General features: G+C 65.2%; 47 protein-coding genes and 1 pseudogene (1 of these 48 running past the window's edge). 26 read left to right on the top strand and 22 right to left on the bottom strand.

What is annotated here, in order from left to right:
* The 4 genes in view from B0G38_RS12380 to B0G38_RS12395 are tightly spaced (at most 47 nt apart) and all read left to right on the top strand, a layout consistent with a single transcriptional unit that may run on beyond the window.
* Positions 1–1347 carry the 3' portion of a cytochrome ubiquinol oxidase subunit I gene (locus B0G38_RS12380; protein ID WP_264669739.1) on the top strand. It extends 240 nt beyond the left edge of the window, so only the last 1347 of its 1587 coding nucleotides appear in the window; its start codon lies beyond the left edge, outside the window; the stop codon is at positions 1345–1347.
* A 47-nt stretch (positions 1348–1394) separates the two neighbouring features.
* Positions 1395–2414, top strand: coding sequence for a cytochrome d ubiquinol oxidase subunit II (gene cydB / locus B0G38_RS12385; protein ID WP_264669740.1), 1020 nt, complete (start codon positions 1395–1397; stop codon positions 2412–2414).
* Entirely contained in the window at positions 2411–5821 is a 3411-nt protein-coding gene (gene cydD, locus B0G38_RS12390; RefSeq protein ID WP_264669741.1) for a thiol reductant ABC exporter subunit CydD, read from the top strand. The genes cydB and cydD overlap by 4 nt, the downstream gene beginning before the upstream one ends.
* Positions 5822–5825: 4 nt before the next feature.
* A complete protein-coding gene (locus B0G38_RS12395; RefSeq protein ID WP_264669742.1) occupies positions 5826–6812 on the top strand; it encodes a GNAT family N-acetyltransferase in 987 nt (328 codons plus the stop codon).
* 68 nt (positions 6813–6880) lie between these two features.
* Here the strand turns inward: B0G38_RS12395 and B0G38_RS12400 are convergent, their stop codons facing one another.
* The gene (locus tag B0G38_RS12400; protein ID WP_264669743.1) at positions 6881–7399 is read right to left on the bottom strand and encodes a DinB family protein; all 519 of its coding nucleotides are present in this window, start codon (positions 7397–7399) and stop codon (positions 6881–6883) included.
* 235 nt (positions 7400–7634) lie between these two features.
* Here B0G38_RS12400 and B0G38_RS12405 point away from each other — a divergent pair, with 235 nt between their 5' ends.
* Positions 7635–9392 (top strand): HNH endonuclease, encoded by a 1758-nt coding sequence (locus B0G38_RS12405; protein ID WP_264669744.1) that lies wholly within the window; start codon positions 7635–7637, stop codon positions 9390–9392.
* A gap of 23 nt (positions 9393–9415) precedes the next feature.
* On the opposite strand, the gene B0G38_RS12410 is transcribed toward B0G38_RS12405, so the two are convergent.
* Positions 9416–11896 (bottom strand): DNA gyrase/topoisomerase IV subunit A, encoded by a 2481-nt coding sequence (locus B0G38_RS12410; RefSeq protein WP_264669745.1) that lies wholly within the window; start codon positions 11894–11896, stop codon positions 9416–9418.
* A 47-nt stretch (positions 11897–11943) separates the two neighbouring features.
* Between B0G38_RS12410 and B0G38_RS12415 the strand changes: the two genes are divergently transcribed.
* From B0G38_RS12415 to B0G38_RS12425, 3 genes are read left to right on the top strand one after another with little or no spacing between them, the layout of a single operon-like run.
* Positions 11944–14652 carry a bifunctional acetate--CoA ligase family protein/GNAT family N-acetyltransferase gene (locus tag B0G38_RS12415; RefSeq protein WP_264669746.1) on the top strand — a complete coding sequence of 903 codons (2709 nt, stop codon included), beginning with the start codon at positions 11944–11946 and terminating at the stop codon, positions 14650–14652.
* A gap of 48 nt (positions 14653–14700) precedes the next feature.
* Entirely contained in the window at positions 14701–15366 is a 666-nt protein-coding gene (locus B0G38_RS12420) for a DUF5998 family protein (RefSeq protein ID WP_264669747.1), read from the top strand.
* Position 15367: 1 nt separating this feature from the next.
* Positions 15368–16561, top strand: coding sequence for an alkaline phosphatase family protein (locus tag B0G38_RS12425; RefSeq protein WP_264669748.1), 1194 nt, complete (start codon positions 15368–15370; stop codon positions 16559–16561).
* A 68-nt stretch (positions 16562–16629) separates the two neighbouring features.
* On the opposite strand, the gene sepH is transcribed toward B0G38_RS12425, so the two are convergent.
* Positions 16630–17883: a septation protein SepH gene (sepH, locus tag B0G38_RS12430; protein ID WP_264669749.1), complete on the bottom strand. Its 1254-nt coding sequence runs from the start codon at positions 17881–17883 to the stop codon at positions 16630–16632.
* A gap of 301 nt (positions 17884–18184) precedes the next feature.
* Between sepH and B0G38_RS12435 the strand changes: the two genes are divergently transcribed.
* Positions 18185–18484: a DUF4193 domain-containing protein gene (locus B0G38_RS12435; RefSeq protein WP_074702559.1), complete on the top strand. Its 300-nt coding sequence runs from the start codon at positions 18185–18187 to the stop codon at positions 18482–18484.
* Between the two features lie 100 nt (positions 18485–18584).
* On the opposite strand, the gene B0G38_RS12440 is transcribed toward B0G38_RS12435, so the two are convergent.
* Positions 18585–19085 (bottom strand): DUF3093 domain-containing protein, encoded by a 501-nt coding sequence (locus B0G38_RS12440; protein WP_264669750.1) that lies wholly within the window; start codon positions 19083–19085, stop codon positions 18585–18587.
* 201 nt (positions 19086–19286) lie between these two features.
* Between B0G38_RS12440 and dut the strand changes: the two genes are divergently transcribed.
* The 4 genes from dut to B0G38_RS12460 are packed head-to-tail and all read left to right on the top strand — an operon-like array spanning position 19287 to position 21637.
* A complete protein-coding gene (dut, locus tag B0G38_RS12445) occupies positions 19287–19715 on the top strand; it encodes a dUTP diphosphatase (RefSeq protein WP_413542065.1) in 429 nt (142 codons plus the stop codon).
* 58 nt (positions 19716–19773) lie between these two features.
* Positions 19774–20556: a DUF3710 domain-containing protein gene (locus B0G38_RS12450; protein WP_264669752.1), complete on the top strand. Its 783-nt coding sequence runs from the start codon at positions 19774–19776 to the stop codon at positions 20554–20556.
* Entirely contained in the window at positions 20549–20905 is a 357-nt protein-coding gene (locus B0G38_RS12455; protein ID WP_264669753.1) for a hypothetical protein, read from the top strand. Before B0G38_RS12450 ends, B0G38_RS12455 begins: the two co-directional genes overlap by 8 nt.
* 3 nt (positions 20906–20908) lie before the next feature.
* On the top strand, positions 20909–21637 hold the full coding sequence (locus tag B0G38_RS12460; protein WP_264669754.1) for a DUF3159 domain-containing protein: 729 nt from the start codon (positions 20909–20911) through the stop codon (positions 21635–21637).
* On the opposite strand, the gene B0G38_RS12465 is transcribed toward B0G38_RS12460, so the two are convergent.
* Together B0G38_RS12465 and B0G38_RS12470 are read right to left on the bottom strand one after the other, a co-directional pair.
* Entirely contained in the window at positions 21578–22276 is a 699-nt protein-coding gene (locus tag B0G38_RS12465) for a potassium channel family protein (RefSeq protein ID WP_264669755.1), read from the bottom strand. The two genes, B0G38_RS12460 and B0G38_RS12465, sit on opposite strands and share 60 nt — an antisense overlap.
* Entirely contained in the window at positions 22273–22947 is a 675-nt protein-coding gene (locus B0G38_RS12470) for a potassium channel family protein (RefSeq protein ID WP_264669756.1), read from the bottom strand. The genes B0G38_RS12465 and B0G38_RS12470 overlap by 4 nt, the downstream gene beginning before the upstream one ends.
* A 141-nt stretch (positions 22948–23088) precedes the next feature.
* On the opposite strand from B0G38_RS12470, the gene B0G38_RS12475 reads away from it, so the two are divergent.
* The 6 genes from B0G38_RS12475 to B0G38_RS12500 all read left to right on the top strand — a co-directional run bounded on the left by B0G38_RS12475 (position 23089) and on the right by B0G38_RS12500 (position 32703).
* Entirely contained in the window at positions 23089–25062 is a 1974-nt protein-coding gene (locus tag B0G38_RS12475; RefSeq protein ID WP_169994643.1) for an APC family permease, read from the top strand.
* Entirely contained in the window at positions 25062–26387 is a 1326-nt protein-coding gene (locus B0G38_RS12480) for a class I SAM-dependent RNA methyltransferase (protein WP_264669757.1), read from the top strand. Before B0G38_RS12475 ends, B0G38_RS12480 begins: the two co-directional genes overlap by 1 nt.
* A 252-nt stretch (positions 26388–26639) precedes the next feature.
* Positions 26640–29429 carry an aconitate hydratase AcnA gene (gene acnA / locus B0G38_RS12485; protein ID WP_264669758.1) on the top strand — a complete coding sequence of 930 codons (2790 nt, stop codon included), beginning with the start codon at positions 26640–26642 and terminating at the stop codon, positions 29427–29429.
* 153 nt (positions 29430–29582) lie between these two features.
* Positions 29583–31556, top strand: a complete 1974-nt coding sequence (gene dxs / locus B0G38_RS12490) for a 1-deoxy-D-xylulose-5-phosphate synthase (RefSeq protein WP_169994648.1) — start codon at positions 29583–29585, stop codon at positions 31554–31556.
* On the top strand, positions 31553–32146 hold the full coding sequence (locus B0G38_RS12495) for a DUF402 domain-containing protein (RefSeq protein WP_264669759.1): 594 nt from the start codon (positions 31553–31555) through the stop codon (positions 32144–32146). The genes dxs and B0G38_RS12495 overlap by 4 nt, the downstream gene beginning before the upstream one ends.
* Positions 32143–32703 carry a hypothetical protein gene (locus B0G38_RS12500; protein WP_264669760.1) on the top strand — a complete coding sequence of 187 codons (561 nt, stop codon included), beginning with the start codon at positions 32143–32145 and terminating at the stop codon, positions 32701–32703. The genes B0G38_RS12495 and B0G38_RS12500 overlap by 4 nt, the downstream gene beginning before the upstream one ends.
* Positions 32704–32720: 17 nt before the next feature.
* Here B0G38_RS12500 and B0G38_RS12505 read toward each other — a convergent pair whose 3' ends face one another.
* Positions 32721–33305, bottom strand: a complete 585-nt coding sequence (locus B0G38_RS12505) for a mismatch-specific DNA-glycosylase (RefSeq protein ID WP_264669761.1) — start codon at positions 33303–33305, stop codon at positions 32721–32723.
* Between the two features lie 109 nt (positions 33306–33414).
* A complete protein-coding gene (gene argG / locus B0G38_RS12510) occupies positions 33415–34842 on the bottom strand; it encodes an argininosuccinate synthase (RefSeq protein WP_264669762.1) in 1428 nt (475 codons plus the stop codon).
* Positions 34843–34996: 154 nt separating this feature from the next.
* Between argG and B0G38_RS12515 the strand changes: the two genes are divergently transcribed.
* The 5 genes from B0G38_RS12515 to B0G38_RS12535 all read left to right on the top strand — a co-directional run bounded on the left by B0G38_RS12515 (position 34997) and on the right by B0G38_RS12535 (position 40306).
* Positions 34997–35974, top strand: coding sequence for an aldo/keto reductase (locus B0G38_RS12515; protein WP_264669763.1), 978 nt, complete (start codon positions 34997–34999; stop codon positions 35972–35974).
* A 6-nt stretch (positions 35975–35980) separates the two neighbouring features.
* Positions 35981–37036, top strand: coding sequence for a nucleoside hydrolase (locus B0G38_RS12520; RefSeq protein WP_264669764.1), 1056 nt, complete (start codon positions 35981–35983; stop codon positions 37034–37036).
* A gap of 88 nt (positions 37037–37124) precedes the next feature.
* Positions 37125–37922 carry a glycosyl transferase family 9 gene (locus B0G38_RS12525; RefSeq protein WP_074702542.1) on the top strand — a complete coding sequence of 266 codons (798 nt, stop codon included), beginning with the start codon at positions 37125–37127 and terminating at the stop codon, positions 37920–37922.
* A 9-nt stretch (positions 37923–37931) separates the two neighbouring features.
* On the top strand, positions 37932–38672 hold the full coding sequence (locus B0G38_RS12530) for an energy-coupling factor transporter transmembrane component T family protein (RefSeq protein WP_264669765.1): 741 nt from the start codon (positions 37932–37934) through the stop codon (positions 38670–38672).
* Positions 38672–40306 carry an ABC transporter ATP-binding protein gene (locus tag B0G38_RS12535; RefSeq protein WP_264669766.1) on the top strand — a complete coding sequence of 545 codons (1635 nt, stop codon included), beginning with the start codon at positions 38672–38674 and terminating at the stop codon, positions 40304–40306. Before B0G38_RS12530 ends, B0G38_RS12535 begins: the two co-directional genes overlap by 1 nt.
* Here B0G38_RS12535 and B0G38_RS12540 read toward each other — a convergent pair.
* The 9 genes from B0G38_RS12540 to B0G38_RS12580 form a co-directional block, all read right to left on the bottom strand.
* Positions 40275–42404, bottom strand: coding sequence for a 3-hydroxyacyl-CoA dehydrogenase NAD-binding domain-containing protein (locus tag B0G38_RS12540; protein WP_264669767.1), 2130 nt, complete (start codon positions 42402–42404; stop codon positions 40275–40277). The genes B0G38_RS12535 and B0G38_RS12540 overlap by 32 nt on opposite strands.
* Positions 42401–43672: a thiolase family protein gene (locus B0G38_RS12545; protein WP_264669768.1), complete on the bottom strand. Its 1272-nt coding sequence runs from the start codon at positions 43670–43672 to the stop codon at positions 42401–42403. The genes B0G38_RS12540 and B0G38_RS12545 overlap by 4 nt, the downstream gene beginning before the upstream one ends.
* A 121-nt stretch (positions 43673–43793) precedes the next feature.
* Positions 43794–45140 (bottom strand): ribonuclease D, encoded by a 1347-nt coding sequence (locus B0G38_RS12550; protein ID WP_264669769.1) that lies wholly within the window; start codon positions 45138–45140, stop codon positions 43794–43796.
* A gap of 23 nt (positions 45141–45163) precedes the next feature.
* Positions 45164–45802, bottom strand: coding sequence for a DUF3000 domain-containing protein (locus B0G38_RS12555; protein ID WP_413542060.1), 639 nt, complete (start codon positions 45800–45802; stop codon positions 45164–45166).
* Positions 45803–45864: 62 nt separating this feature from the next.
* Positions 45865–46935 carry a threonine aldolase family protein gene (locus B0G38_RS12560; RefSeq protein WP_264669770.1) on the bottom strand — a complete coding sequence of 357 codons (1071 nt, stop codon included), beginning with the start codon at positions 46933–46935 and terminating at the stop codon, positions 45865–45867.
* Between the two features lie 48 nt (positions 46936–46983).
* Positions 46984–47745, bottom strand: coding sequence for an SDR family NAD(P)-dependent oxidoreductase (locus B0G38_RS12565; RefSeq protein WP_264669771.1), 762 nt, complete (start codon positions 47743–47745; stop codon positions 46984–46986).
* Complete coding sequence (locus B0G38_RS12570; protein WP_264669784.1) at positions 47742–49091, bottom strand: DUF6421 family protein; 1350 nt, start codon at positions 49089–49091, stop codon at positions 47742–47744. The genes B0G38_RS12565 and B0G38_RS12570 overlap by 4 nt, the downstream gene beginning before the upstream one ends.
* A 257-nt stretch (positions 49092–49348) precedes the next feature.
* Positions 49349–49780 carry a peptide-methionine (R)-S-oxide reductase MsrB gene (gene msrB / locus B0G38_RS12575; RefSeq protein ID WP_413542061.1) on the bottom strand — a complete coding sequence of 144 codons (432 nt, stop codon included), beginning with the start codon at positions 49778–49780 and terminating at the stop codon, positions 49349–49351.
* Between the two features lie 23 nt (positions 49781–49803).
* Positions 49804–50292 (bottom strand): hypothetical protein, encoded by a 489-nt coding sequence (locus tag B0G38_RS12580; protein ID WP_264669773.1) that lies wholly within the window; start codon positions 50290–50292, stop codon positions 49804–49806.
* A 135-nt stretch (positions 50293–50427) separates the two neighbouring features.
* On the opposite strand from B0G38_RS12580, the gene B0G38_RS12585 reads away from it, so the two are divergent.
* The gene (locus B0G38_RS12585; RefSeq protein WP_413542062.1) at positions 50428–51723 is read left to right on the top strand and encodes an alpha/beta hydrolase family protein; all 1296 of its coding nucleotides are present in this window, start codon (positions 50428–50430) and stop codon (positions 51721–51723) included.
* On the opposite strand, the gene ybaK is transcribed toward B0G38_RS12585, so the two are convergent.
* Genes ybaK through B0G38_RS12600 form a run of 3 tightly spaced genes read right to left on the bottom strand, consistent with a single transcriptional unit; the run spans position 51724 to position 53621 of the window.
* Positions 51724–52215 carry a Cys-tRNA(Pro) deacylase gene (gene ybaK / locus B0G38_RS12590; protein ID WP_264669774.1) on the bottom strand — a complete coding sequence of 164 codons (492 nt, stop codon included), beginning with the start codon at positions 52213–52215 and terminating at the stop codon, positions 51724–51726.
* A gap of 17 nt (positions 52216–52232) precedes the next feature.
* Entirely contained in the window at positions 52233–52682 is a 450-nt protein-coding gene (locus B0G38_RS12595) for a SufE family protein (RefSeq protein WP_264669775.1), read from the bottom strand.
* Between the two features lie 30 nt (positions 52683–52712).
* Positions 52713–53621 carry a sulfurtransferase gene (locus B0G38_RS12600; protein ID WP_264669776.1) on the bottom strand — a complete coding sequence of 303 codons (909 nt, stop codon included), beginning with the start codon at positions 53619–53621 and terminating at the stop codon, positions 52713–52715.
* 245 nt (positions 53622–53866) lie between these two features.
* Here B0G38_RS12600 and zapE point away from each other — a divergent pair, with 245 nt between their 5' ends.
* Positions 53867–54904 (top strand): cell division protein ZapE, encoded by a 1038-nt coding sequence (zapE, locus tag B0G38_RS12605; protein WP_264669777.1) that lies wholly within the window; start codon positions 53867–53869, stop codon positions 54902–54904.
* An 88-nt stretch (positions 54905–54992) separates the two neighbouring features.
* Here the strand turns inward: zapE and B0G38_RS12610 are convergent, their stop codons facing one another.
* Together B0G38_RS12610 and B0G38_RS12615 are read right to left on the bottom strand one after the other, a co-directional pair.
* A complete protein-coding gene (locus B0G38_RS12610) occupies positions 54993–55244 on the bottom strand; it encodes an antitoxin (protein ID WP_264669778.1) in 252 nt (83 codons plus the stop codon).
* 397 nt (positions 55245–55641) lie between these two features.
* Positions 55642–56166: pseudogene (locus B0G38_RS12615) on the bottom strand (hypothetical protein); the annotation flags it as partial.

A 56166-nucleotide genomic window follows, 5' to 3' on the forward strand; every position in this document is an offset into this window, starting at 1 on the left:
AGTGAATACAGCCGCTTTGTCGGAGATGTCTTCGGTGCGCCGCTGGCGCTGGAATCGCTGCTGGCCTTCTTCGTCGAGTCGATCTTCCTGGGCCTGTGGATCTTCGGCTGGGGCCGGCTCCCTAAGGCCATTCACCTGCTGAGCATCTGGGCTGCATCGCTGGCTACCATGGGCTCGGCCTACTTCATCCTCGCGGCCAACTCCTGGATGCAGCACCCGGTCGGCGTCGAAATGATCGATGGCCGCCCGGTCATGGTCGATATCTGGGCCGTACTCACTAACAACACGCTGCTGGTGGCTTACCCGCACACCCTTTTCGGAGCGTTCTCCGTGGCCGGCGGCTTCCTGCTCGGCATCAGCTGGTACCACCTGTGGAAGCGCCGCCGTGACGAGATCGATACCGTGGGCCCCGACGGCAAGGTTATTGTTGGCTCCAAGCCTGCCATCGGCCGCGACGCCGCGGACCATAAAGTATGGCTGCGCTCCCTGCGGATCGGCGCCGTCGTCGCTATGGTTTCGTTTGGCGGGGTCGCCCTGACCGGTGATCTGCAGTCCAAGCTCATGTTCGAACAGCAGCCAATGAAGATGGCTGCGGCCGAGGCGGCGTGCCATGACGGGACGGGATTTTCGATCCTCTCCGTCGGTGATCTTGGTTCCAATGACTGTGATGATCTGGTTGCGGTTGTCGAACTGCCGGGGTTGCTGTCCTTCCTGGCCAACGGCGATTTCACCACCGAAATCCGCGGGATCAATTCGCTCCTGCCCGAGTACCAGGAGAAATTCGGCACACACCTGCCGGACAACCCGATCTACGGCGAGCGCGCCGGAACTGAAATCGATTATGTCCCTGTCATGGAGGTTACCTACTGGGGTTTCCGGATGATGATTACCTTCGGCATGCTGGCCGCTGGCGCCGCCCTGATTGCGCTGTGGATTGTCCGCAAGGGGACCGTGCCGCAGTCCAAGTGGCTGATGCGCCTGGCTGTGTTCGGGATCCTGGCCCCGTTCGGCGCCAACTCGGCCGGCTGGATCTTCACCGAAATGGGCCGCCAGCCCTTCGTCGTTGCACCCAACCCTGATCCGAACGGGATCGACAACGTCTTCATGTTCACGGCTGCCGCTGTCTCGCCGGGCGTCTCACTGGCCGAGCTGATCTTTTCGCTGGCGGCTTTCGCCTTGGTGTACGGCGTGCTGCTCGTGGTGGAAGTGAAATTGCTCTTCGCCTACTGCCGCGGCGGGGTGCCATCTGCCATGCCCGAACTGCTGCACGAGGACAAAGATGACGACGGCGACGAGGGCCCCGGCAGGCGGAAGGACGACGACGATGTGCTCGCCTTTGCTTACTGAGGACAACAGCCCGGCCGTATCCGATCCGGACAGTCTGGAGAACTGAAATGGAAACCCTGCCTACTCTCTGGTTCATCATCATTGCCTTCTTCTGGACCGGCTACCTGTTCCTGGAGGGCTTTGATCTGGGCGTCGGCATGCTCATGCGCGGTTTTGCCCGCAACAACACCGAGCGCCGGGTGCTGCTGAATACCGTGGGACCGGTCTGGGACGGTAACGAGGTCTGGCTGGTCACGGCAGGTGCCGCCACCTTCGCCGCTTTCCCGCACTGGTACGCTTCCCTGTTCTCGGCCCTGTATCTGCCGCTGGTCTTCGTGTTGCTCGCCTTGATCTTCCGTGCGGTTGCCTTCGAGTACCGCGGCAAGATGGACTCCGACCGCTGGCGCAACGCCTGGGACTGGGCGATTGTCCTTGGCTCCCTCGTGGCCGCCTTCGGCGTCGGAGCCATGCTGGCGCTGACCACCACAGGGCTGCCCCTGAACGAAAACGGGGACCGGGTGGGCGGCCCCTTTGCCTGGTTCAACGGCTATGCGGTCCTCGGCGGTCTGGCAGTTGTCTTCTTCTGCATTGTGCACGCGGCAGCGTTCCTGGCGCTGAAGACCGACGGCGACATCCGGACCCGTGCCCGCAAGCTGTTGCTTCGCTGGCTGCCTGTCGCCCTGCTGCCGCTGGCGCTGTGGGCCGTCGCGGTAGTGGTGGCCGGCGGCAAATCCGTCACCTATGTGACCCTGCTGCTGGCCGTCCTCGGCGCCGCCTTCGCGTGGATGATGGCCCGGCGGGAACGGGACGGCTGGAGTTTCGGGGGCCTGGGTGTCTTCCTGCTGGCGGGCACCGCGACCATTTTCACCGCGGTGTTCCCGAACGTGCTGCCGTCCACCATCGACTCCGCCTACAACCTGACCGTCACCTCTGCATCCTCGTCGGATTACACGTTGGGAGTGATGAGCGTTATTGCCGCCTTCGGGATTCCGGCAGTACTGGTGTACCAGGGCTACACCTACTGGGTGTTCCGCAAGCGCGTCAGTGCCTCGTCGATCCCGGCTGCCCACGCCGTCGTCCCGCAGTGAAGCCTCTGCTTCCAGTCAGCGCCACGAGCAGGCGGGCGCTCTATCTGCTGGGCCTGCTGGCCGCGTGCAAGGCGCTCGGTCTCATTTTGCTGGCCGACGCCGTTGCCAGCGGAATTGCCGGATTGGCCGCCGGCAGCCTCGACTGGCAGCACATTATGGTGCTGGGAGCGGCCGGCGCTGTGCTGCGTTCGCTGGCCGTCTGGGCTCAGGAAACGGTGGCCCAACGCGCCGCTGCCGGCGTCAAGCAGGAGCTGCGCGCGGACCTGACCCGGCGGATTATCGACGACGGCGGGGCAAGCGCTGCGGCCGGCGCTGGGAACAGTACTGAAGCCGGCGCCGCAGACAGTAGCGCGGGCGTTGGCGCCGGGAGCGGCGCCCTGACCGTCCTGGTGACGCGCGGCCTGGATTCGCTGGATAACTACTACAGCAAGTACCTTCCCGCTTTGGTGACCTGCGCCGTCGTGCCTTTGCTGGTTGCTCTGCGCATTCTTGGTGCGGACTGGGTCAGTGCGCTGGTTGTAGTGCTGACCATCCCGCTGGTGCCGATTTTCATGATTCTGATCGGCCAGCACACCGAGGACAAGGCCCAGGAAGCCGCCGCGGCGTTGGACCGGCTCTCGGACCACCTGCTGGAACTGGCCCGCGGGCTGCCGGTACTCGTTGGGCTCGGCCGTGCCGCTGCCCAGACGCGCGCGCTGAGCGACGTTGCCGCCGAGTACCGCAGCCGCACCCTGGCCACCCTGCGCGTCGCGTTCCTGTCTTCGCTGGCGCTGGAACTGATTGCCACCATTTCGGTGGCCGTCGTCGCGGTGTTCATCGGCGTGCGGTTGGTACACGGCGAGATGCCGCTCGAAGCCGGCCTGCTCGCCCTGATTCTGGCTCCCGAGTGCTACCAGCCGCTGCGCGATCTGGGCAGTGCGCACCATTCCAGCGAGGACGGACTCGAAGCGCTCAAACGCAGCAATGCGGTGCTCGGCTCGCCTGCGGGCCGGCCGCTGGTGTCCGCCGATGCGCAAGCGGGTTCGGGGGACATTTCCGTGTCGAACTTGAGCGTCCGCTACCCGGGGCGTGCGGAGGCGGTGGTCGATGGGCTGGACTTCGCCGTTCCTGCCGGCGGAATCGCGGCCCTGGCCGGCCCCAGCGGCTGCGGCAAAACCTCTGTCCTGGAGGTGCTGGCCGGTGTGCGGCGGGACGGGGCGGGTGCGGCGGTTGCCGGCTCCGTGGCAGGAGTCGGCGGGGACCAGATTGCCTGGATTCCGCAGCACCCGGTGCCGGCGGAGCTGACTGTGGCGGACGAGATCGCACTGTATGCCGGCCTGCCTGCCTCTCCCGCGGGGCGACAGGCTGCCGAGCGTGCGCTGTCACAGGTCAACGGGACCGCTCTGATCGACGCGGCCACCGGTGACCTCAGCCCGGGCGAACTGCGGCGGGTCGCCGTGGCCCGCGCCCTGGCCCGGGTAGACAACGTGCCCGGAGTGCGGTTGCTGCTGGCAGACGAACCGACCGCCCACGTCGACGCGACCAGTGCCCGTGCCATCGAAGACGCCCTGAAGCGGCTGCGCGGACGCATCACCATCGTGCTGGTGGCACACGATCCCGCCACCGCAAGACTTGCGGATCAGTTGATCGAGATCGGTGCCGGCGCCAGTCATGCCTGGGGAGCCACACATCCGGCTCCGGCTTCGGCAGCCGGAGCGGAAGCCGAAGCAACTGTCGCCGTCCGGGGCGCCGTCGATGAGGGCGAGCCTGCACAGCGGCCGTCCCTGTGGCGGAACCTGGCAATGCTGCGCCCCTGGAGTAGGCCCTTTGTTGCCGCGCTGCTCTTCGGGCTGGGCGCTACGCTGTTCGCGGTCTCGCTGAGCGGCCTGTCCGGCTGGCTCATCGTCTACGCCAGCGAGCAGCCGCCGATCCTGTATCTGATGACCTCCATAGTCGGGGTGCGGTTCTTCGGCCTGGGCCGTTCCGTGCTGCGCTATCACGAACGCCTGCGCCTGCATGATGCCGTCTTCCAAAGTACGGACCGGCTACGGACCCGCCTGTGGAACGGGCTGCTGCAGCGTCCGGCCGGCTGGCGGAAACTTGCCCGGGGCGGGGGAGCTCTGGAGCGGCTGATCGGCGACGTCGATGAATTGCGCGACATCGCCCCGCGCGCAGTGTTCGCGCCGCTGGTGGGAGTCTTGACCGCCGTGGCGTCGTGCGTGGCTACCGCGCTGCTGCTGCCGTCCGGCCTGGTGTGGCAGATACTGCTCGCCGTAGTCGGGATTCTTGTGGCGCCAACCCTGACCCGACTGGCCGACCGTTCTGCGCAGGCCGCGACGGTAGGCCTCAAGGGGGAGTCGCTGAACGCTTTTGCACGCCTGCTTGGTGCGGCCGCGGATCTGCGGGCCAACGCCGCGGAGGCATCGTTGCTGAAGCGGACCCAGGACCTGGATTCCAGAACGACGGCGGCGCTGCAGCATAGCGCGTGGGCGCAGGGACTCGGCCAGTGCCTGACGGTCCTGGCTTGTTCGCTCACCGCCCTGATGATGATCACCCAGTCTGCTGGAGCAGTGCCCGGAGCTGCCGCCGTCGTGATCTTGATGCAGTTGGCGCTGGTCGAGCCCTACACGGCAGTCAATACCGCCGTCCAGCAATGGGGCGCCTGGCGCGGGCTGGGGGAGCGGGTGCTGCCGGAACTGGGCACCGAGGACCTACCGGCCGGCAGCACCGAGGATTCCCAGGTGCGCGGGGAGTTCGCCTCGCTAAGCCTTGAGCAGATTGCGTACGCCTATCCCGGGCAGTCCCGTCCCGTTTTCAGCGGACTGGACCTCGAGCTGCGGCCGGGGCAGTGGCTGGCGGTGACCGGCCCATCCGGCAGCGGGAAGTCGACCCTGCTGGGCGTTCTGCTCGGGTTCCTTCAGCCGGAGCAGGGCCGGTATCTGGTGAACGGCCAGCCGGTGGAGTCCGCTACACCGGGCGCCGGCAGAGGCATTGCCTGGACGCCGCAGGAGGCCCATTTGTTCAACTCGACCTTGCGCGCGAACCTGATGCTGGCGCGCAGCAAAGCCGATCCTCCATCGGAAGCCGAGCTGCTCAAGGCGATTGACGACGTCGGCCTTGGTAGCTTCGTGGCAGACCTGCCGGACGGACTTGATACCCGTATTGGGCCGAACGGGCATTTCCTCTCCGGTGGTCAGCGCCAACGCGTCGCGGTGGCCCGTGCGGTGCTGACCCACGCGGAGGTGCTGCTGCTGGACGAGCCGACGGCGCATCTGGACCGTGAATCTGCGGTAGCGCTGCTGGCCGACCTCCGCACGGCGCTTGCGGGCAAGGCGGTAGTCATGGTCACCCACCGGCCTTCTGAGGCGGAGTTATGCGAGCTGCGGCTGGAACTGGGTTCCCCGGCGCCGCTGCCTGCTTTAGCCTAATGGCATGAGCAGCTCGGCGCTTCCTGACTACCTCGACGCACGCCTGGACTGGCGACCCATGACACCCGCCGACATCGACAACTGGCACGCTTTGATCCGGCGTATGGCCGAAGTGGACAAACCCGTATGGGTGGAAACGCGCGTGGACCTTGCAGAGGCCTTTGAATCGCCGGCGAACGATCCGGCCGTGACCACCCTGATAGGGACCGATGCCGACGGGACTGCCCGCGCCGTGGGCACGGTCAAGGCCAACGCCGGTTCGGCCACCGGGCACACGTGGGGCGGTGTGGACCCGCAGTGGCGACAGCGCGGGATCGGGCGGGCGGTCTACCGATGGCAGGAAGAATGCCAGCGCCGTCGGTTCCTGGATGCCGGCATAAGCGGCGGAGTCCTGCGCACGTATACGGAGGAGCGGGATTTGGCGCACAACGCGCTGATGGGGACCGTTGGCGCGAAGGTTGTCCGCTATTTCACGGAGATGACCCGTTCGCTTGCTGATCCGATACCGGAGCTGGCGCTGCCGGATGGATTTGTGTTCGCCACGCTCAATCCTGACCAGAGCGAAGCGGTACGGCTCGCCCACAATGAGGCCTTTGCCGACCATTGGGGCAGCGAGCCAAAGGACGAGCAGAAATGGAAGTTTGTGGTGAGCCACCCGCAGCTCAAGCCTGAATGGAGCATGTCCATCATCGAGACTGCTACCGGGGAAACTGTGGCGTACCAGTTAGCCAGTTTTGATCCTGACTACAGCCTCCAAGCCGGGCATGACGAAGGGTTCACTGACCTGCTCGGTGTTCGGCGGGCCTGGCGCGGCCGGAAATTTGCGCCTGCCCTCTTAGCCGAAGCCATGCGTCGATTCAAGGCCGGGGGCATGGAGAACGCCGGGCTGGGCGTAGACACCGAAAATCCGAGCGGCGCCCTGGGCCTTTACAGCCGGATGGGCTACTCGCCAACCAAGAGAGATCTGGCGTACGAGAAGCAGCTCACCTGACATGGTTGAACTGGATTGATGTGATTTGCCTTCGTATAAGTTGCCTGATGGAAGCGTCGGTTCCTGAGTCAGCCGTTGACGTCGTTCAAGTGGTGGAGTACATCATGGAGGAAGTATGCTCCCAGGCTGGTTACCGTGAATACGGAGCCGTTACTGCGCAGGCCCTGGCGCTCCCACTGATCGACTGCGACGGCGTCGAAGGCTGCTGCAACGGACCGCGCAGCGCCTTCAAGCTCTTGTGAGACCTCACGCGGATCCTGCCGGGCATAGTCGTTCTCAATCGCGGCAGCATCCTGGTCCCAATCAGCGAAGCTTGGATTGTCGAGCGACAGCATTAGGGCTAAGCGATCTTCGAAGACTCTGCAGACATCGCGGACATGGGCTCCGTACTCGAGACCCGACCACACCGACTCGTTGCCGCGCTCAGCAACCTGCGGACGGGCAAGCACAGATTGCCAACGCGGGATGCTTTCCCGGACAGCAGGACCTACTTGATCCGGCGTGAAGCCCGTGGGGTCAAAGCCACAGTCCGGGCATGGCCGCTCGGTAACCCAGGTCCAGTCTTTTGTGTCAGGAATGATCGCCATGCGGCCAGTCTATCCAGCTGGCCCTGGTGCGGCGCCGTCTGGTAGGGACAAGGTGGCGATGACCTGTACCAAGCCCTACTTCTGCATCCCACTGAAGTCGAGTTGGCCAAGAGAGCCGGACGGGATCGGCCTGCTGGACGCTGCTGACATGGCGGGCTACGCGGGTGCCAACATCCTATGAACAGGTCCTGAATAAGCATTGTGTGCTCCATCACCTCACGATAGGATCGAATGTATGTTCGAGTCAATCGTTCCAGCAGAGATGGGACCGGTGAACCCGGTTCCCGGTGATCCGGGTGCTGGGCTGGTCCGCGCCGTGATTCTGGAACTGGCGGACATGGACCAGGACGTCTCCGAAGGCGTGCGGATTGACCGGATCACCGCACTGGAGGAACTTAAGGCCGCCGCGGCTGCCGCGCAGGCACGCGAGACGGAGGCGTTTGTTGCCTCCCGCCGGGAAACCCGCGCTGCGGCCGGGGTCGCGGCGGAGAAGCGGGGCCGGGGCCTGGCGAAGGAGATCGGCCTGGCACGCCAGGACTCGCCCAACCGGGGCGGCAAGCACCTGGGTTTGGCTACGACGCTGATCAGGGAAATGCCGCACACGTATGCGGCGTTGGCGGAGGGCCGGTTGAACGAGTGGCGGGCGACCATCCTGGTCCGCGAAACCGCGTGCCTGAGCGTGGAAGACCGCGCCCGCATCGATAAGGAATTGTGTGCGGATCCGAAGACGTTGCGCGGCTGCGGGGACAAACGGATCGGGGCGATGGCGAAGCAGGCCGCGCTGCGGCTGGATCCGCACTCGGTGGTCCGGCGGGCCGCGAAAGCCGAAACCGAACGCCATGTGTCCTGCCGTCCGGCGCCGGACACTATGGCCCAGGTGAGCTGCCTTGTGCCGGTCGTGCAGGGTGTGGCCGTCCTCGCGGCCCTGGTGAAGGAGGCCGACCGGTTGAAGGCGCAGGGCGATGAACGTGGCCGGGGCCAGCTGATGGCCGATATCCTCGTCGAACGCGTCACCGGCCAGCCGGCGGAGAATCCCGCAAAAATTGAAGTCCAGCTGGTTATGACCGACCGCACTCTGTTCCAGGGCGATTCCGAGCCGGCTCATCTGGCCGGGTACGGCATCGTCCCCGCGCAATGGGCCCGCGACCTCCTCCGCACCGACAACACCAACAACGGGGACGGGAGCGGTGACAACGACGCCTCCGTCGTCGGTAATCCGATACATGGTGCGGTCGGGGAAGATGAAGTCGTCGCCGGCGCAGCGGATGCCGGCAACGGGGACGGCGCTACGGGTTCCGGTCCGCCGGGCACAGTCGAACCGGTACCGGTCACCGATGCAGGTTCCGACACCGGAAACACTGAAACCGGTACGGCAACCGGGCCGCCGGGTTCGGAGCGAAGAGCTTCCGGCGATTCGGAAGATGTGGAAGTGTGGGTGCGCCGGCTTTACACCGCGCCGGGCACCGGGCAGTTGCTGGGAATGGATTCGCGGGCGCGGTTGATGCCGGCCGGGATGCAGCGCATGCTCCAGGCACGGGACCAGCTTTGCCGCACTCCGTGGTGCGACGCGCCGATCCGCCACCACGACCACGTCGTGCCCTGGCGTGACGCCGGGGCGACCAGCGAGGTCAATGGGCAAGGGCTTTGTGAAGCGTGTAACCTGGCGAAGGAATCTGAAGGCTGGCACGCCCAAAGGATCCCCGGACCGCGGCACACCGTCGAAACGACCACCCCGACCGGACACACCTACCAATCCACCGCACCACCACTGCCCGGCACACCATCGGAGATCAATGCCGGCGAGAAGCGGAGGCCGACGCTGAATCCACAGTTGGAAGGGCTGCCGCCTGAAGTGGAATCGATGCCTGTTCCCCAGGAAGCCCCACTTCTGGAGGCAGTGGAAGAGCTAGCCGCCGAGGAACCGCGCCCAACGCCCGTACGATATCCCGCTATCACCGGACGGATTGATTTCATCTATTACCGCGCGGCGTGACCGGCAAAGGGCCGAAGGGCGCGTCAGGACAGGCTCGGACCGACTGCGTCCACCGTCTGCGACAACGGAATGCCGGAGCCGTCCCGGCGCCCATGTTCAGTGGGCAGTGAACGAGTTACGCCGCTTGTCGCGGAGGCTTTAGCTGGACCATGCCCGGCCCAGCCCAGGCTGAGCTGGTCTTCGCCCTTAAGGAAGCGATGCGCTCTCACCCCGGCCGTGGCCCTGCCCTTAGCCGGGAACTCCTCGAGTGCGGTGACCTTCACGGATCCCGGAGACGTGCCGGGCAATGCTTGGGCCGTTGTAGCAATAGTGACGACGACGGCGGCGGCGTCGTCAGGATCCACAGCGCCGAAGAACACCACATCGTCGTCTTCAGTCAGCTTGATGCCTGCCATGCCGCCGGCCGTCCGGCCTTGAGGTCGGACTGTGGCTGCCGGGAAGCGCAAGAATCTGGCCTGCCTGGTCATGAAGACCAGATCATCGCCCTCGGCAGCTGCCGTTACACCCACGATGTAGTCCTTGGGCTTGAGCGAAATGATGTCCCAGTCCTCACGATTGAGCGGATAGTCCGGGCTGACTCGTTTGACGATTCCCCGGGCCGTGCCAATGGCGAGAACAGCGTTCAGCGGCGCCAAGGCCACCAAGGTTTCACCCTTGGCCAGCGTGATGAATTCCCGAGCAGGGACACCGCCGGTCAAATTCGGAACTCCCGCAGACGGAGCGAGGGCCGGCATGTCCACCACCTGTAGCCGGAGCATGCGTCCCAGGGACGTGACGGCTGCGATCTCGGCCCGCGCCGAGGTTTTGACCACTGAGGTGAACACATCGTGCTTGACGCGTTGGCCGCCGTCGAGCAATTCATCCTGATTGGCTGTCCGCGCCAATTGCCCTGAGGCCGAGAGGATCACCCAGCAGGGATCGTCGGCGATCTCCAGCTGGACGGGCGCTTTGGCTCCATTCTTGCTCGCAGGTGCCGCGGTGGCACCGGTAAGCGCTCCTGTGGCTTCCGATTCGAGCAAGATCGTCCGCCGGGGAGTGGCGTATTTAGCTGCGACTTCGCCGAGTTCATCCGAAACCAGCTGGCGCAGTTTCGGCTCGGAGTTCAGGATTTCTTCCAGCGCCGCAATGTCCTGGCGCAGCTGCTCCTGTTCCTTCTCCAGCTCAATCCGGGAGAACTTGGTCAGCTGCCGCAGCCTCAGCTCGAGGATGTGGTTGGCTTGGATCTCGGTGAGGTCGAAGACCGCGATGAGGCGCTGCCGGGCTTCGGCAGTTTCTTCCGAAGCGCGGATGATCTGGATGACCTCATCGATATCGACGATCGCGATGAGAAGACCTTCAACCAGATGGAGTCGGTCTTTCTTTTTGGCTAGCCGGAAGGCCGTGCGTCGTCGGACTACGTCGATGCGGTGATCTACGTAGACCTGGAGCAACTCCAGGAGTCCCAGTGTCCGGGGCTGGCCGTCTACCAGCGTGACGTTGTTGATGCCAAAGGAATCTTCCATCGGCGAATAGCGGTACAGCTGCTGCAGTACGGCGTTGGGATTGAAACCGTTCTTAAGCTCGATGACCAGGCGCAGTCCGTGGCTGCGGTCGGTGAGGTCAACAATGTCGCTGATGCCCTGAAGCTTCTTGGACGTCACCGCGTCTTTGATCTTTTCGATGACCTTCTCGGGACCAACCATGTAGGGCAGTTCAGTCACGACGAGCCCGGTCCGTCGGGCGGTCAGTTGTTCGACCTGGACGGTGGCGCGGGTCTTAAAGGAACCCCGGCCGGTGGCGTAGGCATCCCGGATACCACTAAGGCCGACAATCTTGCCGCCCGTGGGGAGGTCAGGCCCCGGCACGAAGCGCATGATGTCATCGAGTTGCGCGTCCGGATTCTGGATCAGGTGCTGGGCTGCGCCGATAACCTCGCCAAGGTTGTGCGGGGCCATGTTGGTGGCCATACCGACGGCGATACCTGAGGAGCCATTAACCAATAGATTGGGAAATGCTGCCGGGAGGACTTCCGGCTGCATGATCTGGTTGTCATAGTTGGGCACGAAGTCGACGACGTCTTCGTCCAGGTGGTCCGTCAGCGAGAGCGCCGACGCGGCGAGTCTGGCCTCGGTATACCGGGGTGCTGCAGGTCCGTCATCGAGCGAACCGAAGTTGCCATGTCCGTCAATCAGGGGCATGCGCAGCGCGAACGACTGGGCCATGCGCACCATTGCATCGTAGATGGCGGTGTCACCGTGCGGGTGCAGCTTACCCATGACTTCACCGACAACACGTGCGCTCTTAACGTGACCACGGTCCGGGCGCAGGCCCATCTCGCTCATCATGTACAGAATGCGCCGCTGCACGGGTTTCAGTCCGTCACGGGCGTCAGGCAGCGCCCGTGAATAAATCACCGAATACGCGTACTCCAGGAACGAGCCTTCCATTTCGGCCGTGACGTCAATGTCAACGATGTTCTCGGTGTAGTCCGGTTCGTCCTGAACGGTCTTCTGTCGGCGGGCCATGTGAAAAGCTCGGGTCCTTACTGCTTATTAACGGTTACAGTGAGTCTATGGCGGAAGAGGCGCAAACCCCTGATTATCCAGAATACTGGGAAGCTGATGTCGTCCTACGAGACGGCGGTACAGCGCATTTACGCCCTATCGTCCCGGAGGATGCAGAAGCGCTCCAGGCCTTCCACGTAGGTCAGTCGGAGAGCTCAATCTATCTGCGTTTCTTCACTTACAAGTCCAAGCTCAGTTCACGTGAGCTGGCGCGTTTCACCAACGTGGACTATAGCAACCGTGTCGCCTTTGTCGTCACCATTGCGAGCGAAATAATCGGAATCGGCCGCTATGACCGGCTGGATGACCCGGCGGAAGCCGAGGTCGCGTTCAACATAGCCGATACGCACCAGAGCCGTGGTCTCGGCTCTATCCTGCTGGAGCATCTGGCCGCCGCCGCCCGGGAGAACGGCATCCGCAAGTTCTCGGCCGAAGTACTGCCCGAGAACCGCAAGATGATTACCGTTTTCAACGACGCCGGCTATGAAGTCCAGCGTCGTTTTGACGACGGCGTGGTGATGCTTGAATTCGACATCGACCCCACGGAGCGCTCCAGGGCGGTGATGGAATCGCGCGAGCACCGTGCAGAGGCGCGCAGCGTCGCCGCGCTGTTGGCGCCGTCGTCAATAGCAGTGATCGGCGCCAGCCGCGAGTGGGGCAGTGTGGGTTATTCGCTGCTGGAGCACATCGTGGAGGGTGGTTTCCAAGGGACCGTTTATGCCATCAATCCCCAGGCTTTTGAGCTCGGAGGTCTGGTTTCATACGCCACGATCGCCGAGGTGCCGCACGAGGTGCAGTTGGCCATCATCGCCGTTCCCTATGAGCAAGTTCTCAAAGTTGTGCAGGAATGCGCTGATGCCGGGGTGAAGGGACTCATCGTTGCCACCGGCGGATTTGCTGATGACCGGGTTGAAGGACTGTCGCGCCAGCGGGAGGTGGTCCGCAACGCCCGTGCCAACGGCATGCGGGTGATCGGGCCGGCATCGCTGGGCATCATCAACACCGATCCCAAAGTGTCGCTCAACGCCTCGATGGCGCCGAAATTGCCGAAGCTCGGGCCGTTGGGACTTTTCAGCCAGTCTGCAGCCATCGGCGTGATGCTCTATGCCGCCGCTGCAAGGCGCGGGCTCGGACTTTCTTCCACGCTGTCGGCCGGAAACCGGGCAGACGTCTCCGGGAACGACGTAATGCAGTACTGGGAAGATGATCCGGCTACCTGCGCCGTTGGTCTATATCTCGAGTCCTTCGGCAACCCCAGAAAGTTCTCGCGCATCGCCCGCAGGCTCTCCCGCAGCAAACCGGTCATTGTGGCGAAATCGGACCTCATGGGACTGCAACTGCCGCCCGGACACCATGTGCGGACCACGCAGGCGCCACAGGGCGCTTTGGATGCGATGCTGCGCCAGTCCGGAGTCATCCGGGTTGGAACTAATGAAGAACTGATGGACATTGCCCAGATCCTCGTGAGCCAGGCGCAACCGCAGGGGCCCGGACTGGCAGTTTTCAGCAATTCGTTGGCGTTGGGCAAGGTAGTAGCGGATGCGGCCGCCACCCACGAACTGAAGGTCGCCCACCTGGAAACGGGCTTGGACCTGAACAGCGGCCAGTCCGTTGCCTTGGATCTGCTGCGCCGGAGGCTGATGGAGGCCCTGGGCTCACCCGACGTGCATTCCGCCGTCGTCACCCTCTTGCCCGCCGTCGGACTGGGTACGGATGAGGTAGCAAGGGTTCTGCAGGAGTGCTCGGCGGAAGCGGGCAAACCTGTAGTAGCTGCCTTTGCCGGGATTCTTGATCCGGCGGTGCGGGTTGAAGGACTGCTCGCCGCCGATACCGCGGGGCAAGTGGGTGCGCGTCAGCCTGCCGTCCCCAGCTACTCAAGTCCCGGTGCCGCGATCGCTGCGCTGTCGGCGGTAGTCCGCTACACCGAGTGGCTGGCCAGGGACCAAGGCGAGGTTGTCGAGCCGACCGGACTGGGCCGTGAGGAGGCTGCTGCACTGATCGACGGCCTCATCGAAGGTGTCTCCGGGGCGCGGCTTGTCACCACGACGACGGAGCAAGCCGGCGCGCTGCTCGCGTGCTACGGGATATCGGTGCTGCCATCTGCGGGTTTCACTACGGCGGACGAAGCGGTAGCTGCTGCCGATTCTCTGGGCTGGCCGGTGGCGCTGAAAGCTACTGACGAGCGACTGCGCCAGCGACTGGATCTGGGTGGAGTGCGGCTCAATATCGTGAATGCCGAGTCGCTCCGCCACAACATCGAACACATGCGCCAGACCCTTAAGCCGTTTGGCGACATCGGCTTGGAGATCCAGGCAATGGCGCCTTCGGGCCAGTCCTGCACGGTGCGGGCGATCGAGGATCCGTTGCTGGGACCGGTCGTGTCCTTCGGGCTGGCAGGCGACGCAGTGAACCTGCTGGGGGACTGGTCCCATCGGATCCCGCCGCTGACCTCGGTGGACGTGGCCGACCTGGTGCGCAGTCCGCGGGCGGCAACAAAGCTGTTCGGATACCAGGGCCTGCCGGCGGTGGACGTCGCCTCGCTCGAAGATCTCGTTAACCGCGTGGCCCTGATGAAGGACGATCATCCCGAAATCGCCTTGCTCGAATTCAACCCCGTGCTGGTGTCGCCGCAGGGCCTGACGGTGCTTAGCGCGGACCTGCGGTTGGCCAACCACGCCCAGCGCACGGACAGTGCGCGCCGCGCGATGCGGGACTGAGACGGTGCACAGTTCGCTTTAGCTGACCGGCTGCGCAAAAATGGACTCATGAGCCATTCTTCAACCACCGAACAGCGCAGCCTCGACGAGGACCTGAACAGGGCAGGTTTCTACCCCGTTATGGTGGCCGATGTGGTTCATGACGCCCTCGACGAGCGCGAACCGCTGTCCCACGTGGTGCACTTGGAAACCCATTTTGACCGGAACGAAGTGCACCGCCACATCACCGTCTTGGTCCTGACCGAGGACATGCTGGTGATCACGCATGTCGACGACCAGCAGCTGGACGAGGCCGGACATCAGATGGTTGCGCAGATTTCCACGGAATCGGTCCCGGTCAGCCAGATCCGTTCCGTCGTGCTCAGCTACATCTACGCCCAGCCCCAGGACTACAAGCCAACGGATCAGGCCCGGGAGCTCACGCTAGCTATCGCCTGGTCAGGCGGGCAGCGCCTGGATATGGGCCCGGCAGGGTGCGCGGATCCGGAGTGCGATGCGGACCACGGCTACACCGGCAACATTGTGCAGGAGGACATCGTCCTGCGGGTCAGCGCCGAAGCGGACGGGGCGCAGGCCGTCCGGAACGCCAAGAGTTTCGCCCGCGCACTGCGGAAGATCAATACTTCTACCCCGGTCCCGGTCCGGGCCGCGGAAACGGTGCAGCCGCGACAACGGTTGGGGTCCAGGCTGGCCCGCGGACATCACCAGCGCTAGCATGCCGCAGCACCACGAACCGCTGCCCCCGGCACCCGGCTTCGGCCGCGACACCATCGCCGACGTCTTCAGCAGTGCGGCAGCAGCCCTTGACGTGCCGGGTTTCGAGAATGTCCTGGGTCTGCCCGGCGCCAGACGTATCTGCGTAGTTATGGTGGACGGGCTGGGCAAGGTCCTGCTCAAACAGCGCGGCGGGCATGCACCGTTCCTGCGCAAATGCCTCGAAAACTCGCGCACGCTGCGCAGCGCCTTCCCATCGACGACGGCGTCGTCGCTCGCCAGTTTAGGGACGGGACTCGAGCCCGGTCTGCACGGCATGGTTGGCTACGACGTGCTGGACCCCGCGCAGGACAAGGTAGTCAACCAGCTGGGCGGCTGGGACGCGGAAGTGGATCCGCGCAAGTGGCAGCCGCATGCCACCGTCTTCGAACGCGCTGCTGAGCATGTGTCCGTGGTGACTGTCAGCCTGCCCAAGTTTGCCAACTCCGGAATGACGCAGGCCGCCCTGCGCGGCGGATCCTTCATCCCGGCGACGACGGGTCATGCCCGGACCCAAGCCACAGTCGAGGCCCTGGCCGGGCAGGACCGGGCGCTGGTGTATCTGTATTTCAACGAGCTGGACAAGGCCGGACACCGCTATGGCAGCGCGTCGGTGGAGTGGGGCAATGCCCTGGAGGAGCTGGATTCGGACATGCGCCGCCTGGCCGGCCAGCTGCCCGCCGACACGCTGCTCCTGCTGACTGCAGACCACGGCATGCTGGATGTCTCCCGTGAACACCGGTACGACTATTCCCTCCAGCCGGAACTCGTCGAGGGGGTCCGCCACACGGGCGGAGAACCGCGCCTGGTGCATTTGTATCTAGAGCCCGACGTCGGTGAGCGGCAACGTGACAAGCTCACCACAGCATGGCGTGAGTCTTACGGCAAGCATGCCTGGATTCTCGATCGGGACGAAGCCGTCGCTCACGGACTTTTCGGCCGCGTGGATGCCTCTGTTCTACCCAGGATCGGGGATTTGATGATCGCGGCGCGGGAGCCGATCGCCCTGTACGACACGCGCAGAGTATCGGAGCGTGCCATGGACGTAGTGGGCCAGCACGGTTCATTGACCCGGGCCGAACGCGAAGTGCCGTTACTGACGCTGGGCTCAACGGTCCGTTCATCCGGCAAAAAGACCACAGCTAAAGGAAAGTAAGAGCCGGCGGACCTGAACGGTTCGGGCCGCCCTGCTGCTCCGAGGGCTGCGGGACGCAGCCGTTCGGCTTACTCGTGCTTGGTGCCGAAAACGATCTCGTCCCAGCTCGGAACGCTGGAGCGCTTCGGTTTCATCGACCGCTTGCGCTGCTGTTCTTCCGCCGCCGCCGCGTCTGCCGTCGCTACCGCTTCCGCAGGTTCTGTCCGATCCGCGCTTTGGTCTTGGTCTGCCGAGACCGGTTCGGAGGCAGCGTCCGCTGCCGCATCCGTACGGTCCTCCGGCAAGGGGGCACCGGAGACCGTTATTTCCCTGGTCTCCATGCTGACACCCGGATGAAGATCGAGCGAACGATCGGCCCCGTGGTCAGTTGAGGCGAGACTGAGTGTGAACGGACTGCTCGGCCGCCCACCGTTGCCGTCTGCATCCGTATCATCCCCGGCGAGGATCCCCTCACGCGGATGGGCAGCGGGGATGCCGCCTTGGGTCAGCAGGAGTGCAAGGGCGTCGTCGGCTTCTTCGTCAACGCCGAGCCGCTGGCCGCGGCGGGAACGAAGCACTTCCAACAGATTGTCCGAGTCCGTGGTGTCTTGGTCCTCCACGGCGGGGTCAGTTTCAGGATCAGCGTTGCTGTCTGCCTCGAAGTCGAAGACCCGGTCAGCCACGGCCGTGAGGCGGCGCGCCGGGACGGGGCCGTCCAAGGGCTCAAGTTCGCTGAGTTGCTGTGCCCAGCGGTTGCTGTTCTGTACGGCTTTGCTGGTGGGGCTGTAAAGCCACTTGGCGGGAGGTTCCTCGCCGATTGAACCACTGGCAACAGCGGGCGGATCGAAACGTGCAATGATCTCCCACGCGCCATCCTGGCGCCGCCAGGAGTCCCACTCCAGTGAGGCCGCGTCGATGCCGAACGCGTTCACGCGGTGGGCGACCATCTCGCCAAGGGTGGCGGGAGCGTCTCCGAAGGCAGAGCGGTAGCTGTCGTGTGACGGCAGTGCCGAAGCGACCTCAACCCGCTGCGCCTGCTGGACCATGTATTCCCGCTCGGCCCGGACCGGTCCCTCGTACCGCAGGATGCGTGCCATGTCGAGGCCCGATTCGGCGGCGACCTGTTCCGCGGACGCTCCGGCACGGATCCGTGCCTGAATCTCACGGGGGGACATCGCGGCGCCTCCGTTCTCCGAATCAGCAGCGGGAACCCGCACTGACGGGCGCGCTGCTGCGGAACGGAGCGCTTCATCAATCGCCAGGCGGTAACTTTCCCCGCCGCCCCCGCTCAACAGCAGATGTTCGCCATCCTCATGGACACCCACCAGCCGTAGATCCTGCATGAAAACCCTCCACCAGACGACAATTCCTCACTGAAACTCTGCCACCGATACTGCCTAATACCTACTGTTTAGGCGGGTGTGGCGTGTAGTTCATGCCCGAAGTTCCGCCGTTTGGGCGTCTATCCGGCTGCCGGCGGAGAAACGGTTTGGTATTCGGGCTTCGAATAGGCCACAATCTTCGCGTTATGGGCACAAAATCCCCGCCGCGGGCGTTGTGACCAGACACATCATCGGGCGTGATGGGCTTGCCGGCCCGGAAGACCGGCTTACAACTGCAACACCGGAGCGTGAATACACAATTATGGCGACTGATTATGATGCGCCTCGCAAGACCGATGAGGAGACCAGCGAGGAATCCATCGCGGAACTGAAGACCCACCGCACGAGCAAGCAGTCCGCCGTCGTTGACGAGGACGAAGCAGAAGCGGCCGAAGGATTTGAACTGCCGGGGGCGGACCTGTCCAGCGAAGAGCTGACGGTGCGCATCATGCCTGCACAGGCAGACGAATTCACCTGTGCGTCATGTTTCCTGGTCCGTCACCGGTCCCAGGTGGCCCGGGAAAAGGACGGGCTCCTGTACTGCAAGGATTGTGAAGGCTAAGCGGCCCTACTTGCCGGCGGCAGCGGTTGCCGGAGAGCAGCCGCTGCCGAACGCGGTGAACCCGCGGGCGGCCAGGTGATGGCCGCCGGCGGTCCGCTCGTTACTGGCTGTCCTGCTTGGACAGTGCGGCCACGAGCTGGTTCGGCCGTCGCGTGGAGGTGATCCAGTAGGGTGTCCGGTCCGCCTCGTCGGTGATCTCGATCTTGACCACCGGCTGGATCCAGCCGCGGAAACACATGTAGGCGGTGCCGTTCAGCTCCGTTCCGCGCTGGGCGGTGGCGTCGTCGCCCGTGAAGGCGTCGACCCGGCCAACGAATTTCCGCTCGATCTGTGCGCGGCCCACCTGCAGTGTTTTCTCCGTTACGGTAATGCGCGGCGCCGAAACGATCAGCAGGACCACCAGAATAATCGCAGCGATCGCCGCGGCAATGTAGCCGGTCGTCAGGCTGATCGGTGCCAACACGAAAATCACCGCTCCGGCCGTGCCGGCCGCGATCAGCCAGATCCAGAAGTTCGGCCACAGACGTTCCTGGTAAATGACGGATCCGGGTGTCCCGGAAGCGGGGCCGGTGTTACCGGCGGGAGTGGCGTTTGTGCTCATAAATCCAGCTTTTCACCTTTCCTGTGGCTTTTCACCTCGGCGGCCGGCGGAGCCACGGGGCCGGCAGTGCATGACGTAGCTGTTCCGCGCCAAAAAGCGTTAGAGTGATGTGCGGAAACTCTCGCGGCGGCAGTGCCGCCATCGGCAAGGAAATGGTAGCGAGTGCAGGATATTCAACCCACGCTGAACGTTCAGCTGAAAATGCTCGACGACGGTCTGGAGGCACCGGGCTACGCCCACCCTGGCGACGCCGGGGCTGATCTGCGCAGCCGCATTGACTTCAGGATCGGGCCGGGGGAGCGGATTCTTGTCCCCACTGGCGTGGCTATCGCGCTGCCGCAAGGGTATGTGGCGTTGATTCATCCGCGCTCGGGCCTGGCGGCCAAACACGGTTTGACCATTGTTAACGCACCCGGCACCGTCGATGCCGGCTACCGCGGCGAAATCGCCGTCACCTTGCTGAACACGGATGCTACCGAGACCCTGACTTTCAAGCGCGGGGACCGCATTGCGCAGATGGTCATCCAGCGCGTAGAGCACGCCGCCTTCGAACATGTCGACGAGCTGCCCGGCTCCATTCGGGGAGCCGGCGGGTTCGGGTCGACCGGCGGCTTTAGCGCAGCCCGATGAAGCGCCGACCGAGCACAAGTGCCGCTGGCCAGCCAGCGGCTTCAGAGAGGACCCGACGATGATTTTTGGGCGCCGCAAGAACAAGAACAACACGAGCGACCTGCCGGAGACCGCAGCGGAGAGCGCCGTAGAGCGGACTCCGGGCGAAGCATCCGATGCAACAGCGGTCCCGGATCAGCCGGAAGCAGCCGAGGCATTGCCGAAGGCTGCCAAAACCGATGCGGAACTGCGCAGCAGCGGACCCTTCGATAGCGCCGAAAAAGAGACCGATGAGGGATACCTCGATCTCGGCGCGCTGAAAATCCAGCCCCGTGACGGACTTCAGCTACGGCTGGAAGTAGAGGAAAAAACACAGCGGGTCATTGCCGTAACGCTGGATCTGTCCGGTTCCAGTTTGCAGCTGCAGGCGTTCGCTGCGCCTAAATCCGAGGGCCTGTGGGACGAAATCCGCGAGCAGCTGGCCTCGTCCATCGGTTCCCAGGGCGGGACCGTTGAGGAGGTCAGCGGGCCGCTGGGCACCGAAGTTGTGGCCAAGCTTCCGGCCCAGACGCCGGACGGAAAAGCCGGCTTCCGGGTAGCGCGCTTCATTGGCGTCGACGGTCCGCGTTGGTTCCTGCGCGGAGTCATCGGTGGCGGGGCGGCACTGGACCGGGCCAAGGCAGCGGAGCTGGAAGAGCTCTTCCGCCAGACCGTTGTGGTCCGTGGCGACCAGCCGCTGCCGCCACGGGATCTGCTAACACTGCGGTTGCCCAAGGACGCGAGCCTGCGCACCCAGGATGGCCAGGCCGCTCCCGGCTTGAGCGCGCCCGAGCGCGGACCCGAAATCACCCACATTGGCTAAGGACCGGCGCCCCGATGCCGGGTCCGCCGTCGTTATTCCGTTGGAAGGGCTGCCGAAGCGCGGACGGGTGCGGTCCGTGGGCTATGTGGAGGCCATCACGATTCTGCCCGTAGGCCAGGCGCCAAGTTTCTCCGCAGTGCTGACCTCTAGTGGGCCCGGAGACCGGGCCACGGAGGCCGGCGTGCAGCAGCGGCCGGCGAGGATCCGCCTCATCTGGCTGGGCCAGCGGCGGGTGCCGGGGATCGACGCCGGCATCCGGCTGGGATTCGAAGGAACCGTGTTCGAAGTCGACGGATTGCCGACGATGTACAACCCGCGCTATGAAATCCAAAGCCTGTTGGAGAATTGAGCCATGACTGAAAAACCCGAACCTCGCGATGAGCAGGAGAAATCCGTCAGCGAGCTCGCCGGCGCCTACGCAGCGCGCGCGGGAGTGGAGCGCCGCGAAGACGGCCAGATCGACGTGCTCAAATCCGTGGGCGGCGTCCGGGGCCTGACCGAAAGCATTCTGCCCGGTCTGGTTTTCCTCGTGGTCTTCACCGTTGTCCGCGATCTGGCGCCGGCCCTGATCGGGGCGCTGGGCATCGCGGCAGTCTTCACCATCCTGCGGCTGATCCAGCGCGGCACCGTGGTCCAGGCGTTTTCCGGACTGATCGGCGTTGCCATCTGTGCGTTTGTGGCCAACACGACGGGCCGGGCCGAGACCTTCTACATCCCGGGTTTCTTCACCAACGCCGCCTACATCGTGGGCATGGTCATTTCGATAGCGGTCAAATGGCCGCTGGCCGGACTGCTGTTCGGCTTCATCCGTGGCGAAGGGACCGACTGGCGGAAGGAACCGCGCCGCTTGCGGGCCTACGCGCTGGCTACCTGGATTGTCATCACCGTGCTGGCTCTGCGCCTTGCGGTCCAGGTGCCGCTGTACTTCATGGGCCCGGATGCCCTGGTGGCGCTGGGTACCGCGCGGCTGGTCATGGGTGTGCCGCTTTACGCACTCGGCCTGTGGCTGGCATGGATGGTCTCACGCCCCGTCGGCGGGGCCGTCGTCGGCGGTGCCGCCGCTCCGGGCGGTCAGCACTGACCGCAACTGGTCTTCGGCGGCGATCGTCGTCACGAAGAAGAGCTCGTCGCTGTCCTCGATCACGTCGTCCATACTTGGCGTGATCGGCGCGTCGTCGCGCAGAATGGCGACGACCGTGGCGTCCTGCGGCCAGTCGATGGAGCCCAGCGTCCTGCCGACCAGGGGCGAATCGTGCGGGACGGTGAACTCGACCATGGAGGCCACCCCTGTCTGCAGCGTCAGCAGACGGACCAGATCGCCGATCTCCACCGCCTCTTCCACCAGCGCGGTCATCAGCCGCGGCGTGTTGACGGCTACATCCACGCCCCACGAGTCGTCAAACATCCAGTCGTTTTTCGGATTGTTCACCCGCCCAACAGTCCTGGAGACGCCGAATTCGCTCTTTGCCAGGAGCGAGACCACCAGGTTCACCTTGTCATCGCCCGTGGCGGAAACCACCACGTCGGCTTCATCAAGGTTGGCATCGCGCAGCGTGGTGATTTCGCACGCGTCCCCGATCAGCCAGCGGGCGCCCTTGAGGCCACTGCGGCCGATCGCCTCCGGCTTCTGGTCGATGAGCAGGATGTCGTGGTTGTTGGAGAGGAGCTCCCGCGCAATGGAAGAGCCGACGCTGCCTGCCCCGGCGATAACTACCTTCATTCGGACTCCTTAACCGGCGGTTTTGACAGGATGCCGGCAATCTCATGGGTGGCGGCCACGTTCATCATGGCATGGACGATGTCGCCTTGCTGGTAGCGCGATTGGGGGCCGGGCAGCATGCCCTCGCCGAACCGCGTCAGGTACGCCACCCGGGCACCGGAGGCGGCCTCGATCTCCGCGAAGCCATGCCCCACCCACCCGTCGTGCAAGGACACTTCGCCAAGAATCAGGCGCCCGGACGCTTCCCGGAAGTCGCCCTTGATGCTTTGTTCGGGCAGGATGCGCCGCAGCACCTGGTCCGCGCTCCAGCGGACCGCAGCCACGGTGGGTATGCCCAGCCGCTGGTAGATTTCGGCCCGCCCCGGGTCGTAAATCCGGGCGACGACGTGGGGGACATGGAAGGTCTCACGCGCTACCCGGGTGGCCAGGATGTTCGAGTTGTCGCCGCTGGAGACGGCGGCGAAGGCGTAGGCATTTTCAATGTCCGCGTGACGCAGGGTGTCGCGGTCGAAACCCACCCCGGTGATCTTGCGCCCGGAAAAGTCGCTTCGCAGCCGTCGGAAGGCGCTGTCGTCCTGGTCGATCACCGCCACACTGTGCCCCGATTCGTCCAGCGTATGCGCCAGTGTCACACCCACGCGCCCGCACCCCATGATCACGAAATGCGCCACCGGATTCCCTTCCCTTGAAGCATGCTGTCCAGCAGCAAGCTTATCGGCAAGAGCGCCGCAACAGCGCGGTGGCGCCCGCGGCAGTAAGCTTTCATGCGTGATGACTGTGTCCGTATTTGTGCGTGCGTGGAACGGCGGAACATGCTGACCACCCTCAACGCGCTCAAGCGCATCCTGGTGGGCAGGCCGTTCCGGACCGAACGTGCCAAAGCCCAACCGCTGCCGCAACGGCTGGCGCTGCCGGTGTTTTCGGCCAACGCGCTCTCCTCCGTGGCGTACTCGCCGGACGAGATCCTGCTGACCCTGGCGCTGGCGGGAGTGGCCGCCGTCGCGCTGTCGCCGCTGGTCGGCCTCGCGGTCATGGTGGTGCTGCTGGTCATCGTCGCTTCCTACCGCCAAAGCGTGCACGCGTACCCCTCCGGCGGCGACTACCAGATCGCCAGCGAAAACCTGGGCAAGAATGCCGGCATCACCGTCGGTTCGGCCCTGATGTTCGACTACGTGCTCACCGTTGCGGTCTCCATGTCCTCCGCTGCGCATTACGTCATTGCGGCGTTCCCCGCGCTCAGGGGATGGCAAACGACGGCGGCCGTTGCCGGCGTCGTAATTCTTGCTTTGCTGCACCTGCGCGGACTGCGGCGCGGCGGCCGGTCGGTGGCCATTCCTACGTACGCCTTCGTAGGGCTGATTCTGCTGATGTGCCTGGTGGGCTTCATCCAGGACGTGACCGGCGAACTCCGGCTGGCGCCCAGCGCCGGACTGGACATTGTGCCGGCTGCGGAGTTCCAGGCCGGGCTGACCGGTCTGGCCGGAGCCCTGCTGGTGCTGCGCGCGTTCTCTACCGGGGCCGCAGCGCTGACCGGTGTGGAAACGCCGGCCGGCAACGTCCAGGCGTTCCAGCCGCCGCGCGCCAGGAACGCCGCGACGGCGCTGCTGGTTCTTGGGGTTGCCGCCACCGTGATGACGATGGCGGTGCTGTATCTGGCGCGCGCCACCCGGGTCCATGTGGTCCAGGTCCCCGCCGAGCAGCTTAGGCTCAACGGCGGCCCCTTGCCGGCGGACTATCTGCAGACGCCCGTCATCAGCCAGCTCGCGGCAACCGTCTTCGACCGCGGCAACGTCCTGTTCTACCTGGTCCTGGCGGCTACGGGACTGATCCTGGTCCTGGCCAGCCACTCTGCCTTCAACGCCTTCCCGTCGCTGGCCTCCATCCTGGCCACCGACGGATTTCTGCCCCGGCAGCTGCGAACCCGCGGCGACCGGCTGAGCTACAGCAACGGCGTCATGGCGCTGGCCGGCGCCGCCCTGGTGCTGATCCTGATTTTCGAGGCCGATGTCACCGAACTCATCCAGCTGTACGTGGTGGGCGTGTTCGTCTCGTTCACCTTCAGCCAGCTCGGCATGATCAAGCATTTTTCCCGGCTGATCCGCTCCACACCGCACAAACAAGTACGACGGCGAATGGCGCGCTCGCGCGTCATCAACCTCATCGGGTTCATCATGACCGCAACGGTGCTGGTGGTGGTGCTGGTGAGCAAGTTTGTGTTCGGCGCGTGGATTGCGGTGGCCGGAATCCTCATCCTGGCGCTGATCATGTTCAGCATCCACCGGCACTACGAGCAGGTGGCGCAGGAGCTGGCCGTGGACGAGAACCAGCCGGCCACCGCGCTGCCGTCCCGGGTCCACGCCGTGATCCTGGTCTCGCACGTGCGCAAGCCTGTGCTGCGTGCGCTGGCTTTTGCACGCGCCTCCCGCCCGTCGAAACTCGATGCCGTCATCGTGGACATCGACGAGGAAGAGACAAAGGCGACGCTGGCGGACTGGGAACGCTTCAAAATTCCCGTGCCCATCACGGTCCTGGCGTCCCCGTACCGCGACACCACCGTCCCGGTGATCGAGTACATCAAGAACATCCGCCGCGATTCACCGCGCGATCTGGTGGTCGTGTACATTCCGGAGTACGTCGTGGGCCGGTGGTGGGAGCAGTTAGTGCACAATCAGACCGCCCTGCGGATCAAAACCCGACTGCATTTCGAACCCGGAGTCATGGTTGCCAGCGTTCCCTGGCAGCTGGCTTCTTCCGATGCCGTCCGCAAATACCAGGAGTTTCCCTAATGGCGCAGGCCGCTGACCGCACTGACCCCGCTGAGCTTGAATTGAGAATCGGCGCCCCGGCGCACGGCGGGCACTTTGTCGCCCGGTACGAGGGCCGCGTGGTCTTCGTGCGGCACGCGCTGCCCGGTGAACTCGTGCGCGTGCGGGTTACCGACGGCGGCGCCGACTCCGGTTTCTGGCGCGCCGACACGGTCGAGGTACTTGAGGCTTCGCCCCACCGCGTGGCGCACCCCTGGGACCGCGCGGACGCCTTGCTGGCGGCTAAGCGCCGCCGTCCGGCGGTCGGCGGCGCCGAGTTCGGCCACATCGAGGTCGCCGAGCAGCGGCGGCTCAAAGCCGCGGTGTTCGAAGAGCAGCTGCAGCGGCAGGCCGGCGTCGAACGGCAAATCGTTGTGGAACCTGCGGATAAGAACGACGACGGCGGGCTGGGCTGGCGGACCAGGGCGGCCTTTGCCGTGGACAAGAGCGGGCATCTGGCCATGCACGCCCACCGTTCCGATGAACTGGTGCCTGTCACCGGGATGCCGCTGGCAGTGGCTGCCATTAACGATCTGCGGCTGTGGGAGGCGGACCTGAACCAGGTGTCCCGCGTGGAGGTGGCGGCGCCGGCGAACGGTTCCGCGCCGCTGGTGCTGCTGACACCAGAGCCCGGGGCGTCGCTGCGGCGGATGGCCGCCGTGGCCGGTGCCATCGACCCGTCCGCCTCGGTTGCCGTCTGGGAGCCCGAGCAACGCAAACTGACCCGGCTGAGGGGCCGGACGTGGGTGGCCGAGACCTGCGGGAACCATCAATACCGCGTAACCGGAGACGGCTTCTGGCAGATCCACCGCTCCGCACCCCAGGTGCTGACCGAAGCGGTCATGGCAGGTGTGCTCCCGCAGCCGGGGGAACGGGTGGCGGATCTGTACGCCGGCGCCGGCTTGTTCACGGCTCCACTGGCGGAGGCGGTAGGCGTGACCGGCACGGTGCTCTCGGTCGAAGGGTCCCCGGGCACCAGCCGCGACGCACGCAAGAACCTGCACGACGCGCCGCAGGTGACCATTGTCCAGGGCAAGGTGGAGAAGGCGCTCCGGTCGCAGGACGGACTTGACGTCGTGGTACTCGATCCGCCGCGCGCCGGTGCCGGCAAGACCGTGGTGCACCTGGTGCACGACCAGCGGCCGCGGGTGGTGGGCTACGTTTCCTGTGACCCGGCGTCCTTTGCCCGCGATCTGGGCTACTTCCAGGCCCTTGGCTGGGAGCTCAAGACACTGAGGGTGCTGGACCTGTATCCGAACACACACCATGTGGAGTCTTTCGCGGAGCTGGTGCCGCCGCGGGCCTGAGCCGCATTGGGAAGTGCCTGTCATCACTGCGTCGCATTCCCGGCGGAGGGCTAGGATGGGAAAAGGATGTCCGGGGCCGCGCACGGCACTGCTGCCGATGCGGCCGGAGCCGTGGAAGCCAATTCCGGCAAATGCAGACTGCTGGTTCTATGAGCGTCTGTCACGATCAGCGGTGTGCGTGAATTAGGGAAGCCTAACTAGCGGGGGACTGCTGCCCGGACAAAGATAAAGTGTGGCGAGAGGAGTCCTGTTATGAGTAATGTGGACAGCTTCGGATCCAAAGGCGTACTAGACGTTGCCGGGTCCGAGTATGAAATTTTCCGGCTGAATTCCGTCGAAGGCGCCGAGAGCCTTCCGTTCAGCCTCAAGGTCCTGTTGGAGAATCTGCTCCGCACCGAGGACGGCGCAAACATCACCGCGGACCACGTCCGTGCACTGGCCAACTGGGACCCGAACGCCCAGCCGGATACGGAAATCCAGTTCACCCCTGCCCGCGTCATCATGCAGGACTTCACCGGTGTTCCCTGTGTGGTTGACTTGGCGACAATGCGCGAGGCCGTCAAGGAACTCGGCGGCGACGCCTCCCGGGTCAACCCGCTGGCCCCGGCGGAATTGGTCATCGACCACTCCGTCCAGATTGACGCCTTCGGCAACGCCGGCGCGCTCGAACGCAACATGGAGATCGAGTACCAGCGCAACGGTGAGCGTTACCAGTTCCTGCGCTGGGGCCAGACTGCGTTCGACGACTTCAAGGTTGTCCCCCCGGGAACCGGCATTGTCCACCAGGTCAACATCGAATACCTGGCGCGCACCGTCATGACCCGCGAAGTCGACGGCAAGCTGCGCGCTTACCCCGACACCTGCGTCGGCACCGACTCCCACACCACCATGGTCAACGGCCTGGGCGTACTGGGCTGGGGCGTTGGCGGCATTGAGGCAGAGGCTGCCATGCTCGGCCAGCCCGTCTCGATGCTGATCCCGCGCGTAGTCGGCTTCAAGCTCAGCGGCTCCATCCCCGCGGGCGCAACGGCTACCGACGTCGTCCTGACCATCACCGAAATGCTGCGCAAGCACGGTGTTGTCGGCAAGTTCGTCGAATTCTACGGCGAAGGCGTCGCCGCGGTTCCGCTGGCCAACCGCGCCACCATCGGCAACATGAGCCCGGAATTCGGCTCGACCGCAGCCATGTTCCCGATCGACAACGTCACGATGGACTACCTGCGCCTGACCGGACGTTCCGACGAGAACGTTGCCCTGGTTGAGGCCTACGCCAAGGAACAGGGACTGTGGCATGACCCGTCCCGCGAGCTGAAGTTCTCGGAATACCTGGAACTGGATCTGTCCACCGTGGTGCCGTCCATCGCCGGACCGAAGCGTCCGCAGGACCGCATTGAGCTCTCCTCGTCGAAGGAACAGTTCCGCAAGGACCTGCATAACTACGTGGCAGCAGCCAACGAGGACGCCCTGGACGAGGCCCTCGAGGAGTCTTTCCCCGCCTCGGACTCGCCCGCGATGACCTCCACCGTGCGCCACTCGGCGGCCGCCAACTCGAACGGGCGCCCGACCAAGCCGGTCACCGTCAAGATGGAAGACGGCCGTGAGTTCGTGGTGGACCACGGAGCGGTGACCATTGCGTCCATCACCTCCTGCACCAACACGTCCAACCCCTCGGTCATGCTGGCCGCCGCCGTGCTTGCCCGCAACGCCGTCGACAAGGGTCTGACCTCCAAGCCGTGGGTGAAGACCTCCGTGGCTCCGGGTTCGAAGGTTGTCACCGACTACTACGAGAAGTCCGGGCTGGTCCCGTACCTGGAGAAGCTGGGCTTCTTCACGGTGGGCTACGGCTGCGCCACCTGCATCGGCAACTCCGGTCCGCTCGAAACCGAGATCTCCGACGCCATCCAGGGCCACGACCTCTCGGTAACGGCAGTCCTGTCCGGTAACCGCAACTTCGAAGGCCGGATCAACCCGGACGTGAAGATGAACTACCTGGCGTCGCCGCCGCTGGTCATCGCTTACGCCCTGGCCGGATCCATGGACTTCGACTTCGAGAATGACCCGCTGGGCCAGGACGATGCCGGTAACGATGTTTTCCTGAAGGACATCTGGCCGAGCCCGACCGAAGTGCAGTCCATCATGGACAGCTCCATCGACGAGGAAATGTTCGTCAAGGGCTACGCGGGTGTCTTCGAGGGCGACGACCGCTGGAAGGCGCTGGACACTCCCGCAGGCGACACCTTCGCCTGGGACCAGGACTCCACCTACGTGCGGAAGCCACCGTACTTTGAGGGCATGCAGGCCACTCCCGCACCGGTGCAGGACATCATCGGTGCGCGTGTCCTGGCCAAGCTTGGCGATTCGGTGACCACGGACCACATCTCCCCGGCCGGCTCCTTCAAATCGGATAGCCCGGCGGGACGCTACCTGCTCGAGCACGGCGTGGAGCGCAAGGACTTCAACTCCTACGGCTCGCGCCGTGGCAACCACGAAGTCATGATCCGCGGTACCTTCGCCAACATCCGGCTGCGTAATCTGCTGCTGGACGGCGTGGAGGGCGGCTTCACCCGCGACTTCACGCAGACCGGCGGCCCGCAGGCCTACATCTACGACGCAGCGATGAACTACCAGGTCGCCGGCACCCCGCTGGTGGTGCTGGCCGGCAAGGAATACGGTTCGGGCTCGTCCCGCGACTGGGCCGCCAAGGGCACCGCGCTGCTGGGCGTCAAAGCCGTCATCGCTGAGAGCTTCGAGCGCATCCACCGCTCCAACCTCATTGGCATGGGCGTGCTGCCGCTGCAGTACGCCGCGGGCGAGAATGCTGCGTCGCTGGGACTCTCCGGCACGGAGACTTTTGCCTTCGAAGGCGTGACCGAGCTCAATGACGGTTCCACACCGAAGACGGTGAAGGTGACCGCCACGGACGAGGACGGCAAGAGCATCAGCTTCGACGCCGTTGTGCGCATCGACACACCGGGCGAAGCGGACTACTACCGTAACGGCGGAATCCTGCAGTATGTCCTGCGCCAGCTGACCGCAGCATAAGGGTTCAGGTACGAACCGACTTGAACGGAGGGCTCCCGGACTCCGCCCCCAGGGCGGGCCGGGGGCCTTCTGCGCGTTATGGTTAAGTGTCGACCGCGGCCCGAAGCAGAGGCGTCTGGCGGGCAATGCTATTCATCAGTAAGGGAGGCTTCCATGGGTCTACTGGAGACAATCCGTAATCCGCAGGACCTCAGCAAACTCAGCACCAGGCAGTTGGAGAGCCTCGCTGGGGAAATCCGCCAGTTCCTCATCACGAACGTGGCCCAGACCGGCGGGCATCTCGGGCCCAACCTTGGGGTTGTCGAACTAACCTTGGGAATCCACCGGGTGTTCGATTCGCCGCGGGACAGCATCGTCTTCGATACCGGCCACCAGTCCTACGTGCACAAACTGGTCACCGGCCGGCAGGACTTTTCCACGCTGCGCCAGGAGGGCGGACTGTCCGGCTACCCGGAGCGTTCCGAATCCGTGCACGACATCGTGGAGTCTTCCCACGCGTCGTCGTCGTTGTCCTGGGCCGACGGAATCTCCCGTGCCCGGAAGCTGAACGGCGAAGGTGAGCGCTATGTCGTCGCCATGGTCGGCGACGGCGCCCTGACCGGCGGCATGGCCTGGGAGGCCGTGAACAATATCGCGGCCGACAAGGACCGACGCGTCGTCATCGTTGTCAACGACAACGGCCGCTCGTATGCGCCCACGATCGGCGGCCTGGCAGACCAGCTGGCCGCCCTGCGCTCCACCATCGACAAGGTCCGCACGCACAAGGCCTACGAAGGAACCCTGGACTGGTGGAAGGACAGGCTGGAGAACGGCGGCGTGTTCTCGCAGCTGGCCTATAAGAGCCTGCACGCCGCGAAGAAGGGCATCAAGGACTGGTGGGCGCCACAAGGGCTTTTCGAAGACCTGGGCATGAAATACATCGGGCCCATCGACGGCCATGACATGGCTGCGGTCGAAGAGGCGCTGACGCAGGCCCGCAAGTACGCTGGCCCGGTCATTGTCCACGCGATGACCGAGAAGGGCCGCGGCTATGCTCCGGCGCGGGCCCATGAAGCAGACCAGTTCCATGCCGTCGGCGTTATCGATCCGGAGACCGGTGAGCCCGTTGACGCGGGGGGAGTGCAGTCCTGGACCTCGGTCTTCGCCAGCGAAATCGCCGACATCGCCGATGAGCGCAAGGACATTGTCGGCATAACCGGTGCCATGCTGATCCCGGTCGGCCTGCACAAGTTTGCCGCGAACCATCCGGACCGGGTGATCGACGTCGGCATCGCCGAGCAGCACGCACTCACGAGTGCCGCGGGCATGGCCTACGGCGGGCTGCATCCGGTGGTTGCGCTCTATGCCACCTTCCTGAACCGGGCGTTCGACCAGTTGCTGATGGACGTTGCCCTGCACAAGGCCGGCGTCACCGTGGTCCTGGACCGGGCCGGCGTGACCGGGCCTGACGGGCCGAGCCATCACGGCATGTGGGACATGGCCATGCTGCAGATTGTGCCCGGGTTGCATCTGGCGGCGCCGCGCGATGCCTCCCGGTTGAGGGAAGAGCTGCGGGAAGCGGTCGCCGTCAATGACGCGCCCACCGTCATCCGCTTTTCCAAGGGCTCGGTCGGTTCGGAGGTCGAAGCCATCGAGCGGCTCAAGGACGGCGTCGACGTCCTCGCCCGACGCCCGTCCGGCTCCACCGAAAACGACGTGCTCATCGTCAGCATCGGCGCCATGAGCGAACTTGCGCTGGAAGTCTCCAACCGGCTCGGCGCCCAAGGCATCAGCTCCACCGTGGTGGATCCGCGCTGGGTGCTGCCCGTGGCGCGGTCCATCATCGCGATGGCAGCGCAGCACCGGATCGTGATTGTGATCGAAGACGGCGTCCGTGCCGGCGGTGTGGGTTCCCGGATCCGTCAGGAAATGCGCGCCGAGGGCGTGGATACCGCACTGAACGAGGTAGGTCTGCCGGTGGAGTTCCTGTCCCACGGAACACGGTCCCAGGTGATGGAGCGAGTCGGCCTGACCGCGCGCCAGGTAACCCACGACGTCGTTGCCCAGGTCCTCGGAACCAAAGTGCCTTTCGCCCGGCCGCTGCCCGGCCAGGAAATGCCAACGGGCCAGATTCCCAAGATCCAGTGAGCGCGCCGGACTTCACTGCTCCCGGCGCGGCGCCTTCATCCCGTGCCCCGAAACGTATCGAACCAGGCGAACTGGTCGTGATGCGGAACAGGAAATGGAACGGCGAGCCCCACTGGGTGGTGCCGGGAGACTATCTGGGCGAGGACCGCTTTGGGCACTGGATCTCCCAGCCCGCCGGCTCCTTCGTGGCGAAGCCGGCCGTTGCCTTTTACGCTGCCTCCGACGCATTGGTGATGGTCCCGCACGACGGGCAGCATGTGGTGACATTCTTCGACGATCTCCACCCGAAAAAGGTGGAGATCTACGTCGACATCGTCACGGACATCCGGTGGCGGCAGCTCGCTGCCGGAATCGGGTACGAGGTCACGCTGATCGACATGGACCTGGACGTTATCCGTACCTTCGACGAGCGCGGGACCTGGATCGACGACGAAGACGAGTTCGCGGAACACCAGGTCCTCATGAATTACCCCGTCTGGGCCGTCTCGGCGACCCAGACGGAATGCAACAGAATTTATTCGGCGGTTAAAGACCGCGTACCGCCCTTTGACGGCACTGCCGCCGACTGGTTTAGAAAGGCCCGCCCATGAGCTTTCTCCGGCTGTACAAGCACGACGATAAAGGAGTACTGCAGTTCCGCGAGGCTTGGTACGACGAAGACTACGGCCAGTTCGTGGTCAACCGCGGTACGGTGGGGCACCAGAGCACTACCCGGGAAACAAACAACGTGGCCGAGGATGCTGCCGGGGCCTTGTTGGAGGCGTTCGCGGTCCAGTGCGCCGAGGACGGTTTTGCGGAGATCGCCAGGGAGGACCAGTTCTGGGTGATCGCGCAGTATGCGCTGAAGAGCAGCACCGGCACCGAACGTGACCAGTACCTGGAAGACAAAGCGACCCGGACTATCACCGAATTCTTTGCGTGGCGGGGGCTCGGTCTGGTGGACCGGTCCGAGTTCGCGCCGGGGAAATTGAATATCTTTATGTTGGCGCCTGACGCGGCTAAAGCGGTTGCGGGCCTGAAAACGTGCCTGCGCGAAGCGAAGCTGGACTTCACCAAGCTCACTATCGGAGTGGCGCCCTACGCTGAACCCCGCGCGGTGAAGCAAAAGCATCCGCTGCCGGCAAAGGCACCCTTCAGCCTGGGCTAGAAGCCCGGCGTGGACGGTCACCGCTGGATGTCCTCCGGCAGAATCAGGCCGGAAGCCAGGGCCGGCTGGCGATACGCGGCGGCGAGCGTGGCCACGGTCTGGTGTGCATTCAGCCCGCTGGGGTTGGGCACGGCCCAAAGCTCGGCGCCGCCAATCGTCTCCGGCTGGCGTCCGAGTTGTGCCTTGGGACGCCCGAAGCCGATTCGGTAGGCAGTAATCCCGGCCACCGCCACTACACGCGGGGCAAGTGCGGCGACCTTGTCTGCGAGGCGCAGTGCTCCCTCTTTAAGCTCTGCCTTGTCCAATTCGTCGGCTCTGGCCGAGGCGCGGGGGACAACGTTCGTGATGCCGATACCGCGCGCTACAAGGTGGCTGCGGTCTTCCTCCGTCATTCCTTCGCCGGCACGGATGAGCCGGTCCGTGATGCCGGCGGCTGCCAGCGCCGGATAGAAACGGTTTCCGGGGCGGGCAAAGTGCGTTCCGGTAGCGGCTGACCACAGGCCGGGATTGATACCGACGAAAAGCAGGCGCAGCCCCGGACCCAGGAGGTCGGGAACCTCGGCATTTTGGTAGCCGAGCAGTTCAGTACGTGTGAAGGCCACGGCTCAACTCTTCCACGGCCAGCCGGCGCGGCAAAGCCAGAGGCCCGGCGCTCCATCGAATAGACGGTGCACCGGCCTCCGGGCCGCCCGCTGGGGCGGGATGGACTTGTCAGTCGGTACCGGCGTCGAACGCTGCGCGGTCCAGCGCCTCGTCGGCGGCGCGGCCGGCTTCATCGAGTTCGGCGGTATCGGCAATCTCGTCGGCGCCGCCGGCCTCCAGCGCGCCAACCAGTTCCGCGGTGGGGCCGCCCACCAGGCCCTGGGCGGCGTACTGCTCCAGCCGGGAACGGGAATCCGCGATGTCCAGATTGCGCATGGTCAGCTGGCCGATCCGGTCCAGCGGTCCGAATGCGGCGTCGCCAACGCGCTCCATTGAGAGCTTGTCCGGGTGGTAGCTCAGGGACGGGCCGCTGGTGTCGAGGATGGTGTAGTCCTCGCCGCGCCGCAGCCGGAGGGTGACCTCGCCGGTGACCGCCGAGCCGACCCACTTCTGCAGCGACTCGCGCAGCATCAGCGCCTGCGGGTCCAGCCAGCGGCCTTCGTACATCAGGCGGCCCAGGCGGCGGCCCTGCGCGTGGTAGCTGGCCACCGTGTCCTCATTGTGGATCGCGTTGAGCAACCGCTCGTAGGCGATGTGCAGCAGCGCCATGGCCGGTGCTTCGTAGATGCCGCGGGACTTGGCCTCGATGATGCGGTTCTCGATCTGGTCGGACATACCCAGCCCGTGCCGGCCGCCGATCGCGTTCGCTTCGTTGACCAGGGCCACGGCGTCGGTGTACTCGGTGCCGTTGATGGCGACCGGACGGCCTGCCTCGAACCGGATGGTGACATCCTCGGTGGCAATCTCCACGTCGTCGCGCCAGAACGCCACGCCCATGATCGGCTGCACCGCTTCCAGGCTGGTGTCCAGGTGCTCCAGCGTCTTGGCTTCATGGGTGGCGCCCCAGATGTTGGCGTCCGTGCTGTAGGCCTTCTCGGCCGAGTCGCGGTAGGGGAAGTTGTGCGCGGTCAGCCACTCGGACATTTCCTGGCGCCCGCCCAGTTCGGACACGAAATGCGGGTCCAGCCACGGCTTGTAAATGCGCAGCCGCGGGTGGGCCAGCAGGCCGTAGCGGTAGAAGCGCTCAATGTCGTTGCCCTTGTAGGTGGAGCCGTCGCCCCAGATGTCCACGCCGTCCTCGCGCATGGCGCGTACCAGCAGGGTGCCGGTGACGGCGCGGCCGAGCGGCGTGGTGTTGAAGTACGCCCGGCCGGCGCTGCGGATATGGAAAGCGCCGCACGCCAACGCGGCCAGGCCTTCCTCCACCAGGGCGGGCTTGCAATCGATCAGCCGGGAGAGCTCGGCACCGTATTCGGTGGCGCGTCCGGGGACCGCGTCAATGTCCGGTTCATCGTACTGGCCGAGATCGGCAGTGTAGGTGTAGGGAACCGCGCCGCCGTCGCGCATCCAGGCAACGGCAACGGAGGTATCTAGTCCGCCTGAAAAAGCGATGCCGACACGTTCGCCGACGGGAAGGGAAGTCAAAACTTTAGCCATGACTTCGATGGTATGTGCAGTGACCCCCAAAGACAGAAGCGACCGCGCCGCTGACGTCTACGTGACGTGCCGGAAATCACCGGCCCACCGCGGCCGCAAAGCCTTCCCGGGTAGGATTCGAGACAGGCCACACAAGCCAAGCGATAAGGATGTAGTGATGGAATACCGCCGACTGGGCGCTTCAGGACTGACCGTCTCGGCAGTAGGACTAGGCTGCAACAATCTGGGCCGCAGCGGAACCCCCACCCAGACGCAGAACGGATCCACCGCCGTCGTCAATGCCGCGGTCGACGCCGGCGTCACGCTTTTCGACGTCGCAGACACCTATGGAAAGACCGCCGGACTGAGCGAGGAGTTCCTGGGGAAGGCGCTGGGACGGAACCGCGAGGACGTCATTGTGGCCACGAAGTTCGGCATGGACACCCACGGAGCCAACGGAAACGATTTCGACGCCCGCGGCTCACGGCGGTACATCGTCAAGGCCGCCGAGGCGTCGCTGCGCAGGCTGGGCACCGAGTGGATCGATCTCTACCAGTTCCACACGCCGGACCCGCTGACCCCGATCGAGGAGACCCTCGCCGCGCTGGATGATTTGGTCAGCAGCGGCAAGGTCCGGTACATCGGGCATTCCAACCGTACCGGCTGGCAAATCGCGGAGGCGGAGTTCACCGCACGGATGCGCGGCTGCACCCGGTTCATCTCCTCGCAGAACCATTACAACCTGCTGGACCGCCGCGCCGAACTGGAAGTCATTCCCGCGGCACAGGCCTACGGGCTGGGCGTACTGCCGTACTTCCCGCTGGCCAACGGGTTGCTGACCGGCAAATACAAGGACGGCAAGGCGCCGGAAGGCAGCCGCCTGACGCACTCGCGCACCTACCTGCTCAAGGACGCAGACTGGGAACAGCTCGGCGCGTTTTCCCGTTTCGCCGCCGAGCGCGGCCTGTCGGAAATCCAGGTGGCCTTCTCCTGGCTGGCAGCGCAGCCGGCCGTCGCATCGGTCATCGCCGGCGCCACCAAGCCCGAACAGATCCGGCAGAACGCCGAGTCCGCTTCCTGGCAGCCCACGGCTGAAGACCTGGCCGAACTGGACGGGATCTTCCCTGCGGCGCCCAAAGTCGCCCTGTTCTAGCCCGCCATGACTGAATCCGAAGCAGCGGTACGGCTGCTGGTGGACAACGACACCGGCATCGATGACGCCCTGGCCTTGGTCTACCTGCTCAGCCTGTCCCACGTTGAGATCGAGGTGCTGACCAGCACGCCGGGCAACGTGGCGGTGGAGCAGGTGGTACGGAACAATCTGGCCTTGCTGGAACTCTGCGGGCGGACCGGCGTGGAGGTCGCCGTCGGGGCGACCGCACCGCTGGAGATCCCCCTGACGACGACGCCGGAAACGCACGGGCCGCAAGGCATCGGTTACGCCGAACTGCCGGCACCGGGAGGCGCGGTTTCGCCGCATCATGCCGTTGACCTGTGGATCGAGGCCGCCCACCGCCATCCGGGGGAGCTGACCGCCCTGCTGACTGCCCCGCTGACGAACTTCGCGCTGGCCCTGCGGAAAGAACCCCGGCTGCCGAAGCTGCTCAAACGCGTGGTCATCATGGGCGGCAGCTACTACTACCAGGGCAACACGACGCCGACGGCGGAGTGGAACACCCATGTGGACCCGCACGCCGCCGCCGAAGTCTTCGCGGCGTTCGAGGGCGAGCCCGAAGACCGGCTGCCGATTGTGTGCGCGCTGGAGATGACCGAACGCATCGAGCTGCGCCCTGAACATGTGGCGGAACTGGGCCGGAAAGCCGGCAGCGCGGAGGACGAACTGGTGCTGCCGGGAGATCCGGAAGGTCAACGCAGCACGGCCGCCAACCCGTTGCTGCGCTGCCTCTCCGACGCGCTGCGGTTCTACTTCGAGTTCCACCGCCACTATGACCAGGGCTATCTGGCGCACGTGCACGATGTCTTTGCCGCGGCTATCGCGGCCGGGACCGTGGAATACCGCACACGCCCGGCCACCGTGCACGTGGAAACGGGCCCCGGTTTGCTGGCCGGAACGACTGTCGCCGACTACCGCGGACTCTGGGGCAGGAAGCCGAACGCCCGGATTGTGTCGTGGAACGATCCGGAGGCCACGTTCACCGAGGTGCTCGGCTCCATCGGGGCGCTGGCCCGGCGGCTGGATTCCGCCGGCGGGTAGTTCCCGGCTGGATTCGCTAGACTGGATGACCGGGTCGAGGTGACATAGGCCCAATCCCATCAGTTTTTTCCAGCACTGAGGAATCTCTATGTCCACATCCCTGACGCTGCCCTCGAACGCCGGCAGCACATCGCTGCGCTCCCGAATCCTGCCGCTGCTTGGCGCGGCCGTTATTGCCGCTACGTACCTGATGCTGGTTCTGCTCCAGCCGGTGGAAGCGGCCGCCGGCCTGTCCAGCTGGCCCGCCGTCACCGCCTTCGCCGGCTATCTTGCCGGTGCCATCCTGCTGCTGGTCGGCGTCCTGCCGCAGCTCCCGCCCTCGGCCGTGGCCATCATTCCGGTGGGCCTGGCCCTGAACATTGTCCTGGGCCAGTTCGTGGGCAGTACACTGGTGCCGCTCTATCTGGATTCCATCGGAACTGTCCTGGTGGGGCTGTTGGCCGGCCGCTCCGCCGGGGCCGCTACCGGCGTGCTGGGTTCGCTGGTGTGGTCCCTGTTCAACCCCACGGTGCTGCCCTTCGCCGCGGGAGCCGCCGCCATCGGCTATCTCGCGGGGACTGCCGGCCGTCTCGGTGTACTGCGGCGCGTCTACTGGGCACCGGTGGCCGGCTTCCTGACCGGGGTCGTCGCAGCGGTGCTGTCCGCGCCCGTGGCCGCCTTCGTGTACGGCGGCACCTCCGGCGCCGCAACCGGCGCCCTGGTGGCCATGTTCCGGGCCATGGGCGACGGGCTTCTGGCTTCCATCACGAAGCAGGCCCTGATTTCCGATCCGGCGGACAAGGCCCTGGCATTCCTCGTGGCGGCGCTGCTGGTGGCGGCTCTGCCGCGCCGGATCCGCCTGCAGTTCCCGCAGGTGCAGCGTCAGGCGTCCCGGCCCGGCGAATAGCGCTGCGGCATGATCCGGCTTCATCCCTTCACCGGGCTCGCCCTGGCCGTCGCAGCGGCGCTGCTCACGCTGGCCGCCGACCGTTGGTGGCTGAGCCTGGCTGTCACGACGGCGGCCGTGGGCCTGGCGGTCCTCGCGGGGACGGCCGCCCGGCTGATGCTTACGGCAGGGGCGGTGCTGGCCCCGCTGTGGCTTTCGCAGCTGATGGTCCACGCATTGTTCGATACCGCCGGCAGCGAGGTGCTCGTCGCCGGCGGGCCGGTCCGGCTGACGCTCGAAGGACTAACGACGGCGGGTGGCCTGGGTTTGCGGGCGGCGGCCTTCGTTTCGGTGTTCCTGCTGTATTCGCTGACCGTTGACCGCATCGAGCTGGTCCGCGCGATCGACGCGGCCCGCGTCCCTGCGCAGCTGGGCTACATTGTCGCGGCGACGCTTGCTCTGGTCCCGGCCACGGTCAACAGAGCCAAAGCGATCGAGCAGGCGCAGGCCGTGCGCGGCGCCGGCGAGGGCAGCGGCCCGGCCGGCTGGCTGCGCAGGAAGCGGCTGCTCGCGGTTCCCCTGGTGCTGTCCAGCATTCAGGAAGCCACCGAGCGCTCCGTGCAACTGCAGCTGAGGGGTTTTGCCGGCGGCCCCGGCCGGACACAGCTCCACCCGGTTCCGGCGAGGAGCTGGGAGAAACCTTTCGGGCTCCTGGTGCTGTGCCTGGCCGCGGCAGCGGCAGTGCTCCTGGCCAGCCAGGGCGGCCGCTGATGGAGCTCGAGATCCTGGACTACCGGTACCCGGGCCACGAGGCACCGGCGCTCTCCGGGGTGCGGCTGACGGTGCCACCCGCCTCGCTGACCCTGGTGGCCGGTGGTTCCGGCAGCGGCAAGAGTACGCTGGCAGGGATTATGGCCGGGTACCTGCCCGGCCGGACCGGCGGGCAGCTGGCCGGATCCATCAGCCTTGCAGGCCAAACCCTTAAGTACGACGGCGGGGCGCAACCACACGTCGTCGACCTGCGGCAATGGGTGCGGCATGTTGCGTACGTACCTCAGAATGCGCGGTCCTACTTGTCCATGGTGCGTTCCACCGTGGAGGAGGAGTTGGCCTTCGGCCTGGAGAATGCGGGCATGCCCCGGGCCGAGATGGCAGCACGGATCCAGACGATTGCCGGGCGGTTCGACCTCGGCCGCTTACTGCAACGTGATCCCGCACGGCTGTCCGGCGGGCAGGAGCGGCTGGTGGCCATTGCCGCAGCCGCCGTCACCGATGCCGGCGTGCTGGTGCTGGACGAACCGCTCGCCGGACTCGACGAGCTTGCCGCGGCCCGGGTGGCCGCCACGGTGAGGGGACTGCGCGACACGGGCACCGCCGTCGTTATCCTGACTTCTGTCCTGGACACGCGGTTCTCCGATGCCGGGCACACACTGCTGCTGGAGAACGGGCAGAGTGCGGCCGAAGGCATGCCTGCGGTGCGGCAGGGCGCCGAAGCGGCCGGAGTCGTGGTTCCCGGCGGACCGGCGCCGGCAAGGGGCGGCACCAGCAGCCTGTCGCCGGAACGTGCGGCACGGGGAGCCACGGTGGTCCCGGCGGGCGGCAGTCCGACGGAGCCGGAAAGCAGAGGCAGCGCCGCCGTCCTGTGCTACCGGAACGTCGGATTCAGCTATCCCCAGCCGGAACGCAACGTACGGCGGGCACGGCTGGCCCGCGGGCGGCGCCGCGATGTTTCCGGCGGAGCGGAGCGAACCGCGATCGCGCCATTGCTGGACACGATTAACTTTGCGGTGCACGCGGGGGAGTGCGTTGCCTTGACGGGACCGAACGGGACCGGCAAGACGACGCTCCTGAAGATGGCCCTGGGCCTGATCGCCCCTGATGCCGGAAGCGTTGCGGTGGCCGGCCGGGACACGGCGGAAGCCTCGGTGGGGCAGCTCGCGAAGACAGCTGGGCTGCTGTTCCAGAATCCGGCGGACCAGTTGTTCGAGCGGTCCGTCCATCATGAAGTCGCTTTTGGCCCGCCGGGTTCGCGGCCGGATCCGGCAGCCGTCCGGCAGGCGCTGGACGCGTGCGGCCTGGCCGGGCTCGAGGACGAGCACCCGTACGAACTGCCCGTCTCCCGGCGGCGGCTGGTAGCGCTGGCGACGGTGCTGGCGCGCCGGCCCGCCCTGCTGGTGCTGGACGAGCCGACGGTTTCCCTGGACGGGCACGGCAGGAAGCTGCTGGGCAGGATCCTCACCGCGGCGACGGCCGGCGGAGCAGCTGTCCTGCTATCCACCCATGACAAGGAGTTCGCAGGCGCGCATTGCCGGCGGGTAGTGGAGCTGGGGCGACAGTACGCGCTTCCGCACGAAGCTGCCGCCCCGGAGGGCATCAGCGCCCCGGATGGAACTTCCTTCCGTTGACCCGCTCCGCTGCGCCCACCTGGTCGAGGTAGGGCGTGATGCCGCCCAGATGCATCGGCCAGCCTGCACCGGTGATCATGCACAGGTCGATGTCCTCGGGGCCGGCCACCACGCCTTCTTCGAGCATCAGCCCGATCTCCTCGGCCAAGGCATCCTGGGTGGCGCGCAGCAGTTCCTCTCCGGTGACCGGGCTATTGCCGAACTGCAGCAGGTCCAGGGTCTCCTGCGGGATGTGCTTGCCGCCGTCCTCCGCGGTCTCCCACAGGGACGTTTTGCCGGCATCGATCAGGCGCTGCTGGTTGGCCGAGACGTGGAACCGCTCACCGAAAGCTGCGTGCAGTGATTCCTGGACATGCTGGGCCACCGGAACACCGACCATCGCCAGCAGCGTGAACGGGGTCATCGGCAGACCCATCGGCCGCAGCGCCTCGTCGGCGGTCCTGGCGTCCGTCCCGTTGTCGAAAGCGCGGCTGACTTCACCCATGAGCCGCAGCAGCACGCGGTTGACCACGAAGGCTGCGGCATCCTGGACCAGGACCGCCGTCTTCTTCAGATCTTTGGCCAGCGCGAACGCGGTTGCCAGGACCGCTTCGTCAGTTTTCGGGGCGCGGACAATCTCCAGGAGCGGCATGAGCGCGACGGGATTGAAGAAATGGAATCCGACCAGCCGCTCCGGATGCTGCAGGTCCGCTGCCATCTCCGTTACGGACAGGGACGAGGTGTTGGTTGCCAGGATGCAGTCGGGGGAAACGACTGCTTCTACTTCCGCAAACACCTGCTTTTTCACCGTGAGTTCTTCGAATACTGCTTCAATGACGAAGTCGGCATCGGCGAAGGCGTCCTTGCTGACGGAGCCCGTGACCAGGGCCTTGGTTCGGTTGGCCGCATCGGCAGACAGGCGCCTCCTGGCTTGCAGCTTGTCCACCTCGGCGTGGACATACGCCACCCCCTTGTCCACCCTGGCCTGGTCGATGTCGGTCAGCACCACCGGCACCTTGAGCTGGCGGGCGAAGAGCAGCGCGAGCTGGCCTGCCATCAGCCCGGCACCCACGATGCCGACCTTGGTCACCGGCCGTGCGAGCTTCTTGTCCGGGGCACCGGCGGGCCGCTTTGACCGCCGCTGGATGAGATCGAGGAAAGCGTAGACGGTATTGCGGAAATGCGGAGTCTGCATCAGTTCGGTCAGCGCTTCCACCTCGGCCGCGGCCGATTCCTGCTGGGTCCAGTCCCTGCCTTGTTCCAGCAGGTCCAGCAGTTTCCCGGGCGCGGGGGCTGCGTTGGACGTCTTGGCCTCCACAAAGATGCGGCCCCTGGCGACGGCGGTGTCCCAGTCGGCGTCGTCGTAATTGGCTTTGTCGGCGCGACGTTCCTTCACGGTCTGGAGAGCCTGGGCGTCGCCGGAAATGATCTTCGCGGCCCAGGCCAGCGACTGCTCGAGGAAATCCGCCGGTTCGAACAGGGCGTCCGCGATGCCCAGTTCAAATGCGGCCGAGCCGTTGAGCATCTTGTTGTTGCTCAGCGCATTTTCGATCATGACCTTCACCGCGTTCGCAGGCCCGATCAGCCGCGGCAACCTGTACACACCGCCCCACCCCGGTACCAGGCCCAGGAACGCCTCCGGCAGGCTGATCCCGTTGGCACCGGTGGACACCGTCCGGTAGTGGGCCGCGAGGGCAATTTCGAGACCGCCGCCCATTGCCGCACCGTTGATGAACGCGAAAGTGGGGACGTCCAGGCCGTTCAGGAGGCCGTAGACCTCATGGCCCAGCTGTGCCATAAGGCGTCCGGACTCTGCATCCTGCAGCGAGCCGACGGCGGACAGATCCGCGCCGGCCACCAGATAATACGGTTTGCCGGTGACGGCGACGGCGTCGATCTCGCCTCGGCCGGCGCGTTCCCGCAGCCCTTCCAGCGCGAGGCCGAGTTCCATCAGGGTGTTGGGGCCGAGGGTGGTGGGTTTTGAATGGTCAAGGTCATTGTCCAGCGTGAGCAGGGCCAGGGTAGCTCCGCCGGGCAGGTGCACGTCGCGGACGTAGGAGTGGGTGATCGTCTCGTCCGGAAAGCGTCGGGCCAGGGACTGGAAATCGGCGGTGCTCATGCGAGGTCCTTTCCTGCGGTGCCGGCGACAGCGGCTGCAGTGCTGCTGCGCAAGCTGTAGTCCTGATGGTGGGGGTTCTCCCAGATGACCGCGGCGCCCATACCCAGGCCGATGCACATGGTGGTCAGTCCGTAGCGCACGGTGGGATCTTCTTCGAACTGCCGCGCCAACTGCGTCATGAGCCGCACGCCGGAGGAAGCCAGCGGGTGGCCGACGGCGATGGCGCCGCCGTACCGGTTGACGCGCTCATCGTCCTCGACAATGCCGAAGTGGTCCAGAAAGGAGAGCACCTGCACGGCGAAGGCTTCGTTGATCTCGAACAGACCGATGTCGGCAATATCCAGCCCCGCTTGCTTGAGCGCCTTTTCGGTGGCGGGAACCGGACCAATGCCCATCACTTCGGGCTCGACGCCGGCGAAGGCGAAGGAGACCAGCCGCATCCTGACCGGCAGCTCGAGTTCGGCGGCCGTTTCGGCCGATGCCAGCAGCGCTGCCGTGGCGCCGTCGTTCAACCCCGCCGCATTCCCTGCGGTCACGCGGCCATGGGCGCGGAACGGCGTGCGGAGTCCGGCCAGTTCCTCAACCGTTGTTTCGGGGCGCGGCGGCTGGTCCGCGGTGTGCAGGCCCCAGCCCTGTCCCGGCTTTTTGGCAGCCACCGGCACCAGATCCGGCTGGATCCGGTTGCCGGCATAGGCGTCCGCAAGCTTCCGCTGGCTGGCCGCCGCGTAGCTGTCGGACCGTTCCTTGGTGATCGCAGGGAAGCGGTCATGCAGGTTTTCCGCCGTGTTTCCCATGTTCAGGGCGGCGGGATCCACCAGCCGTTCGGACAGGAAACGCGGGTTGGGATCGGCGCCCTGTCCCATCGGGTGGTTGCCCATGTGCTCCACACCGCCGGCGATAACGACGTCGTAAGCGCCGAAGGCGATACCGCTGGCCGTCGTCGTCACGGCGGTCATGGCCCCGGCACACATCCGGTCGATGGCGAAGCCGGGGACGCTCTTGGGCAGGCCCGCGAGCAGCGCCGCTGTGCGGCCAATGGTCAGGCCTTGGTCTCCGGTCTGGGTTGTGGCGGCGATGGCCACGTCGTCGATCCGGGCTGCAGGCAGGGAGGGATTGCGGCGCAGCAGTTCCCGGATGCATTTGACTACCAGGTCATCGGCGCGGGTGTCTGAGTAGATTCCCTTCTCGCCTGCCTTGCCGAAGGGTGTTCGGACGCCGTCGACGAAGACGACTTCCCTCAAGTGTCGGGCGGGATTCGTAGCGCTCACCAAGGAACTCCTCTTTGAGATGTGGGACACAAACAGCTGCCAGCATCATGTTACCCGCGGGTAACATAAGCGGCAAGCCGGGAATACCCTTGGTTCTCGCAGGAGGTGCGGCGCCGGGCTCTCAGCGTTTCCGGGGGCTCGTCTTCGGGTCCGTTTCGTCGGCCTTAGGCCTGCGTTCGGCCAAGGGCTCCGGGTGCAGGAACGCGTCGGTGATGACCGGCACGACCAGCTCGCGTTGCCAGTTTCGTGCGCCCAGGTCCCGCAGGGCTTCGGCAATGGAGCCGACGGTCACCGGAGCGGGTGGACGCCAGGCTATCCGGCGCAAATAGTCCGGCGTCAGCAGGTTTTCCACCGGCATCTGGAGTTCCTCCGCCAAGGCGGCCAGCCGGGGCTTGGCCGTCTGCAGCCGTGCTGCGGCGGCCGGGTCCTTGTCCGCCCATACACGGGGTGGCGGTGGAGCGTTGGTAGGCATGTGCAGTTCCGGCAGCTTCTCGAAGCGCCGGGCGGCATCGATGCAGCGGAGCCAGCGGGGAGCTTCCCGCTGGGCCGCGCGGCCATGGAAGCCGTTGACGGCGAGCAGCTGGGGCACCGTTGCCGGCATGGCCTTGGCCGCGGCGACCACCGCCGAATCCGGAATCAGCCGCCCGGGGGCAACGTCGCGTTTTTCTGCCAGCTGCTCGCGTTCCGTCCAGAGTTCGCGCACCGCGGCCAACTGGCGTCGATCGCGGATCTGGTGCAGTCCGGAGGTGCGTCGCCACGGGTCGATTCTCGGCTGAGCGGGAGGGGTTGCCAGCAGCGCTTCGAATTCCTCTTCGGCAAAGGGCAGTTTCCCCGACTCTTCCAGGAGCTCGACGAGCGCTTTGCGGAGCTCGATGAGGACTTCAACATCCAAGGCGGCGTAACGCAGCCACGGCTCCGGCAACGGCCTGGTGGACCAGTCCGCTGCTGAGTGTTCTTTAGCCAGGGTGAACCCCAGCAAGTTCTCGATCACAGCGGCAAGCCCGACGCGGGGCAGGCCGGCGAGCCGGGCCGCGAGTTCGGTGTCGAAGAGCTTGTCCGGCCACATGCCCAGAGCCGCCAGGCACGGCAGGTCCTGGGTGGCGGCGTGCAGGATCCACTCCACACCGCGCAGCGCCTCGTTGATGACCTCCAGATTATCGAGGGGTTCCGGGTCGATCAGCCAGGTGCCGGCACCTTCGCGGCGCAGCTGCACCAGGAAGGCGCGCTGGCCGTACCGGAAGCCCGATGCACGTTCGGCGTCGACCGCCACCGGTCCGGAACCGGCGGCGAGAGCCGCGGCCGCACGCTGAAGTCCTGACGCGGTGGAAATGACCAGCGGGACCCCTTCGCGGGGAGCGGTCAGTTCGATCAGCTCGGGAGCGTCCTGCTCCGGTTCGTCTGAGGCGGTTGCTGTGCTGTCTGCACGGCGGGAAGCCGCGGCAGACGAATCCGAAGTCAAAAACGTCATGGTTATACCAGTCTAAGGGCAGGTCAGTTCCGGCGCCGGTTAGGCAGCGACGCGACACCCTCGGGCAGGGGCGGCAAGCCGGCGAAGGTGCAGACCATGTCGGACCACGCCTCCAGGTGGGACTGGATATCCGCCGAGTCCGGAGTCCACGAGGCTCTGAGCTCGATGTCGATCGCGTCCTGGTTATCCGACAGCGAACCAAAGCTTTCGGACAGGATCCTGGTGGCCGTGCCGCCGGCGTTCCGGTAACGGGCCCCGTGGTCGTGCAAGGCGTCCACGAGCCAGGTCCACGCCACGGAGCCGAGCAACGCATCGTTGCCCATGTCGGCGTCGAGCTCGGCGCGGATATACGTCACGATGCGGAAGGTCCCGTCCCAAACCGCGGAGCCATCCGGATCATGCAGGAGAATGAAACGGCCGGTTGCGAGTTCCACATCTGCGGTTTCCCGGAGGGCGGCGATGACGGGACCGTGCGCGGGACGCCGGCCTACTGCCGCCGGCTGGATGACCTCCGCGCCAAGTGCCACTGCATACGGAGCCAATCTGGACGGAGCAGGCAGTTCCGCCAGTTTGAGTTCATTGCGGCAGTTGGCCCGGCGCAACGCGGCCAGGGCAGTCAGGAAGTCCACGGGTGCCGCGGAGAGATCGCCAATCGCACTCACTCTTCCAGATTAAAACCGTGCGGGCTGCCCGGAACGCGAGGCGCGCCGTTGGTGCCGGATCGTTATGCGCCCAGCTCGTTCCGGATGGCCGCGGCGAAAGCATCGATATCTTCCTCCGTGGTGTCGAAGGAGCACATCCAGCGGACCTCGCCGCGGGATTCATCCCAGTCGTAGAACCGGAATTGCTGCCGCAGCCGGTCTGCCGCTCCGGCGGGCAGGGTGGCGAAAACGGCGTTGGCCTGGGTCGGCTGGGTCGGCGTCACGCCGTCAATACCTTCCACGGCGGAACGGAGCCGCGCGGCCATGGCGTTGGCATGGGCCGCCGAGCGCAGCCACAGATCGCCGTCGAGCAGGGCCAGGAACTGGGCGGAGATGAAGCGCATCTTGGAGGCGAGCTGCATGTTCATCTTCCGCAGGTAGGTCAGGCCCTGGGATGCCTCGGGGTTCAGGACCACCACGCATTCACCGAAGAGCAGCCCGTTCTTGGTGCCGCCAAAGGAGAGGATGTCGACGCCGGCGTCGGTGGTAAAGGTGCGCAGATCCGTCCCCAGCGCGGCGGCGGCATTCGCCAGCCGCGCCCCGTCCATGTGCACCTTCATGCCATGACCGTGGGCATGCTCGGCAATCGCACGGATTTCGTCAACGGAATACAGCGTGCCGAGTTCAGTGCTTTGGGTGATCGAGACGGCCAGCGGCTGCGCCCGGTGCTCGTCGCCCCAGCCCCAAGCCTCCCTGTCGATCAGCTCCGGAGTGAGCTTGCCGTCGTCGGTGGGCACGGGGAGCAGTTTGATGCCGCCCACGCGTTCCGGCGCACCGTTTTCGTCCACGTTGATGTGCGCGGTCGAGGCGCAGACCACGGCTCCCCAGCGCGGCAGCAGCGACTGCAGGCTGAGGACATTCGCGCCGGTGCCGTTGAAAACGGGAAAGGCCTGGGCCTGCTCGCCGAAGTGCGAGGCGATGACTTCCTGCAGCCTGGCAGTGTAGCCGTCATCGCCATACGCGACCTGGTGTCCGCCGTTGGCATGCGCGAGCGCAGTGAGTACTTCCGGGTGGACGCCCGAGTAGTTATCCGACGCGAAGCCGCGCACGGACTGGTCGTGCAGGGAAGCGGACAGCAGCGAGGAGTCATTCACAGTAGATATATTCCTTTTCCGGTGGGAGGAAGATGGAGTCGGCGGCGTTTAGACGAGCGGGATCCGGCGGCCATTGATTTCGGCCGCGGGCCTGCCGAACAAATTCTTCACTGCCGCGGCCAGGTCCGCAACGTCGGTGAACCCGGTGAACGGCTTCTCCGGGTTCCCGGCGCGCATCCGGTCATCCACCAACGCCTTAATGACAAGTACGACGGCGGCCGAATGCTCAGCTTCGGATGTCTCCTTGGCGCCGGGGCCGGCTGCCTGGTCGCGGCGGAACCCGTCGGCCACCGAGAACATCCAGCTTTCGGCAGCGGCCTTGGCCGCGGCGTAATTGGCGCCGCCGGCGGTGGGGGAGCCCACCGCGGTGGCCGAGACGATGACCGCCCTGCCGTGCGGCGACGCGGCCAGGTCGTCGTAGAACGTGCGGGTGGTGTTCCGCAGGGTGGTGATCAGGTTCCGGTGCAGGAAGTCCCAGTCCTCGTCGGTCTGCCCGGCGATACCCTTGCCGCCGCGCCAGCCGCCCACCAGATGGACCAACCCGTCGATGCTGCCGGCTTCGGCGTCTATCCGCGCCGCCAGTTCCCGGACAGCCCCCGGATCGGCGAGGTCGCAGGCGAAGGTGAGCACGCCGTCGTCGTTCGCATAGGCGTTTTGTAGGTGTTCGGGGTTGCTACCGACGGCGATCACCTGCGCGCCGGCTGCCTGCAGGGCCGCGGTGACGGCCTGTCCCGAGGAGCCGGACGCGCCCGCCACCAGGATGCGCAGCCCGGACGGAATACCGGCGCCTGTGCTGGGAAGTTCTGTCATGCGGCAACGCCCGTAATACCGGAGGTCGATTCGATCACGGTTTTCATCTTACGGTTCAGCGCCTCGTAGAACATGGAGAGCGGGAATTCATCATCCAGCACCTGGTCCGTCAGCTCGCGGGGCAGCCCGGACAGCGGCAGGGCGTCCGGTCCCTTGGCCCAGACCGACGCCGGGTGCGGCGTCAGCGTCTTGGTCAGCATCTCGTACGCGGCCAGCCAGTGCGCGGTCTTCGGGCGGTCGATCGAACGCCAGTACAACTCCTCGATCTGCTGTCCCAGAGCGACGACGACGTCCGCCACGTTGTCCCAGTCGATGCTCAGCTTGCCGTCGGTCCAGTGCAGCACATGGTGCTGGTGCAGCCAGGCAAAGAGCAGTTGGCCGCCGAGACCGTCATAGTTGCGCACCCGGTTGCCGGTGATGGCGAAGCGGAAGATCCGGTCGAAGATGACGGCGTACTGGACCAGACGGGCGTGCCGGCGGATTTCCTCGGACGCATGCAGGTCATTCTGGAGCCGCACGCATTCCCGGAAAGCGGTCAGATCGCAGCGCAGTTCCTCCAGCGAGTAAAGGAAGTAGGGCATGCGCTGTTTGATCATGAACGGATCGAACGGCAGATCACCGCGCATATGCGTCCTGTCATGGATCAGGTCCCACATCACAAAGGTTTCTTCGGCCAACCGCTGGTCCGCGAGTAGATCGGCAGCCTCCTCGGGCAGCTGGAGCGACGTGATGTCCGCTGCGGCGCCGACAACCTTGCGGAAGCGGGCTGCCTCACGGTCGGCGAAGATGGCCCCCCAGGTGAAGGCAGGAGTTTCCCGCACTGCCACCGTTTCCGGAAACAGGACGGCCGAATTGGTGTCGTATCCGGCCGTGAAATCCAGGAAACGGATGGGCACGAAGAGCTTGTTGGAGTAGTCGCCCGCCTCGAGGTCGGCGATGAAGTCCGGCCAGAGGACCTCCAGGAGCACGGCCTCCATCAGCCGGTCGGTGCTGCCGTTCTGGGTGTACATGGGGAAGACCACCAGATGGACCAGCCCGTTGCTGCGCTGCTGCTGCGGCTGGAACGCCAGTAGCGAATCCAGGAAGTCCGGCACGCCGAACCCGGTTGCCGACCAGCGGCGGAAGTCCTGTTGGAGCAGACGCAGGTATTCGCCGTCGTGGTCGAACTTCGGCGCCAGCTCGGCGATGGCCGACACGATCGTCTCGGTGTGCGCGGTTGCCTCGGCGTGGTGCGCGGCATCCGGAATGGAACCGTCATGGACCTGCAGCGGACGGAGCCTGCTGGCGGCTGCCTTCAGCCGCAGCCAGGCCGGATGCAGTTCGGGCCGCATATCGTTGGAGTGCATGGTCTCGGTAGCGCTGATGGTGATGCTCATGGATGCCTTCCTTCCGGCAACGGTTCCCTAGCGAAACCGCTGAGGGGGACTTCTTGCTGTTTCCATGAGCGTAACAACCAAACAGTGTCACTTATGCGGAATCCCCCGACAGATTAGAAACTCTGGGGCTCGCGATAGGGCGGCGGCGGACATGACGAAGCCCGGCTCATGCTGGCCGGGCTTCGGGTGTGGGAAGAGCTCAAGGAACTCCGCGGGATCAGCAGATCTCAGGGAGCCTCGTCCTGCTTGGGCTCCAGCTTCAGGGAGACGGAATTGATGCAGTAGCGCTGGTCGGTCGGCGTGCTGTAACCCTCGCCCTCAAAAACGTGGCCCAGGTGGGAGTTGCAGTTTGCGCAACGCACTTCGATCCGTTCCATCCCCAACGCCGAGTCCCGCAGGTAGCGGACCTTGCCTTCCGCCAGCGGGGCCCAGAACGAGGGCCAACCGCAATGGGAATCAAACTTCTCCTGGCTGGTAAACAACTCCTCCCCACAAGCGCGGCAGCGGTAGACACCGGCGGTGTGCGAGTCCCAGTACTCACCGGTATAAGGGCGTTCGGTGCCCGCCTGCCGCAGCACCTGGTACTCCTCGGGCGTCAGTTCGCGGCGCCATTCGTCCTCGGACTTTGCGACGGGAAACGTTTCTGGCGTGCTGTTCACTTCACTCATATCCTTTTCAACGCTCACGAGTCCCCAATGTATCCCGAACCGGAATACAGATGGAGCACAGGAATACCGAGTTTGTCCTGGGCGCGGTTGGCCCAGTCGGTATGGAACGTATCGGCAACGGCGTGCGGGGTAGTGATCACCACAGCGCGGTCGGCCGGATGGCGCTGGACGTATTCCACCAGCGCGGAAACGCCGTCGTCGTCGACTATTTCCACCGTCCCCAGCAACCCCCTGCCCCGGAGCGCCAGGACGGAGAGGCGTTTGGCTTCCTCTGCTTCGGTTTTGGCCTCGTCGGGCGAGGGCTGTCCATGCAGCAGCTCGCGGAAGGCCTGGGCGACGTCGAGCAGACTCAGATTGTCCAGAAAATCCAGCACCAGATTCCGTTTGGTGTCCTCGGGAATCAGCACGCTGAATTCGGTGCCCTCGGTTGCCAGCAATTCCAGATTTTGAAGATCCGCATCATTGAGCGGCTCTTCGGTGAGTACTACAATCGTTTCGCTCATGGCCCCAGCGTAACCAGCGGGCGCGCGGCAAACAATAACGGGCCCTCCCGGGGGCTTCCCGCGCCGTCAACTCCCTCCGGCTCGTGCACGGCAGGGCGTTACGCCGCGCGCCGCCGCGTGAGTAAGAATGGTGCCATGGCTTTGTTCGACCGTCGGAAAACTCTGATCTCCGTCGCCGCGCCACCAGCCGAGGAAATTCGGCGGCAGTTGCCGTGGGTGCGCTGGATGGGCGTCGGCGCGATCGCCGGGGCAGGTCTTGGTTCACTGCTGGCCGGAGCCACCTCCGGGCTCGCCTCGTATTTCGCCCGCCAGGTTCTCACTCCGGTGCGCGAGCATGACCAGAATCTCGAGATCTACGCCGTGGTCGGCAGCAGCCAGCACCAGGAGGTCATTCTGCCGGCCACACCGGACACCACGGCGCCGGGCCTCTACAGCATTTATTTCGACGGCGGACGCGGCCAGGCGCGGATCGGCGCCATCACTTCCTACTCGCCGAAAGACGGAACAGTCCAGCGCACCGTGGAGCGTGTGTACAGCGGCGATCTGGCGGCGGCCCGCCGCGGCTGGTGGGGAGGCGCGGTCTACCCTGACCCTGCGGCCGCGGGTCTGGCGAACGAGGAAGTCCGCATCGCCGTCGAGGGCGGCCAGGCACCAGCGTGGCTGATCAGGGGAGAGGAGAACGCCCGGACCTGGGCCATCATGGTGCACGGCCGGGGCGCCACCCGGCAGGAAGGGCTTCGTGCCGCCCGCACCGCCCGCGGACTAGGTATGACCTCCCTGCTCATTTCCTATCGGAACGACGGCGAAGCCCCCGCCGCGCCGGACGGGCGTTACGGACTCGGGCTGACGGAGTGGCGGGACGTTGAAGCCGCTATCACCTATGCCCTGGAACACGGAGCCGAAGAGATTGTGCTGTTCGGCTGGTCGATGGGCGGCGCCATTAGTCTGCAGGCGGCGGACCAATCCGTGCACCGCATCCGGATCAAGGCTCTCGTGCTGGACGGTCCGGTGATCAACTGGATCGACGTGCTGGCCTACCAGGCCAGGCTGAACCGGATCCCCGAGGCCGTGGGCCGTTTTTCGCAATGGCTCATCTCGAACCGCGCCGGCAGGTTGCTGACCGGGTTGGCTGCTCCACTGGATCTGAAGAAGATGAACTGGGTAGCCCGGTACGACCAGCTCTCCGTGCCGACACTGATCCTGCACAGCCAGGACGACGAGTTCGTGCCCTATGGGCCGTCCGCGGAACTGGCGGACAAGAATCCTCGGCTGGTGACTTTCGAACCGTTCTCCGGTGCCAGCCACACCAAGGAATGGAACGTTGATCCCGAGCGCTGGGAGCGGGTGGTCACCGGCTGGCTGACCCATGTATTGAGCGCCCCTGTTCCCGGGGTCAAAGGGCCGGGTATGAACGGGGTGCAGCCGGACTGATCAACCCGTACCGATAGCTGCCAGCCGCGCGCCGGTCAGGCGCATCAGGTCCTGCGCTGCCAACTCAATGTCCAGTCCGCGGCGGCCGCCGGAAACCAGGATAGTGGGATAATCCATCGCGCTGGAATCAAGGATTGTCGGACTGCAGTATCGCTGGCCCAGCGGGGAGATGCCGCCGAGCACGTAGCCGGTGCGGCGCTGGGCATCGAGCGGATCGGCCAGCACGGACTTCTTCGCCCCTAAGGAAGCTGCGAAGGATTTCAGATTGAGGTTTCCGGAGACTGGCACCACCGCCACAGCGAGGTTGCCGTCTGCTGTCACCATGAGGGTCTTGAAAATCCGTTCCGGAGCCAGACTGAGCTTGCGTGCTGCCTCAAGCCCAAAATCGGTCACAGCAGGATCATGGGCATACTTGTGCAGCGTGTGCGGAACCCCCGCCTGCTGCAACAGCAATGTGGCGGGGGTCCCGGTCGAAGCGGTGCGCTTTGCCAATGGCGGATTCGGCGCGGTCAGACGGCTGCGCGAGCGTCCGTAATCTGGCGCTTGATCCGGGCGAGCATGGCGGACATGCCACGCAGCCGCAGCGGCGTAATGGCACGGGTCAACCCGAGCTGCTCCGGGACATCGTCCGGTACAGCGAGAATCTCCGCAGCCGGCAAGCCGTTGAGCCCTTCATGCAGGACGCCGGCGAAACCGCGGGTGGTCGGGGCTTCCGGGGGCGCCGAGAAGTAGATCTCCACCGGTTCCTCCGGGCCGTCGCCGATCTCCAAGGTCAGGAACAGCGGGGACTGGCACTCAACGACCTGTTCAAGCAGCTCCGGCTGGCCGGCAAGATGCTCCGGAAGGTCCGGAAGCGATCGGGAGAATTCCAGCAGTAACTGCAGCCGCTCAGGCTCCTCCATCGCTTGGAAGTCATCGATGATTTCTGCCAGCTGTGCGGGGATGTTTTGTGCGCTCACAGTCACCTATTCTACTCGTGCACGCGGCTCTCAACGCCTGGCGGCGGGCACCTCGCCGGGTTCGGCGCCCTTGACGATCGGAACGCGGACCGCGTTGCCCCATTCGGTCCATGAACCGTCATAGTTGCGGACGTTTTCGAATCCGAGCAGGTGCTTGAGGACGAACCAGGTGTGGCTCGAACGCTCACCGATGCGGCAGTAGGCAATCACTTCATCGCCCTCGTTCAACCCGGCCTCGCCCTTGTAAATCGCTTCCAGCTCTTCGCGGTTCCGGAACGTTCCGTCAGCAGCGGCGGCGCGGGCCCAGGGGACGGAGGCGGCGCTGGGAATGTGGCCCCCGCGCAGCGTTCCCTCCTCGGGATAAGCGGGCATGGTGGTGCGTTCGCCGGAGTATTCTTCGGGCGAGCGGACATCGATCAACGGCTTCCCGAAGTGCTCGAAGACATCCGGCAGGAATGCGCGGATGGCCTCATCCCGACGTTCGACGACAGGGTACTCGACCGCTGCAGGCTTCGGCGTCTCGGTAGTGAGCTCGCGCCCCTCCGCGATCCACTTGTCGCGCCCGCCGTCAAGCAGCCGCACATCCTCGTGGCCGAAAAGCGTGAACACCCAGAGTGCATAGGCAGCCCACCAGTTGCTCTTATCTCCGTAAATCACCACGGTAGTCTCGCGGGTGATGCCCTTGGAACCGAGCAGCGCAGCGAATGCTTCGCCGTCAATGTAGTCGCGGGTCAACGCGTCATTCAGATCCGTATGCCAATCGATTTTTACTGCACCCGGAATATGGCCGGTCTCGTAGAGGAGGATGTCCTCATTCGATTCGACGACAACCAGGGAATCCGCGTCCAGGTTGGCCGCCAGCCAATCGGTGGAAACGAGCCGTTCCGGGTGGGCATAGGCGGCAAACTTCTCGTTCTGTTCTGCGGCAACAACAGGCATAGCAAAACCTTTCCATTCGTCAGGGGTGGTCTCTGCCCAGCCTAACCATAAGCACGAAGAAACAACCTTCGCGCCGGTCATCATCCGCCACAATGAGGGGAGTCCGTTGCAGCGGGACGACATCCGCCTGCTTCCTGGCAGTGGCCTCGGTCACGAATCTGCCGCGCCGTCGTCGGTAGCGTATCGTTTTTCTGGCGGCAATTCACCGCCACGCAGATTTTCAGGAAGGCTACGGTCAGTTAAACGTGCCCCAGATTGAACAGCTTTCGCGCCGGACCCCCAAGGTGTCGGTCGACGACTTGTTGGAGGGATTCCATCCTTCGCCGCGCTTCGGCGAAGTCTCCTTCGACAGTTACCGTCCCGACCCGTCCCAGCCCTCGCAGTCCGCCGCGGTCAAAGCGTTACGGGATTTTGCCGCAGAGGTAGACCACCGGGGACCCAAAGGACTGAAGAAACTTTTCGCCGCCAAGAAGCAGGCAGGCAAGGCCGGCATCTACCTCGACGGCGGCTTCGGTGTGGGAAAAACCCACCTGTTGGCTTCCCTCTGGCACGCGGTGGAGGGCCCCAAGGCCTTCGGCACCTTCGTCGAATATACAAATCTGGTGGGGGCGCTATCCTTCCGCAAGACAGTGGATGCGCTAAGCAGCTACCGGTTGGTTTGTATCGATGAATTCGAACTCGACGACCCGGGGGACACCGTGCTGATGTCCCGGCTGATGCGCGAGCTGGCCGACGCCGGCGTGAAGCTCGCAGCTACCTCCAACACGCTGCCCGGCTCCCTCGGCGAGGGACGCTTCGCCGCCGTCGATTTCCAACGCGAAATCCAGGTCCTGGCAGACCAGTTCAACGTAACCCGTATCGACGGCGAAGACTACCGCCACCGGGGACTGCCGGCTGCTCCGGATCCTTTGACTGATCTTGAACTCAAACGGCGGGTCTACAGCGATTTCAAGGGCCAGGTGGTTGCGGCCGATGAGTTCTCGGATCTAGTCAGTCATCTCGAAGGCGTGCATCCGAGCCGGTACCGGCAGTTTATCGACGGCATCGACGCGGTGGCGTGGCACAACGTGGCTACGATTACCGAACAATCGGTAGCCCTGCGCTTTGTCGTGCTTGCGGACCGGCTCTATGACAAGGACGTGCCGATTATTGCCAGCGGCATGCCCTTCGACGAGCTTTTCACCCCTGAGATGATGTCCGGCGGCTACATGAAGAAGTACTACCGGGCTGTTTCCAGGCTGACAGCCCTGGCACGTGAAGGGTTGACTGGCGAGGAGTCCTGAGGCCCCAACGGCCCTGCCAAAACAGCACAAAGGCGCTGGTGCTACCTCCCGGTAGGACCAGCGCCTTTTTGGCGTGCTCTCAGCGAAGTTATGCCGAAGGGCTGCTCTCATCGGTTGCGGCACCGGGGGTATTTCCACCATCTGCCCTGTCGATGAGGTTCGCGGCTTTGGCCTGCAGACCATCTACCTGCCCGGAGTACTTGCCGTCGGTCTTGCTGTCGATGAAATCTCCAGCCTTGCCGACGCCGTCCTTGAGCTTGTCGGCATTGTCGCCGACCAGATGAGCGGCCTTGTCCTTAAGCTGTCCGGCCTTGCCTTTGAGCTCGTCAAATACAGACACAGACACCTCCCTTCGCTCCTGGGAGCCGCATGCTCCCGCCTACTTCTATCGTAGGCCCGAGGCAGGCCGCGTCAATAGGTAGGCCTGGTAGGCCGGGCAGGCCCGTTACTGGTAGCCGCCAAGGAGAGACGTGTTAGTGTTCGTCTGGAAATTTTTGCCCGAGACCAAGGGCAAGGAACTCGAGGCTATGTAGCTTGGCCATGTAGGTCACCAAGGCGGCTTGTTTGGCTGCAGCGGCCAATCGTCGAATGGCCGGTTCCAGTCTTCCGTTGGGCCATGCTGCGGCCCGTCCGACAGTCTGGACTTTCTAGCCGCTTCGGACACGGCAGGAACCTGGGGCGATTCGGGCGGCGAAGGAACCTTGAGCGGCTTGGATTGTTCCGGTGTCGTGGCGGTATCAGGCTCCAGCAGCGGCAGCAGTGTCTCTGCCTGTTGGGGCGGGGGGACCGGACGCTGGTATCAGTGAGAGTTCTGTCGGTTGAGGTGGGGGTTGCGCGTTGGTCCCGTTTTCGACAATCGGGGTCTGGGCTTGGGCGCGGGGCAGGGGTGTGCCGGCGAGTCGGTAGCGGTTGCGGCGGGGTTTTTGATCGGGGTCTATGTAGCGGGGCGGGATGAACCACGGGATGCCGTCCCGGACTTCGATTCTCCGGTTTTCATCGTGCAGCAAATGGTGGTGGTAGGAACACAAAAGACAGCCGTTGTGAACTGACGTTGGGCCGTTGTGTTTTTCCCAGAACTGAATGTGGTGTGCTTCGGTCCAGGGGGCGGGCATGGTGCAGTCGGGGAAGGCGCAGCCTTTGTCGCGGGCGACGAGGGCGCGGCGCTGGGCGGGGGTGAACAGCCGCTGGGCGCGTCCGATGTCGAGGATTTCGCCTTTGCCGCCGAGGACCAGGGGGATGAGGTCGGCGTCGCAGGCGATTTT

Origin of the sequence: Crystallibacter permensis (assembly GCF_025960875.1) — a bacterium.
Classification (GTDB): Bacteria; Actinomycetota; Actinomycetes; order Actinomycetales; family Micrococcaceae; genus Crystallibacter; species Crystallibacter permensis.

Coding starts and splice junctions, on each gene's coding strand:
- cydB (WP_264669740.1), top strand. CDS start 1,395: ATGGAAACCCTGCCTACTCTCTGGTTCATCATCATTGCCTTCTTCTGG.
- B0G38_RS12395 (WP_264669742.1), top strand. CDS start 5,826: ATGAGCAGCTCGGCGCTTCCTGACTACCTCGACGCACGCCTGGACTGG.
- B0G38_RS12400 (WP_264669743.1), bottom strand. CDS start 7,399: ATGGCGATCATTCCTGACACAAAAGACTGGACCTGGGTTACCGAGCGG.
- B0G38_RS12405 (WP_264669744.1), top strand. CDS start 7,635: ATGTTCGAGTCAATCGTTCCAGCAGAGATGGGACCGGTGAACCCGGTT.
- B0G38_RS12410 (WP_264669745.1), bottom strand. CDS start 11,896: ATGGCCCGCCGACAGAAGACCGTTCAGGACGAACCGGACTACACCGAG.
- B0G38_RS12415 (WP_264669746.1), top strand. CDS start 11,944: ATGGCGGAAGAGGCGCAAACCCCTGATTATCCAGAATACTGGGAAGCT.
- B0G38_RS12420 (WP_264669747.1), top strand. CDS start 14,701: ATGAGCCATTCTTCAACCACCGAACAGCGCAGCCTCGACGAGGACCTG.
- B0G38_RS12425 (WP_264669748.1), top strand. CDS start 15,368: ATGCCGCAGCACCACGAACCGCTGCCCCCGGCACCCGGCTTCGGCCGC.
- sepH (WP_264669749.1), bottom strand. CDS start 17,883: ATGCAGGATCTACGGCTGGTGGGTGTCCATGAGGATGGCGAACATCTG.
- B0G38_RS12435 (WP_074702559.1), top strand. CDS start 18,185: ATGGCGACTGATTATGATGCGCCTCGCAAGACCGATGAGGAGACCAGC.
- B0G38_RS12440 (WP_264669750.1), bottom strand. CDS start 19,085: ATGAGCACAAACGCCACTCCCGCCGGTAACACCGGCCCCGCTTCCGGG.
- dut (WP_413542065.1), top strand. CDS start 19,287: ATGCTCGACGACGGTCTGGAGGCACCGGGCTACGCCCACCCTGGCGAC.
- B0G38_RS12450 (WP_264669752.1), top strand. CDS start 19,774: ATGATTTTTGGGCGCCGCAAGAACAAGAACAACACGAGCGACCTGCCG.
- B0G38_RS12460 (WP_264669754.1), top strand. CDS start 20,909: ATGACTGAAAAACCCGAACCTCGCGATGAGCAGGAGAAATCCGTCAGC.
- B0G38_RS12465 (WP_264669755.1), bottom strand. CDS start 22,276: ATGAAGGTAGTTATCGCCGGGGCAGGCAGCGTCGGCTCTTCCATTGCG.
- B0G38_RS12475 (WP_169994643.1), top strand. CDS start 23,089: ATGCTGACCACCCTCAACGCGCTCAAGCGCATCCTGGTGGGCAGGCCG.
- B0G38_RS12480 (WP_264669757.1), top strand. CDS start 25,062: ATGGCGCAGGCCGCTGACCGCACTGACCCCGCTGAGCTTGAATTGAGA.
- acnA (WP_264669758.1), top strand. CDS start 26,640: ATGAGTAATGTGGACAGCTTCGGATCCAAAGGCGTACTAGACGTTGCC.
- dxs (WP_169994648.1), top strand. CDS start 29,583: ATGGGTCTACTGGAGACAATCCGTAATCCGCAGGACCTCAGCAAACTC.
- B0G38_RS12500 (WP_264669760.1), top strand. CDS start 32,143: ATGAGCTTTCTCCGGCTGTACAAGCACGACGATAAAGGAGTACTGCAG.
- argG (WP_264669762.1), bottom strand. CDS start 34,842: ATGGCTAAAGTTTTGACTTCCCTTCCCGTCGGCGAACGTGTCGGCATC.
- B0G38_RS12520 (WP_264669764.1), top strand. CDS start 35,981: ATGACTGAATCCGAAGCAGCGGTACGGCTGCTGGTGGACAACGACACC.
- B0G38_RS12525 (WP_074702542.1), top strand. CDS start 37,125: ATGTCCACATCCCTGACGCTGCCCTCGAACGCCGGCAGCACATCGCTG.
- B0G38_RS12530 (WP_264669765.1), top strand. CDS start 37,932: ATGATCCGGCTTCATCCCTTCACCGGGCTCGCCCTGGCCGTCGCAGCG.
- B0G38_RS12535 (WP_264669766.1), top strand. CDS start 38,672: ATGGAGCTCGAGATCCTGGACTACCGGTACCCGGGCCACGAGGCACCG.
- B0G38_RS12540 (WP_264669767.1), bottom strand. CDS start 42,404: ATGAGCACCGCCGATTTCCAGTCCCTGGCCCGACGCTTTCCGGACGAG.
- B0G38_RS12550 (WP_264669769.1), bottom strand. CDS start 45,140: ATGACGTTTTTGACTTCGGATTCGTCTGCCGCGGCTTCCCGCCGTGCA.
- B0G38_RS12565 (WP_264669771.1), bottom strand. CDS start 47,745: ATGACAGAACTTCCCAGCACAGGCGCCGGTATTCCGTCCGGGCTGCGC.
- B0G38_RS12570 (WP_264669784.1), bottom strand. CDS start 49,091: ATGCACTCCAACGATATGCGGCCCGAACTGCATCCGGCCTGGCTGCGG.
- B0G38_RS12580 (WP_264669773.1), bottom strand. CDS start 50,292: ATGAGCGAAACGATTGTAGTACTCACCGAAGAGCCGCTCAATGATGCG.
- B0G38_RS12585 (WP_413542062.1), top strand. CDS start 50,428: ATGGCTTTGTTCGACCGTCGGAAAACTCTGATCTCCGTCGCCGCGCCA.
- B0G38_RS12600 (WP_264669776.1), bottom strand. CDS start 53,621: ATGCCTGTTGTTGCCGCAGAACAGAACGAGAAGTTTGCCGCCTATGCC.